This window comes from Xanthomonas sp. CFBP 8152 (genome assembly GCF_014199025.1).
Classification (GTDB): domain Bacteria; phylum Pseudomonadota; class Gammaproteobacteria; order Xanthomonadales; family Xanthomonadaceae; genus Xanthomonas; species Xanthomonas arboricola_B.
The window spans coordinates 284722-342392 of the sequence record NZ_JACHNO010000003.1 but is presented as its reverse complement, the minus strand read 5'-3'; the positions used below and the strand labels follow the sequence as shown (position 1 = coordinate 342392).

Below are 57671 nucleotides of genomic sequence, written 5' to 3'. Positions count from 1 at the left end.
CGCTGCGCGTCCGCGGCGAACTCGGTGCCGGTGCCGGCGGCACTGCGCTGGCGGTGAGTCCGCGCGGCAGCAGCAAGGCCACCGTGGTCCCGCGGCCCACGGTACTGGTGATGCGCGCGGTGCCGCCGGATTGGCGCGCAAAGCCATAAGTCATCGACAAGCCCAGGCCGGTGCCTTCGCCGATCGGCTTGGTGGTGAAGAACGGCTCGAAGACCTGATTGAGGATGGCCGGCTCGATGCCGCTGCCGTTGTCGATCACGTTCACCGCCACGTAATCGCCATCTTCCAGTTCCGGATCGCCCTGCGCGGTATAGGCCGCGCTCTGGATGCGGATGGTGCCCCGCCCCTTCAACGCGTCGCGCGCATTGATGACCAGGTTGAGCACCACGTTTTCGAGCTGGTTGGCATCGGCCACCGCCACCAGCGGCGTGTCCGCCAGCTCCAGTTCCAGCACGATGTTCTCGCCGATCGAGCGGTGCAGCATGTCTTCCAGCGAGCGCACCCGCGCATTGATGTCGAAGGCCTGCGCATCCAGCGATTGCTTGCGCGCAAAGGCCAGCATGCGCTGGGTCAGCGCGGCGGCGCGATGCGCCGAGCCGGTGGCGATCTCGGCCAGCCGCGGCACCCGCTCGATGCGATTGGACTCGACCGCCAACTGGATCATGTCCAGGCCGGAAATGATGCTGGTCAGCAGATTGTTGAAGTCGTGCGCGATGCCGCCGGTGAGCTTGCCCAGCGCCTCCATCTTCTGCGCCTGCAGCAACTGGATTTCGGTGCGCTGGCGCTCGGCGATCTGGTGGGCCAGCTCGGTGGTGGCGGTATCCAGTTCCTGGCGCTGCTCGCGCTCGCGCAGGCGCTGTTCGGTGACGTCTTCGACCAGCAGCAGGCCCAGATCCGGTTCGCGATACGGCGACACGCGCCATTCGGTCTCGCACACCTTGCCCTCGCACAGGATCGACAAGGCACCGCTCCAGCGCTCGCGCTGCGCCAGCGCGTTGGTCAGCGCGTGCACGGTGGCGGCCTGGTCCACGCCGGGCACGGCAATCACCTCGCCGGGCGTGGCGGCACCGATCAAGCGCTGGAACGCCGCATTGGCCTCATGCGTGTGCAGCCTGGCATCGACCACCGCAATCGGCGCGCTGATGTGCTCGAAGATCTCGCGGAAGCGTGCCTCGCTGATGCGCAAGGCGTCCTCGGCCTGGCGCGCGCGCAGCAGGGTGCGCAGCGTGGCGACCAGCACACTGGGGTCGACCGGGTGAATCAGGTAGGCATCGGCACCGGCTTCCAGGCCGGTGATCATGTCGCCGGTGGCGATCGACGCCGCCGACACGTGCACCACCGGCAGCGACGCGGTGCGCGGCTCGGCGCGTAACGTGCGCACGATGTCGAAGCCGCTCATGTCCGGCAGATTGACGTCCAGTACCAACGCAGAGAATGCCTGCCCGGCCAGCTTGGTCAGGCCGTCGGTGCCGGTACCGGCTTCTTCGACCACGAACTGATGATGTTCGAGCACGCGCCGCACCGAATAACGCGTCACCGCGTTGTCGTCGACGACCAGAATGTGTGGCTTACTGCCCAAGTGCATCCTCCGGTGCCAGCGTGACCGGCAGCACCACAAAAAATTCCGACCCTTGCCCGACCACGCTGTTGATCCCCACCCTGCCGCCCAGCAACTCGGCGAACCGCTTGCAGATCGACAGCCCCAGACCGGTGCCGGTGAGACGTTTCTGCAACGGCGAGTCCACCTGTACAAAATCTTCGAACAAGGCATCGTGAAGCTCGGCCGGAATGCCGATGCCGGTGTCCTGCACGCCGAAGCGCACATGGGTTTCGCCTTCCAGCTGTGCGAACACGCGCACATGGCCTTGCGGGGTGAACTTGAGCGCATTTGAGATGAAGTTGCGCAGGATCTGCGCCAGCTTCTTGTCGTCGGTGTACAGCATCGGCAGCGTCGGTGGATCTTCGAAGATCAAGGTGGTGCTGCTGGCATCGGTGAGCGGGCGGAACATGCCGCGCAAGGCCGCAAACAGGTCCATCAGATCGAACCAGCCCGGCGAGATGGTGATGCGCCCGGCCTCGATCTTGGCCAGATCCAGCAGGTCGTCGACCATTTCGGTGAGCTCGCGCGCCGAGGCGCTGACGAAGCGCACCTGCTTGGACTGCTCGGCGGTCAGCGGCCCGTCCATGCCATCTTCGAGCAGGCGGGTGATGCTCAGGATCGAGCTGAGCGGCGTGCGGAACTCGTGGCTCATGTACGACAGGAAGCGGCTCTTGAGCTCGGACACATCGCGCAGCTGCTCGGCCTGCTGATCGAGCTCGGCATACAGCGCCAGCACGCCCTGGTTGGTCTCTTCCAACTCTTCGCGCAGGGCCTGGTTCTGCTGCCGCAGCGCGTCGAGTTCGGCCAGCGGATCGGGGGGCGATGTCTCACCGGAAGCATTCATTGCAGGCCTCCCAGCCGCATGACAAACACGCCGCAATCGTCGCGGCCACGTGTGTAATCGCGCAACAGCACTGCGGCAATCAGACGCGGATGGCGCGACAGCAGCCCCGGGTGGTCGCGCAGGTTCCAGCGTGATTGCAGACCGTCGCTGTGCATGACCAGCAGTTTGCCGGCGGCGTCCGGAAAATCGAACGGCTGCGCCTTGCGGAACTGCACCCCGACGATGCCCGGATGCGACGGCATGCCACGCACGCCGTCGCCATCGCACAGCGACGCGACGATATTGCCCACCCCGGCAAAGCGCACCCGGCCGGCGTTGCTGTCGAACTGCATCACTGCCGCTGCGCCGCCGCGGGTGCCGGACATGCCGGCATGCAGCTGCGCGATGCGCTCGCCGGGCTCGCCGCTGGCCGTGGCCGCAGCGCGCGTTCCGGCGTCGGCAGCGTCGGCAGCGCCCGGGCCGTGGCCCAGGCCATCGATCACGGTGACGGTCGCCCGCTGCTCGCCAATGGCCAGATGCCAGGCATCGCCGCACACCGTTTCGTTGTGCAGCGGCAGACGGATGGCACCGTACGCCAGGTCCAGCTCGGCGCGTTGCTGCGCAAACAGCCGTGTCATCACGATCGCGCCCTTGGCGTCGGAGTACGCATCCAGCACCTGCGCCTGGCGCTTGATCGCGCCCAACCCGGTGCCGGGCGTCCCGGCGGTGGAGTAGCCATCGCGCAAGCCGTCCGCCAGTGCAAACCCGGGGCCGCCGTCGATGGCGCAAATCTCCACGCCCATGCCCTGGCGTGCGGCCACCGTGGACAACTGCAGGCAGCCGCCACGTCCGTGCTTGACCATGTTGGTGGCAAGCTCGGTGGCCACCAGCGCCACGCGCCCGCAGGCGGCCTCATCGAAGCCCAGCGTCTGTGCCAATGCCGCTGCCTCGCGGCGTGCCTGCCCGACTTGGCTGGTCTCCTCGACACGAAACGCGCGCGTGACCTCGCCAGCGAGCGTCACTTCCATTTGGTGATAGTGATACGCGTGCCCTTGCCGGCTGCGGTGTCCAGGACAAAATCATCCACCAGCCGACGGCTGCCGGATAAGCCCAATCCCAGTCCGCTACCGGAAGTCCAGCCATCGGTGAGCGCCAGATCCAGGTCGGGAATGCCGGGACCGTCGTCGCGGAAGGTCAGCTGCACGCCCTTGCGGATGCCGCTTTCCACCAGGGCCCAATCCATGTCGCCGCCACCGCCGTAGATCACGGTATTGCGTGCCAGTTCGCTGGCTGCGGTGACCAGCTTGGTCTGGTCGACCAGACGCAGGCCGCACTGCACCACCAGCTTGCGCACCGTCTGCCGGGCCAGCACCACGTCCTGTTCGGTGCGCACCGGTTGCGAACCGGTGGTCATGAAGCGCGATCGGGTTGCCGCAGCAGGCGCATGCCACGTTCGACATCGAGCGCGGTGCGCACCGACGGCAGGTTCAGGCCCAGCTCGACCAGCGTGATCGCCACGGCCGGCTGCATGCCCACCACCACGGTCCGGGCATCCATGACCGCCGCCAGCCCGGAGATGGTGCTGATCATGCGGCCGATGAAGGAGTCGACGATGTCCAGTGCGGAAATGTCGATCAGCACGCCGCGCGCGGAGGTGGCACTGATCTTTTCCGACAGGTCTTCCTGCAGCGTCATCGCCAACTGGTCGTGCATGTCCACCTGGATGGTGACCAGCAGCAGGTCGCCCATCCGCAGGATCGGGATGCGTTCCATGTCAGCCTGCCTTGTTCACGGTCACGCCGATGCGCTTGAGCGCCAGCGCCAGCGCGTCGGACAGGTTGGCCTTGGTGACGATACCCTGCAGGTCCAGCCCCAGGTGCACAATGGTCTGCGCAATCTGCGGGCGCACGCCGCTGATGATGGCATCGGCGCCCATCAAGCGGATCGCAGTGACGGTCTTGAGCAGGTGCTGCGCCACCAGCGTGTCCACGGTGGGCACGCCGGTAATGTCGATGATGGCGATTTCCGAGCCGGTATCAACGATGCGCTGCAGCAGCGACTCCATCACCACCTGGGTGCGCTGCGAATCCAGCGTGCCGATCATCGGCAGTGCCAGCACGCCGTCCCACAGTTTGACCACCGGGGTGGACAGCTCCAGCATCTCTTCCTGCTGGCGCACGATGATGTCTTCGCGGGTCTTCTGGAACGCCTTGACGGTATACAGGCCCAGACGGTCCAACAGCTCGGACAGCGCCCACAGCTGCTGGCCCAGTTCCTCTGGCGTATCGGCATACTCGCGCTGCATCAGCGCAAACAGCACCCGCTTGAGCGAGAAGATGAAGTTGGCGGTTTCCTGCGAATCGAAGCTGCGAGTGGCGCGGTCGCGCGAGAGGTTTTCCAGGAAGCGACGCACCTCGCTCCAGTCGGCGCTGTCCAGGGTACTGCCGCCGTCCTTCAGGGAGGCGACCAACAGATGCAAAAAGTCTGCACTTTGTGTTTCGACGTCCTGCCGGGAAATGCGTCCATCGCTGCCCAGGCTGGAGCCCAGCCATGCAGCCAACAACGCAGTTTCCTGGCCACGAATCGCATCGATCGAGCGCTGCTGCAATGCCACCATGAGATCACCCGCCGGAATGAAGAAGAAAGGGCTAGGCGTACGGGCGGCACTGCGCCCTGACCGACGCGGCGCCCCCAACGCCGAAGCGCTGCAGAGTAAAGCAATTCAGTTTCGGCAACCAGCGACCAACCTGTAGCGGTCATGCGCGGTGCCCGACACAGTTTGACATCGCAAGGCGGGCGGCAAACGTGAGCGCGGCCACGCCTGGACAACGGCGGTCGCAGTGCGCGCCGCAGCCGGACAGGTGACCGTGCAGGGCGGCCGCACGGCTGCGCGGGTCCGGCGCCGGTGCGGCGCGTCGGCACTGGCGGTGGCATGGTGGCCGGCGAGGCCGGCACCGCAGGGTCCAGCGGCCGCTCCGACCGGTACCTGGCCTGCCCTAGCTGCGCCGCCCCGACCCGGCGTCCATGTCGTGACGGCACCCACCACGCCTGCGCCGGTCACGACCGCACGCCGGACCAGGTACGCATCCGCACACCTGGCAGCGCATGCAACGCGCTGTGCCATTGGCAGGGTGTCTGCGCGGTGGTCGCGCGTGGTCTGATCGCAGCCTGATTTTTCTCAGGTGGTCGCTCTCCATGTCATCGCTGTTCTCTCCGTATCAACTCAAGGACGTCACGCTGCGCAACCGCATCGCGGTGCCGCCCATGTGCCAGTACACCGCCGTCGACGGCCTCAGCAACGCGTGGCATCAGGTGCATTACGCCAGCATGGCGCGCGGCGGCGCGGGCCTGGTGATCGTCGAAGCCACCGGCGTGTCGCCGGAAGGACGCATCACCCCCGGTTGCCTGGGCCTGTGGAACGACGCCCAGGCCGAGGGGCTGGCACGCATCGCGGCATCGATCAGCGCTGCCGGCGCCGTGCCGGGCATCCAGATCGGCCACGCCGGCCGCAAGGCCAGTGCCAACCTGCCGTGGGAAGGCGACGACCACATCGCCGACGGCGACCCGCGTGGCTGGGACACCATCTCGCCCTCGGCCATCGCCTTCGGCGGCGGCCTGCCCAAAGTGCCGCGCGAGATGACGCTGGACGACATCGCCCGCGTGCGCGGCGATTTTGTCGCCGCCGCACAGCGCGCGCGCGATGCCGGCTTCCAGTGGCTGGAGCTGCATTTTGCGCATGGCTATCTGGCGCAGAGCTTTTTCTCGGTACACGCCAATCATCGCCAGGATCACTACGGCGGCAGCGCCGAAAACCGCGCGCGCTTCCTGCTGGAAACGCTGCAAGCCGTGCGGGCAGTCTGGCCGGAACAGCTGCCGCTCACCGCACGCTTTGGCGTGATCGAATTCGATGGCCGCGACGAAGAAACCCTGCAGGAAGCCATCGCACTGACGCGCAACTTCAAGCAAGGCGGCCTGGATCTGCTCAACGTCAGCATCGGCTTCAGCACCCCGACTGCGCAGATTCCGTGGGGGCCGGCCTTGCTGGCGCCTTACTCCGAGCGGGTCAGCCGCGAGGCGCAGCTGCCGGTTGCCTCGTCCTGGAACATCGACGATCCGCTGGAAGCCGACCGCGTTGTCGGCGCCGGGCAGATGGAGCTGGTGATGGTCGGCCGCGCGCACCTGGCCAACCCGCATTGGCCGTATCATGCCGCGTTGGCACTGGACGAAGAACGCCCATCGTGGGTGCTGCCGCCCTCGTACGCGCACTGGCTGGAGCGCTACGGCAAGCGCAGCTGATCGGACAGCTGCGATGTACTGCGAGATCGCAGTACGTGCATGCCTAGGTCTGCTGCGGGCGCTTCCACCGAGTTTCCAGGGATGGATTCTCGGCGTGTCCCGACACCGGATGCGGCGCCACGCTGCCGACCGACTCCGCACACCTGGCAATCTTGTGCAAGACCTCTGCCGGTTCCATGCGAATGCTTCGGTCTACTGAGGGCGCTTGCACGCGTGCCGGTGTGGGACACGCCGCAAGTACGTCCATGTAGGCTCTGGCGCGGCATCCATGCCGCTCAAGGTCCCACGCCGGCACCCGCGCAAGCACCACCGGTTGTTGTCGGTTGCGGAAAGAAATGCGAACAGCGAGATGAGCTGCACGTTCTTCCGGGCATCCATTCCTGGCGGCGTGACAGCAGATGGATGACTTACCGATTACATCGGCCACGAAGTCCGCAGGCATCAACACCTGCTTGAAGCATTGCTTGCCGATCAGCAGTAGCAATCTTGGGAGCGTGGTGTCGCGTCCGGGGGCGGGACCGTGTGGCGGCATGGATGCCGCCACCGAGCCTCCACGGACGGATTCACGGCGTGTCCCGACACCGGATGCGGCGCCGCGCTGCCGACCGACTCCGCACACCGATCAATCTTGTGCACGACATTTACCGGTTCTACGCGAGCGCTTCGTTCTGCTGCGGGCGCTTGCACGCGTACCGGCGTAGGACACGCCGCAAGTACGTCCGTGTAGGCTCTGGCGCGGCATCCATGCCGCTCAAGGTCCCACGCCGGCACCCGCGCAAGCACCACCGGTTGCTATCGGTTGCGGAAAGAAATGCCGAGGGCCTTCGAAGTGTCACCACCGCTGGCGATGTAGCAGGAAATAGATGGCTCACCGATTTGCATTGGCCACAGACTGCATAGGCATCCGCACGTGCTTTGAAAGCATTGCTTGCCGATCAGCGCTAGCAATATCGGGAGCGTGGTGTCGCGTCCGGGGGCGGGACCGTGTGGCGGCATGGATGCCGCCACCGAGCCTCCACGGACGGATTCACGGCGTGTCCCGACACCGGATGCGGCGCCGCGCTGCCGATCGACTCCGCACACCGATCAATCTTGTGCACGACATCTGGCGTTTCCATGCGAGTGCTTAGGTCTCCTGCGGGCGCTTGCACGTATACCGGCATGGGACACGCCGCAAGTACGTCCATGCAGGCTCTGGCGCGGCAGCCATGCCGCTCAAGGGCCCAAGCCGGCACCCGCGCAAGCACCACCGGTTGTTGTCGGTTGCGGAAAGAAATGCGAACAGCGAGATGAGCTGCACGTTCTTCCGGGCATCCATTCCTGGCGGCGTGACAGCAGATGGATGACTTATCGATTACATCGGCCACGAAGCATACCGCTCAAGGTCCTACGCCGGTACGCGCGCAAGCACCATCAGTCGCTGCCGGTGGCTGAAAGAAATGCCGATGGGCAGTTGGGGGGCCCATCCTTCGGAACGTCACCATTCCTGACGACATGCCAGCAATTGGCACGCAAACCACGCATGCCAATCCCCAATCCCCGCGGCGGCGGCGACCGCATCAGCAGCGGCTGCGGCTGCGGCTGCGGCTGCGCGACGAGCTTGATCGCCGCCCTACAGCCCGTAACGCTCCACTGCATCCAGATGCGGGCGCGGGTCCTGATCGCAGGCCTCGGCCAGGCGCAGCCAGCACATCGGGTGCGCCCAGTGCGCGGTTGTGGCCAGCAGGACGCGATGCAGCTCCAGCGGCAGCACCGCTTCCGGCAGCGCCACGGTGAACAGCACGCCCTGCAGACCCGTGTTCGCATCTTCCGGGTCGAACGCCTCCGCGTGTTCCGGATCGACCACGCGATACTCGTCGCGGCTGTGCAGCCACAGTTTCCAGCCACGCGCCTCGATGTCCTGGCGCAAGGCCTCGATCGCCTGCTCGCCAGGATGCACGCCATCCACCAGCCAGCTGCTGCCGTACCCGCCCGCCTGCAGCATATGCACCTTCGCATAGGTCGGCACGAAGCGCTCGCGCTCGGCCTCGTCCTCCGGCGGCGGATACAGTAGCTCCGCATCGAACACCACCCAGTCGCCGACGTGCTGGCGCCGATGCGCCGGTGCATTTTCGACGATACGCGCGGTGACCGGGCCGGTGCGCCGGGCGTAGTACTCGGCTACCTCGCCGTCATCCACGCAACGCACGATCACCCAACCCCAGGTCTCTTCGACCACGCCACTGGTGCTGCTCAGCTCCATGCCGAGCGCCAGCGCCGAGGCGCGCACCGCGTCCCACTGCTGCGCCGCGCTGGCCGAGGTCATGTGATCCCAATGCGCGGAGCGCGGTTCTTCCATCAACTCGGTCAGCTGTCGATACACCTCGGTCGCTTCGGCGAAGCGGCCGGTGTTGAGATACATGCGCCCCAGCAACCCGCGCGCACCGTGCGAGCCGGGCGACAGTGCCAGCAACGCGGTGCAGGCCTGCTCCAGCGCCGGCCAATCGGCCAGTCGCTGGGCCAGCTGCGCCTCGCACCACAGCGCCGCCACCGGCACCAGCGGGCGGTACAGCTGCGCCAGCCGGCGCAGGCCGGCCTCGTCGCCACGGCCCAGCAGCAGATTCATCAGCCGGAAGGTCGGGCTGGTTTCGCGATCGGCATGCCGCTGCACGAATGCCCACAGCAGCGCGATCGCCTCATCGTCGGCCGCACACGCGCTCAATGCCGACGCCGTGGTGTCCACCAACTCGGCATCGTCGGGTCGCTCGGCCACTGCCTGCAGCAACCACTGCGCTTCGCGCTCGGGGTTACGCGCCACGTCTTCGGCCTGCGCATCCAGCCATGCCAGCAACTGTTCGGCGGGCACCAGCGCCGGCTCGCCGGCCGGTGCGGTTTCGATGCGCACGGCCAGACCGTCCAGCAGCTGCGTGACGCCACGGTCCTGGCGCAACTTGGGCACGTGCGCACGCGCAAGCGCCAGATGCCGGCGCGCAGTCCACACCGCGCCACGCTGCAAGGCCAGCTCGATCGCCATCTCGGCCGCATCGATCAGCATGCGATGCGCACCGACCTGCGCGTAATGGTCGAGCATCACCTGCAGGCGGCTGCCCAGATCCCAGGTATTGCGCTCGGGCTGGCGCGACACCAGCACCACCGCCGCACGCAACCAGTGCAGGCGGTAGCGCGGCGCGACCTCGCGCCACGGCAGAAACGCCTCCAGTGCTTCGTCATCGCGATGCAACAGTGCCAGGGCACGGGCTTTCTGCAAACGCCGCGGCTGACTGCAGTTGGCCCACTCCGCCCCTTCGCGCGCGGCCTCGCGCTCGCGCTGCTCGATCAGTGCCAGCGCGTCTTCCGCGCGGCCCAGCGAGAGCAGGATCGAGATGCGCATGTCCGGCACGCCGTCGTAGATCTGCCCGCCATGCGCAAGAATGGTCTGCGACTGCCTTTCCAGATAACTCAGCGCCGCCTCGCCGCGTCCGTCGTCGAGCAAGGCGTCGGCTTTTTCGCAGCTCAGGCACTGGTAGCACGACCAGCTCGGATCGATGCGGCCCAGCGTTTCCTCGCACACCTCGATGCGCTCTTGCACCCAGCCCGGGCCATCGATATTGGCGTAGCACGCGGCCAGATCCTGGGTCACGCACACCGACTGCGGGCACTCCACCGCGTCGGCGCGGTGCGCGCGTTCGAACAACGTCACCGCATCGCTCAACGCACGTTCGCCTTCGCACAGATTGCCGACCCGGTTGCGCATTTCCCAATGCCCGACGAACACCTCCAGCCACGGATTGGCCAGCGTCTTGCCCAGCGCACGCGCCTCGGGCAACAGCGCTTCTGCGCGTTCGATCTGCAGATCACAGACATGGTCGGTCAGGCGCGTCAGCAGCTGCGCATTCTGCGGCTGCCCGGCTTCGCCCAGATCGTCCTGCAGCTTTTCTACCCAGTTCCAGATTTCCATCATGCTGCTCCTTCGATGCGGCGCTCAGCGTGCCAGCAATTGGGTCACGGCCTCGGCAAGATCACCGAAGGCCCGGTTCAAGTCCGATCCGCCAGATGCGTTGGCACCGGATTGCGGTTGGCTGCGCCCTTGCGCCGACACGATCACCTTCAGCGAGCGCAGCAGCCGCGCGGCCACCGCCGCCTGCGGATTGCCGGCGCGCTGCGCCGCCAGCAACGCCTGCAACGCCGGATTGTCGAGATTCAGATACAGCCGCTGGGTCTGCCGCGCCTGGATCCCCGCAGTGAACTGCCGGGCCAGCCGCAACGCAGCGGTGGACACGCGCTTGTCGTTCTCGTCCTGCTCCAGGCGGCGTTTCAGTTCGGCCTCGCGGTCGGGCACCACCACCAACGGCAATGCCTCGGGGCTGAAGCGTGCGGGCACCAGCGCTTCGCCATCGCCCAGATGCTGTTCCAGCCAGGCCAGTTCGTCGGCCGGCAGCGTGTCCAGCTGGAACAACTGCCGGTTGCCCTGCTCGGTACCCAGCTCGACCAGGCGCACGCCCTTGGCCTGCGCCCAGCGCCGCAGGAACGGCACCACCGCATAGCGGTTTCCGTAGGCCACCGGCACGCCCATCGCGCGGAAGAGCATTTCTTCGAAGCCACTGTCGCTATCCAGGATCACGTGCACCGCGCCACGCGCCGGCAACTGCTGCGCCGGCAGGTCGCCCTGCGAGGTCGGCACCCGCACGTGTTCCATCAGCAACTCGAACAAACGCTCGTCGCATAGCGCCGCGCCCAGCAATGCCTCGTTGTGCCGCAGCAGAATGCGCCGCCAGGCTTCCGGCTGCTGACGCGCCACATCGGCCAGGCCCTGCACCAGCGCCTCGGACAGCGCGTGCTGTACGGCCGCGTAGGTGGCATCGCGCTGCAGATCCTCGCGGCTGGCGGTGGGCGTCAAACGGTTGGATTCGATCACACCGCCGATAAAGCCCGCCCATGGCGGCAGCAGTTCGCGCGCGTTGTCGTCCAGCAGCATGCCGCGCAGGAACACCGACAGATTGCGGTTGTCGCTGGTGCCATACGTGGCTCCGTCCTGCACCCACAGCAGACCGACCGCATCGCTGCCCTCCTCCGCGCGCACCGGCATGCAGCACAAGGGTTCGAAGTTGCGCTCGAAACGCGCGGCAAACTCGCGTTGACGCCGCCAGGCCTGCACCGGATGCAACGGCACCGCATCGTGCATGCGCCATGGCGGCGGCTCCGGGTTGATCGCCTGGGTATCGCCACCGATCCAGATAGGCTCGCGCAACAGCGCGCAATAGCGCGACAGGATCTCGCGCAGCCGTGTTTCCTGGGCCAACGGCAGATAGTCCTGGTGCAGCTCCAGCACCACTTCGGTTCCGACCTGCGCACGCGCCGGGATCGGACTCACCGTGTATTGCTCGGCATTGCTGGAGATGTAGCAATGCCCCAGCGCCGGGCTCTGGTAGGAGGTGGTGCGCACGGTGACGCGGCGCGCCAGCACGAAGGCCGACAGAAAGCCCAGCCCGAACATGCCGATCAGGCCGCTGTCCTCATGCCCGCCCTGACGCAGGCCGCGCGTATACCCCACGCCGACCGTAGCCAGATAATCATGGATTTCCAGCTGGGTCAGCCCGGCACCGGTGTCGATGATGCGCACGATGCCCTGGGCAGCGTCGGCATGCACTTCGATGCGCGATTGGCCTTGCCAGTCGGGTTGCTCCAGCCGGCGACGCAGGATCGAGTCGTGCGCGTTCTGCACCAGTTCGCGCAGCGCGACCACCGGCGTGGAATACAGATGCTTGCTGAGGACGGACATCAGCCCGTTGAGATCGACGCCTGCGCGGCGGATCTGGGAGGCGTCCGTCGCCTCGGAGATGTGATCTTGCATGATCGTTCGTCGTTTCCTTGGCGGCCACGCCCATCCTCGGACGCGCCTTCCTGGGTGGCAGTGCGAGCCGAACAGGATAGCCGCAAGCCACGCCGTACGCACGCGCGCCACACGCTGACTTCCTCCAGCGCCTGGCTAGCGTTCGGTCGCCACTGCAGCACACCCTTCGGAAGCGACCCGCCACGGCCGCGTCGACCCACGGCCGTGGCGCGCAACGGCTTACCGCTGCAGGGTTTCCATCGGTGCCTCGTTGAAATGCTGACGATAGCCCTTGGCCAAGGCCGAGCGGCTGCCCACGCCCCAGCGGCTCGCCGCCTGCAGCACGCTGCCGCAGCCGCCTTCGGCCAGCAGTTCGTCGCGAATGCTCTGCATCCGGTAGCGACGCAGCACCTGGGTCGGCGACAGCCCGGTGGCAGACTTGAACGCCTGCTGCAAGGCGCGCCCGGTGACACCGATTTGCGCGGCCACCTCGTTGATCGACAGATCCGAGCGATGCGCATTGGTGATCATGTAGGCGTAGGCGCGCCGGTACTTGGCCGGCAGCCGCGCCGAGATGTCGTCGCTGACATGTGCCGGCGTGCCGCTTTCCAGCAGCCGCGGCGCCTGCACCTCGCTGCGCAGGCACTGCACCGCGCCCAGCGCATAGCGGTTGTACAGCAACAGCGCCTGCTCGGTCTTGCCCAGCGCCTGGCAGATCTTGGCCTGGCAATACTCGAACTCCAGATTCCAGCGCGGCGCGTGGTGCCTGCCGGCACCGGCCAGGGCACGCTCCGCCAGATCGGCACGCCCCACCGCCAATGCGGCAAGCGCCAGTTCCACCTGCGCATCCTGCCGCGCGCCGGGCGGGCAGCCGGTGGCGGCGGCCGGCAGCGCATCGATCTGCGCATCGAAACCGAAGGTGTCGCCACCGGCGATGCGCAGCAGATTGCGCACGTGGCGCATGCGCTGTGCGAGCACCGGCATGCTCTCGGCCAGCTCGGCGATGCAGGCGCGCAGCTCATTGGGTTCGATCGCGTGCGCCGCATCCTCCTGGCGCAGCGTGGCTTGCCAGAACACGTGGTCGCTCATCCGGTCCGCGCGACGGATGCGCAACTGCGCAACCATATCCAGGCGCAGCGCGTTGGCGATGCGCAACCATTCGGCTGCACCGCTGTCCAGTTCCGCCAGCACGTCGTTGGCACGCTCCAGCGTCTGCAGCGCCAGCGTGCTCTGGCCCAGATGGAAGTGGATCAGCGCCTTGCCCAGCAGACTCTCCCCATACAGGCAGGCCGGCGTCTGGCGGTCCATCGCCAGCTGCGCGAAGCAGTTCAATGCAGCGCTCAGGCGGCGCTGGCTCAGCATCAACCAGGCGGTATTGCGGCAGGACAGCAGCCGTAGTTGGCGCTGATGCCCGCGCATCGCCTTCAAGGCGTGGCGGTAGGCATCTTCGGCTTCCTCCCGGTATTCAAGGATCAACAAGGCATCGCCACTGGCGCCGAGCAGGCTGACTTCATCGTCGGCACCATCCGCGGTGGCCTGGCCGTCGCGGCGTTGTTGAAGATGTTGCAGACCTTGCGGCCAGGCACCCACCAGCATCCTGCTTGTATAGGTAGGAAAACGGTCTGCGTACGACAACGCAGAGATCGCCGCGAAGTAGGTTGAAAGGATCATGCCGGGCTCTCTCATAGGGGGATGAGCAAAAACAACAATGCGCCAGTCTGGCTGGCGCAACCGATTGTATGCAGCGGATCCAATGGAATTTCTCACTCGAAGACACGAAGAAAATCAAAAAACCTCACTCTGTCTCCTGGCAACCCAGTTATGCGGCATGCAGATGAAGGGCACTTTTTGCATACCGCCAACGCTGTCGTGCATAAGACATTGCACGCCATGCGAAGCCGTGTTGAAGACAGGGCGGTAGCCAGAGAGCATTGCAGGACCACTCAGACACCCGCCTCTGCACGGCTTGAACGTTGTCCTGGTATGACGTGGCAATGACTACGTGCGCGGCGTTTTCAGCAAATGAAAGCCGTGATTCAAATTACTGCCGCCGTGTTTTACTGCATCGACGGATGGCCACATAGTTCCCATGGACTTCGAGCGCATGCAGATCGCAATGCCGTGGTATAGACCTGGACGCGCGTTTGAAGGGCTCGGCGATTCCGCCTATTGCCTCGCCGCATCGACCGGCCTGCGCATTGCTCGACGTCGGAATTTTGTTAGTTACCGACCACCCATGCCCTGAATGTAAGAGCGACGTTACGCTTAGATGAGCGTACGTTAAAGCCGGCCTGCTCAAAGCCGAAGGAAAGTATGCAGCAGTGAAAATTTCTGCCTCGGCAATGGTACATACCATTGATCCGACCCCAGATCGGGCCCCCTCGCAGAAGGCGATGACGATGCACTTATCTCTACACGTGGGTTTCGTATTGGCGCCTGCACTCCGCAACAGGCGTCGAAGGCACGACGGGCACGGATGCAGACGTGGGAAGGCCGGCTGATGCACGGCAACCCTTCCTGCAAGCGAGGACCGGCGTTCCTGTTGACGCAGGATGCGCGTCTGGCATCGCAGGTCAATGCGAGCCTCGCACCGCTCGCCCCGAGTTTTGCGGTGTTTTCCGACGAACTCGAACTTCTGCGCTCGCTGCGGCATTCCCCTTGCGAGCTGCTGGTCTTCGACGCGACTTGCGTCGCGTCGGACGACAGCTCGCTGCTGGCCTGGCAACGCTGCCACAGCAGTCATCCCACGCCGCTGATCGTGCTGGGGCGGTTCGACTGTACCCACGACATTCTGGCCTGGTACCACGCCGGCGCACACGATGTGCTCGCTCTGCCGTTCAATGCTCACGAACTGCATGTGCGCGCAGCATTGGCGCTTTCGCCGGTGGCCGAGGCGTGCTCCGAAAGCCAGCAGCTCAGTGTTGGTCCCTATCACCTGATCCGCGACGAAAATACCGTGTATCTGCACGGCAAGCCGATCGTGTTGACCGCACGCGAGTTCTCGATCGCTTGGCTGTTGTTTTCCAGCCCAGGCGTGTGTTTCCGCCGCTGCCAGTTGGCCAAGGCGGTGTGGGGCAGCCACACCGAGTTCACCGATCGCACGATGGAGCAGCACATCTACAAGCTGCGCAAGAAGCTGCAGCTATGCAATCACAGCGGCGCGGTGCGCATCAGAACCGTGTATTCGCACGGCTACAAGCTGGAACTCGCCCTGCAGGACAGCAACGTACCGACGCCCGGCAAGGCGGTCAGCCCCGGCACCGCCCATCGTGCTGCGGCCTGTTGACCGATGCAGCCCTGCAAGGGCGGCAGCGCGGCTATCTGACCCGCACTTGCTGCCTGCTACCGGCGCCCGCGTTGCAGTAGGTCAGCCGCTGCCACGCGTTGATCTGGTCAGGCAGTGACTGGCAGAGCTTTTCGCCAGCGCCGGTCGGATGGAAACATACCCACACAAGAGTTCAACAATGTCGTGACCACACAACCCGGCCGCTGGCGCATTGCCGGCCGACTGCTTCCTACGCTGTGGCAGGACGTCTAAGGTTTTTGGCGGCAATTAAAGAACGCGCCAATCAAGCCGGATTCGGCAATCGAACGCACGCGTGTCGTTGGCCAGCCTCCGCCGGCAGGCGATCTCCACAAACGACAATGGCGCGGAGGAGTCTCCGCGCCATTGTTCGATCAGGCGTTGGCAGTTACTGCTTGGGATTTTCGCCGTACTCGTTCGCACCGGGCGTGCCTTCCAGGCACATGAAGACCAGCACGATGAACCCGCCGACATAAGGCACAAGGCTGATCAGATAGAACCAGCCAGACTTGCCCTGGTCATGCAAGCGACGCACGGTCACCGCAATGCTGGGCACAATGAATGCCAGCACGACGATCACCATGATGGCAGCGATCAGCCACGCCAATGCACCTGGACCGTTCTCGCCACCCATCAGTGCAGCGGCGACGCCGAACAGGCCACCCAATACCAGCAGGACGATCGCCTGCAACAGCATGAACATCCAGTATTCCTTGCGGCGCGAACGGCCATTGAAGTCGGCATAGCGCTTGAGTGGCAGCAACATCCATTCCATCGTGTTTCTCCTGGTGACGCGCAGTGAGCGGAGTCTGTGAGCCGCTGCACAGTGCAACGGGCCGCGCATGGTGCCATAGCCGCCTCGTGCTGAAAACGGTTTCTTACCGGCTCGCGGCATATCGCGACCCGCTGGCCGACGGACGGTCGCCGGAACCGGCGGCGGGCCAGCCCAAGAAATTCCGGCAGGGTGCAGCGCGCTGGATGCCGCCCTGCGCAGGTGCGCGCGATTGGCTCATCGCGTGCAGGACGCTGCCCTGTGCAGGCAGTCGCGCTACCCCGCCGGCATCATTCGGCCGCCGCTTCCAGTGCCTGGCTCAGTCGCTCCACCGCGACGATCTCCATACCCTTGATGCTGGTGGTCTTGGGCGCGTTGGCCTTGGGCACGATCGCGCGCTTGAAGCCATGGGTGGCGGCTTCCTTCAGACGATCCTCGCCGTTGGGCACCGGCCGGATCTCGCCGGACAGCCCCACTTCGCCAAAGGCGATGGTCTTCTCGGACAGCGGCCGGTCACGCAGCGAGGACAGCACTGCCAGCAGCACCGGCAGGTCGGCGGCGGTTTCCTGCACACGGATGCCGCCGACCACGTTGACGAACACGTCCTGGTCGCCCACCACGATGCCGCCATGGCGGTGCAGCACCGCCAGCAGCATCGCCAGCCGGTTCTGCTCCAGACCTACCGCCACGCGCCGCGGATTGGACAGCGGCGAGGCGTCCACCAGCGCCTGCACCTCCACCATCAGCGGCCGGGTGCCTTCGCGGGTGACCATCACGCAACTGCCCGGCTGCTGGGTGCTGCCGCCGGACAGGAAGATCGCCGACGGGTTGGACACCTCCTTGAGGCCCTTCTCGCCCATCGCGAACACGCCCAGCTCGTTGACCGCACCGAAGCGGTTCTTGAACGCGCGCAACAGCCGGAACCGGCTGCCGCTCTCACCTTCGAAGTACAGCACCGCATCGACCATATGCTCCAGCACGCGCGGGCCGGCGATGCCGCCTTCCTTGGTCACATGGCCGACCAGGAACACCGCGGTGCCGGTCTCCTTGGCATAGCGCACCAGCCGCGCCGCACTCTCGCGTACCTGGCTGACCGAGCCCGGCGCTGCGGTCAGCGACTCGGTCCACAACGTCTGTACCGAATCGGCCACGATCAGCTTCGGCCGCGCCACGCTGGCATGCTGCAGGATGTTTTCGATGCCGGTTTCGGCCAGCGCGTTCAGGCCCTCCAACGGCAGATCCAGCCGCACCGCGCGCCCGGCCACCTGCGCCAGCGATTCCTCGCCGGTGACGTACAGCACCGGCAGCGCGCTGGCCATGCTCGCCAGCGCCTGCAGCAACAGCGTCGACTTGCCGATGCCGGGGTCGCCACCGATCAACACCACCGCGCCTTCGACCAGGCCGCCGCCCAGCACCCGATCGAACTCGCCAATGCCGGTGGACACGCGCGCCTGCTCGGATTGCTGCACGTCCTTGAGCGCGGTGATCTTGGGCGCCTCGGCCTTGCCGGCCCAGCCGCTACGCCGCGATGCCGCAGGCGAGGCCTTGCCGCCAGGCGTGGCGCTTTCGAGCACGATCTCGCTGAGCGTGTTCCACACCCCGCACTCGGTGCATTGCCCCTGCCACTTGTTGTATTCGGCGCCGCACTCGCCGCAGACATAGGCTGTTTTCGCCTTCGCCATCGTCAGTTAACCAATCGCTTCTGGAGCGACAGGATAGTCGGCGTCGGTCTCAGGATGCGCGACGCCGGCTCGGGATTCGGGATTCGGGAATCGGGAATCGGGAATCGGCCAGGCTGCGGCGTCGCAGGAATAGATGCAACCGCGCATTCCTGCTGCTGCGTTTTCACTGGGATATCGATGGCGCCGAGCGTTTGGCCGGCGCGATGTCCTTTGGTCGGTCGGCACCGACATCGGTACCGACAAAAATCAGCGCCTGGAGCCGCATGATCGATCGCAATCGGTCATGCAGCTCCAGGTTTTGCCATTGCCCGCTCCAACGGCTGCGAGCGGGCGGCCGCCACTCAGCGCGGCTTGTACAACTCGCTCAGGCGATCCGGCTTGCCGGCGATGCGTTCCAGATGCGGATACAGCAAGCCGCCGTGATAGTCGATGCGCACGGTGTCGTAGCGGTCCAGGCGCTTGACCAGCAGTTCGATCGGCGCAGTAGTGCCCTTGGCCGCCTTGATCGCGTCCTTGATCACCTCACTGCTGAAGGCGCGGCCGTTGACCGCCACGATGGTGTTGCCGGCGATCAGGCCGGCATTGAAGGCCGGGCCGTCCCACAGCACATCGCTGACCTCGCCAGAGGCCTTCAGGGACACGCCAAGCGAATAGGTCAGGCTTGCGTCCTTGTCGTCGCTCTCGTCGGCCTTGGTGGCCAGATTCGGCTCCTCGTTGTAGACCAGCTTCCAGCCGTTGGCCTCGATACCGCCGTTCAAGGAACCATGCCCGTCCATGCGGCTGCGCAACAGGCTCGCCCAGTCGTAGGGAGCCACGCCATTGAGCGTGGCAACGATGTCGTCGAAGGTGTACGGATTGACGTCCCAGTCGCCGTTCTTCATGCCGAAGAAGGCCTTGCCTAAATCGTCGATGGAACGCTTGTTGTTGGTCAGCTCGCGCAGCTTGCTGTCCACTTCCAGCCACATCATCTGGCCGCCGGAGTAATAGTCTTCGGCCATCTGATAGCTACGGTAGGCCTTGGGCCGGCGCATCGACATGGTCGGGTCGTTGGTGGTGTCCTGCACGGTGCGCCAGGCCATGCCGGGGCGACCGCGCTCGTAGTTCGCCGCCACGCCGGCCAGCATCTCGCGTGCCTGATCCTGCGTCCACAGGCCCGAACGCGCAGCCATCACTTCGCCCCAGAACTGGGTCTGGCCCTCGTACAGCCACAGCAGGCTGTCGCCCATCGGCACATTGAAATTGGGCGTGGCCAGGTCGGCGCCACGGCGGTACTTGCCGTTCCAGGAATGGTTGAACTCGTGCGCAAGCAGGTCGCGCCCGGTCCAGCTTTTGTCCCACTCGGTGAAGTAGGTCGGCACGCCGCTGTTTTCGCTGGAGCGATGGTGCTCCAGGCCAATGCCGCCCAGCTTCTTGGTCAGCGCCAGCAGGAATTCGTAGTGATCGAAGTGCCGCGCGCCGTAGAGCTTGTCCATCTGCTGCACCAGCGACGCATGCGCCTTGATTTGCTCGGGCTTGGCCTCCAGCGACTTGGCCTCATCGGCGAACACGTTGAGGTAGACCGGCTGCTTGCCGCCGCTCAGCTCCACGCGCTTGTAGTACTTGCCGGCGAACATCGGCGAGTCGACCAGGTCGTCGAAATCGATCGGCTTGAAGGTCACCGTGTCGCCAACCCGGCGGTCGGTCTCCAGCGCCGTGGCATAGCTCCAGCCGGCCGGCAACGTGACGCTGGCCTGGGCCTTGATGTTGCGCGCGAACACGCCGGCCGGATACAGCGCCGTGGTGTTCCACTGCAGGTTGAGCATCTCCGGGGTCATCATCACCCGGCCCTGGTTGGGGGCCTGCGGCGAGAGGAACTTGAACTCGGCCACCAGCTCGGTGGCGCCTTGCGGCACGTCCACGGTGAAGGCGTACACGTCGAACTGGTCGCGCTTCCACGGCACCACCTTGCCGTCGACCTTGATCACCAGACCGGCGAGTTTGTCGATCGGCCCGGTCGGGGAGTGATTGCCGGGAATCCACTGCGGATACAGCAGCGTCATCGGGCCCGGCCGGGCCGGCATGGTGGTTTTGACCTTGAAGATGCGATGGGCCAGATCGGTGGCATCGACGTCGATCTTCAAGGTGCCGTCGAACGGCACGTCCTGCGGCGCGGCGGTTTGTGCGGCCGCAGGCAACGACAGTGCCGCCAGCAACGACACGGACAACAAGGTGGGGATCTTCATCGCAACTCCGCAGGGACCTGGAACAGGCAAGCCCACGATGCTAAGCGCCTGCCCGCGCTTCCCCGTATGCCATAGGTCATGCTGCGCAGCGATTCACACACAAAAAAGCCGCCGGTGACCCGGCGGCTTTTTGTCCAGCATGCGTCGATCCGGCGTGCCGTGATCCGGCACAGCGCCATCTCAATGCATCATGTTGACGTTCATGTTGTGCAGCACCCACAGCGAACCGACAATCACGATGCCGATGATCAGCAGCGAGAACAGGCCCACCTGCACGTTGGAGCGCTGCTCGGGCGAGCGATCCATGTGCAGGAAGTACACCATGTGCACCAGCATCTGCACCGCGGCCATCAGCGAGATCACGATGACGGTGACGCCCTTGGAGAACGCACCGCTCATCACCATCGCAAACGGGATGACGGTGAGGATCACGGCCATCACAAAGCCGATCAGGTAGGACTTCAGGCCGCCGGCATGCGCATCGGCGGCGGTTTCATGCGCGTGGTGATTGGCCATTACAGCGCTCCCAACAGGTAGACGACGGTGAACACACCGATCCAGATGATGTCCAGGAAATGCCAGAACAGGCTCAGGCAGGCCAGACGCGTGCTGTTGCGCGGGGTCAGGCCGTTCTTGGAGATCTGGATCACCAGCACAGCCATCCACAACAGGCCGGAGGCCACGTGCAGACCATGCGTGCCCACCAGGGTGAAGAAGGCCGACAGGAACGCGCTGCGCCCCGGGCCCGCCCCTTCGTGGATCAGGTGGTTGAACTCCCACACTTCCATGCACAGAAAGCCGATACCCAGCAGTGCGGTGACGCCCAGCCAGGCATACAGCCCAGTCATGCTGCGCTTGTGCGCGGAGATCATCGCAACGCCGAAGCTGAGGCTGCTGAACAACAGCAGGAAGGTTTCCACCAGCACGAACTTCAGGTCGAACAGCTCCTTGGCGGTCGGTCCGTCCACCGTGGCGCCCGAGAGCACCGCATAGGTGGCGAACAGGCCGGCGAACAGCAGGCAGTCGCTCATCAGGTAGACCCAGAACCCGAAGACGGTGTTGCCACCGGCGTCGTGATGTTCGTGGTCGTGGTGGCCGCCCGCGTGGGCGGCGTGGTCAAGCGTGGTCGAGGAAGACATGGTCATACCACCTTCGCGGCCTGCGCCGCATGTTGCTGTTCGAGCAGGGCGAAGCGCGCGTTTTCGATGCGCTCCACTTCGTCGGCCGGCACCCAGTAATCGATGTCGTCATCGAAGGTGCGCGCAATGAAGCTGCCGATCATGCCGACCAGGCCGATGATGGCCAGCCACCAGATGTGCCAGATCAGACCGAAGCCCATCAGCACGCTGAAGGCACCGATATACACGCCCGCACCGGTGTTGCGCGGCATGTGGATCGCCTCGTACTTGGACGGACGCACCCAGCCCTTGCCGTTCTGCTTGTCGGCCCAGAACTGATCGCGGTCGTCGATGTGCGGCAGCACGGCGAAGTTGTAGAACGGCGGCGGCGAGGAGGTGGCCCATTCCAGCGTACGGCCGTCCCACGGATCGCCCGTGTAGTCCATGTGCTCCTTGCGCTTCCACACGCTGTAACCGATCTGCACCAGGTTCAGGAAGATACCCAGGCCGATGATCGCAGCACCCGCCGCAGCGACATACAGCCACGGCGCCCACTCGGGGTGGTTGTAGGTGTTCATGCGACGGGTCATGCCCATGAAGCCGAGCACGTACAGCGGCATGAAGGCCACGAAGAAGCCGATGATCCAGCACCAGAACGAGGCCTTGCCGATCTTTTCGTTGAGCTTGAAGCCGAACGCCTTCGGGAACCAGTAGGTCAGGCCGGCCAGGTAACCGAACACCACGCCGCCGATGATCACGTTATGGAAGTGCGCGATCAGGAACAGGCTGTTGTGCAGCACGAAGTCCACGGCCGGAATCGCCAGCATCACGCCGGTCATGCCGCCGATGGTGAAGGTGATGATGAAACCGATCGTCCACAGCACCGGCGAGGTCATGTGCACACGCCCGCGGAACATGGTGAACAGCCAGTTGAAGATCTTCACGCCGGTCGGGATCGAGATGATCATCGTCGTGATGCCGAAGAAGGCATTGACGTTGGCGCCCGACCCCATGGTGAAGAAGTGGTGCAACCACACCACGAACGACAGCACGCCGATGCACGAGGTGGCGTAGACCATCGAGGTGTAGCCGAACAGGCGCTTGCGGCTGTAGGTCGCGATCAACTCGGAGAAGATGCCGAACGCCGGCAGGATCAGGATATAGACTTCCGGGTGACCCCAGATCCAGATCAGGTTGACGTACATCATGGCGTTGCCGCCACCGTCATTGGTGAAGAAGTGCGTGCCCAGGTAGCGGTCGGCACCCAGCAGCGCCAGCGCCACGGTCAGGACCGGGAACGCAGCGATGATCAGGATGTTGGTGATCAGCGCGGTCCAGGTGAAGATCGGCATGCGCATCAGGGTCATGCCTGGCGCGCGCATCCGCATGATCGTCACGAAGAAGTTGATGCCGGTCAGCAACGTGCCCAGGCCCGAGACCTGCAACGCCCAGATGTAGTAGTCGACACCCACCCCTGGGCTGTATTCCAGCCCCGACAACGGCGGATAGGCCAGCCAGCCGGTCTGCGCGAATTCGCCGACCCCCAGCGAAATGTTGATCAGCGCCGCACCGGCCACGAACAGCCAGAAGCTCAGCGAGTTCAGGAACGGGAACGCCACGTCGCGTGCGCCGATCTGCAGCGGCACGATCAGATTCAACAGGCCGGTCATGAACGGCATGGCCATGAAGAAGATCATGATCACGCCGTGCGCGGTGAAGATCTGGTCGTAGTGATGCGGCGGAAACACACCTTCGCCGCCATTGCCCACCATTGCCTGCTGGGTGCGCATCATCGCCGCATCGGCGAAGCCGCGCAGCAGCATGACCAGCGCCACGATGATGTACATCACACCGATGCGCTTGTGATCCACCGAGGTGAACCACTCGTTCCACAGGTAGCCCCACAGCTTGTACTTGGTGATGGCGCCCGCGATGAGCAGGCCGAGCAGGCCGGCGCCACCGAGTGCGACCATGATGATCGGCTCGTGGTACGGAACCGCCTCGATCGTAAGTTTGCCTAGCATCACTTGTCTCCAGAAGTGCACATGGCAACCGGCTCTGCCGCCGCTGCCTGATGGTCGCCATGGCCTTTGTTATGGCCCGGACCATTCATGTATTTGTCGACGAGCGAGCGGAACATGCCGTCCTGCACCGACGAGTAGTAGGTGACCGGATACTGTTCCTTGTCGTTGCGGTTGGCGGCCAGCACCTGATACTCGGCGGCATTCAACGCGGTCGGCGATGCCTTGACCTTGGCCACCCACGCATCGAAGCCGGCCTGATCGACGGCATGCGCCTTGAAGCTCATCTTCGAGAAGCCGTGACCGCTGTAGTTGGTCGACAGGCCGAAGTACTCGCCCGGCTCGTCGGCCACCAGGTGCAGCTTGGTTTCCATGCCGGCCATCGCGTAGATCATCGTGCCCAGGTGCGGGATGAAGAACGAGTTCATCACCGTATCGGAGGTGATCTTGAAGTTCAGCGGCGTATGCACCGGGAACGCGATCTCGTTGACCGTGGCGATGTTCTGGTCCGGGTAGATGAACATCCACTTCCAGTCCAGCGACACCGCTTCGATGGTGATCGGCTTGACGTCCGAATCCAGCGGCCGGTACGGGTCCAGCGCGTGCGAGGAGCGCCAGGTCAGCACCGCCAGCACCAGGATGATCACGCACGGGATCGACCACACCACCACTTCGATGGCGGTGGAGTGCGACCAGTCCGGCTCGTAGCGCGCCTTCGTGTTGGACGCGCGGTATTTCCACGCGAACGCAATCGTCATCACGATCACCGGGATGACCACGATCAGCATCAGCACCACCGAGGTGATCAGCAGCTGCTTCTCGTCGTGGCCGATCTGGCCTTTCGGATTGAGAATGGCCGAGTTGCAGCCTGCCAACAGCAGGAACGGCAGCATCAGGCCTGGACGAAGTACACGCCCGAGATGTTTCAACGGAATCATCGGTCGATCCAAGTGCGAAGGAACGCCAGCCTCGTTCGTCGTATCCATGTGGACTCGTCCTGACGGCGCTTCCTGAAGGAAGGCGACCACGCAGACCGAAGACACGAGTTAGCTCCCTGATTTTAGACTTTGCTGCACCTGCACGTAACCCATCGGCAATGATCTGTCGCAATTAATGCGCGCAAAACTGTGCGACATGTTGTCGCAGCGCTGCGCGGGGCGGGACAGATGCAGTTGCGGCCATCGATTGCGGCCTGCGTGATGTGCGGCGTATATGGGTGCGCCAGCGCCGGGGACGTGCATGCATCGGCCCAAAACGCAACTGGGCCGACCAATGGTCGACCCAGTGTTGAAGCGATGGTGCCGGAAATAGGAATCGAACCTACGACCTACGCATTACGAATGCGCCGCTCTACCAACTGAGCTATTCCGGCGAGCCGTGAATTGTAGGAGCGGAGCCGGTGCCCGGTCAATCGCCAGCGGGCGACGCATGGCGCGTTCCTGGCATCGGGCCCCGGGGCTGCGGGCGGACGATGACCACCTGCGGCCGCCAGACGCCCGGACGGGCCGCATGCACTCGCCGCTGGCTCAGCCAGCCCGGAGTACCCGCTTTCAGCTGACCAGACGCAACCGCAGCTCCTTGGGCAGCGCGAACACCATCGATTCCGGCTCGCCTTCCAGCTCGGACACACTCTTGGCGCCCAGCTCGCGCAAGCGCGCCAGCACGCCATCGACCAGCACCTGCGGTGCGGAGGCGCCGGCGGTCAGCCCGATATGCTGCTTGCCGACGATCCAGGCCGGGTCGATCTCGCCGGCGTTGTCGATCAGATAGGACTCGACCCCGTCGCGCCGGGCCAGCTCGCTGAGGCGATTGGAATTGGAGCTGTTGGGCGAACCGACCACCAGCACCAGATCGCATTGGCGCGCCAGATCGCGCACCGCGTCCTGGCGGTTCTGGGTGGCATAGCAGATATCGTCGTGGCGCGGCCCCTGCATCGCCGGATAGCGCGCACGCAAGGCCTCGATGATGCCCATGGTGTCGTCCACCGACAGCGTGGTCTGGGTGGTGTAGGCAAGGTTTTCCGGCTGGCGGATCTGCAGCGTGGCGACCTGCTCGATGTCTTCGACCAGATAGATCGTGCCCGGGCCGCGCTCGCGGCTCCACTGCCCCATCGTACCTTCCACTTCCGGATGCCCCGCGTGACCGATCAACACCACGTCGCGACCGGCCCGGCAGTGCCGCGCCACCTCGAAATGCACCTTGGTCACCAGTGGACAGGTCGCGTCGAACACCTTGAGTCCGCGGCGCTCGGCCTCCTGACGCACCGCCTGTGAGACACCGTGCGCGCTGAAGATCACAGTGGCGTTGTCGGGCACCTCGTCCAGTTCCTCGACGAAGACCGCGCCGCGCTGCTTGAGGTCATCGACCACGAAGCGGTTGTGCACCACTTCATGGCGCACGTAGATCGGCGCGCCCAGCGTCTCGATCGCACGCTTGACGATCTCGATCGCACGGTCGACACCGGCACAGAAACCACGGGGATTGGCGAGCAGGACGTCCATGGCGGGCATTCTACGGGAATGGGGAATGGAGGATGGCACCGGGCGGCGCCGGTGCATCGCGACTTCAGCGTCGATTCCTACTTCCCAATCCCCGACTCGCGCTTGCCGGACTTGTCGAACAGACCGAATACCGCGATCCCGATGGCGCCGCCTACGATCGCCGAGTCGGCGATGTTGAACGCGGGCCAGGTATGGCTGCCGATGTACCACTGGATGAAATCGACCACGTGGCCATGCATCAGGCGGTCGATCACGTTGCCGATCGCCCCGCCGATCACCAGCGCATACGGCAGCGCGCTGCGCCACTGCCCGCGCGCGGTGCGCGACAGCCAGAACGCCAGCAGGCCGCTGATGCCCACCGCCAGCGCAGTGAAGAACCACAGCTGCCAGCCGCCGGCATCGCTCAGGAAGCTGAAAGCCGCGCCGGTGTTGTAGGTGCGGTACCAATTCCAGAAACCGTCGATCACCGGCACCGGGGTGTACTCGGGCAGGCTGGACAGCACCCAGGCCTTGCTCCACTGGTCCAGCCCGACCACGAGTGCCGACAGCAGCAACCAGATCAGGGCGGAGGGTTTGGGACGTTGACTCATGTCGGAAGGTCGCAGTTGGTGGTGATTTCTCCGACGCCGGAGAAGATGCCTGGATGGCGATACGTAATGGCGGTGGCAGATGACGCACGCTGGATGACAGGCCGGCAAGGATGGCATGGCCGCCAAAGCTGGCCACCCTGCCCGCCATGCCGCATGCGCCATGCTTCAGCAAGGGCGTGCGTGCGGCGCCGGCGCAATCGCCGTCGGGCACCAGCGCCTGCGAAGGATGTCGCGGCGCAGACGCGCGCCAGCCCGTGCGGGGTTTCGATAACGCGCGGCAGGACGACCCACCACGCGCCATCACGCACCCCCGTCAGAACCAGCGGCGCTGCTCGCCGGGACCTTCGATATTGCTGACGCAACGGCTGCACAGTTCCGGGTGACGCGGATCGCTGCCCACGCTGGCCTGGTGGTGCCAGCAACGCACGCACTTGGCCTTGCTGGTCGGTTGCGCGCTGACGAAGATGTCGTCGGTGCTGGCCGCGGTCACGGTCACATCGCCACTGATGAACAGGAAGCGCAGCTCCTCGGCCAGCGGCTGCCAGCGCGCGGCGGTCTGCGCGTCGGCGGCCACGGTGATCTCCGCTTCCAGCGCCGCGCCGATCGCCCCGTTGGAGCGCATCGGCTCCAGCACCTTGGCCACCTGCTCGCGCAAGGCCAGCAGCTTGTCGACATCGGCACTGCTCAGTGCGGCATCGGCCGGCAACGGCGCCAGGCCGTCGTACCAGGTGGCGAACAGCACGTTCTCGACCCGCTTGCCCGGCAGATAGCCCCACAGTTCCTCGGCGGTGAAACTCAGCACCGGTGCGATCCAGCGCACGAACGCCTCGGCCACGTGGTACATCGCGCTCTGCGCCGAACGGCGGCCGCGTGCATCCTCGGCCATCGTGTACAGGCGGTCCTTGGTCACGTCCAGATACAGCGACCCCAGATCCACACTGCAGAAATTCAGCAACGCCTGGACGATTTCGGAGAAGTCGTAGCGCGCATACGCGGCAACGATCTTTTCCTGCAGCTCGTGCGCGCGGTGCACGATCCAGCGGTCCAGCAGCACCATCTCGTCCAGCGCCACCAGATGCTGCAGCGGATCGAAGCCATGCAGGTTGCCGAGCAGGAAGCGCGCGGTATTGCGCAGGCGGCGATACGCATCGGCGTTGCGCTTGAGGATCTCCTGCGACAGCGACATCTCGTTGCTGTAATCGGCCGAGGCGATCCACAGGCGCAGGATGTCCGCGCCCAGGGTATTCATGATGTCCTGCGGCTCGATGCCGTTGCCCAGCGACTTGGACATCTTGCGGCCGTGCTCGTCCACGGTGAAGCCGTGGGTCAGGCACTGCTTGTACGGCGCCGCCTTGTCCATCGCCACGCCGGTCAGCAGCGAGGACTGGAACCAGCCGCGGTGCTGATCGGAGCCTTCCAGGTAGAGGTCGGCCGGCTTGGGCAGGCCACGGTCCACCAGCACTGCTTCATGGGTCACGCCGGAGTCGAACCACACATCCAGGATGTCGGTGATCTTGTCGTAATCGGCGGCCTCATCGCCCAGCAGTTCGGCCGCGTCCAGCGTGTACCACACGTCCACGCCGCCCCGTTCCACCCGGTCGGCGACCTGGCGCAGCAATTCGGTGCTGCGCGGATGCGGCTCGCCGGTTTCGCGATGCACGAACAGGGCGATCGGCACGCCCCAGGTGCGCTGACGCGAGATGGTCCAGTCCGGACGCCCGTCGACCATACCGGCAATACGCGCCTGGCCCCAGGACGGATACCAGTGCACGTTGTCGATGGCCTTGAGTGCATCGGCGCGCAGGTTGGCCTGCTCCATCGAAATGAACCACTGCGGCGTGGCGCGGAACGCGATCGGCGTCTTGTGGCGCCAGCAGTGCGGATAGCTGTGCTCCATCTTGCTGGCCGCCAGCAACACACCGGTATCGCGCAGCGCCTCGATGATGATGTCGTTGGCCTTCCAGATATGCAGCCCGGCCAGCACGGTGTCGCCCAGCGGCGGCGTCGACGGCAGGTACACGCCACGTCCGTCCACCGGGTTGATCTGCGCAGCGCCGTAACGCTCGAGCAGGCCGTACTGCCTGGAGACCTGGTAGTCCTCCTGGCCATGGCCCGGTGCGGTGTGCACCGCGCCGGTACCGTCCTCGGCCGATACGTGGTCGCCCAGCAGCAACGGGATCTCGCGCTCGGCATAGAACGGGTGGTTCAGCAGCATCTGCTCCAGCGCCGCACCCTTGGCATGGCCGTGCACCACCACCGTCTCAACGCCGTAGCGCGCCAGCGCCTTGCCGGCCAGGGCCTCGGCCACCACCAGCCAGCGCGGCTGGCCGCGATCGGCCGGGCCTTCGACCAGCACGTAGTCCAGCTCCGCGCCCAGGCTCACCGCCAGCGACGCCGGCAGCGTCCACGGGGTGGTGGTCCAGATCGGCACCGCCACGCCCACGCCCGCCGGCAGGCTCGCGCCGAATGCGGCGGCGACAGCGGCCGGATCACGCGCCGGATAGGCGACATCCACCGTCGGCGACACCTTGTCGGCGTATTCGATCTCGGCCTCGGCCAGCGCCGAGCCGCAATCGAAGCACCAGTGCACCGGCTTCACGCCACGGGTCAGGTGGCCATTGTCGACCACCTTGGCCAGCGCGCGGATCTCGTTGGCTTCGAAGCGGAAATCCAGCGTCTTGTACGGGTTGTCCCAGTCGCCGATCACGCCCAGGCGCTTGAAATCGCGCCGCTGCAGGTCGATCTGCTCGGTGGCGTATTCGCGGCACTTCTGGCGGAATTGCGCCGCATCCAGCTTCACGCCGACCTTGCCGTACTTCTTCTCGATCGCGATCTCGATCGGCAGGCCGTGGCAATCCCAGCCCGGGATATAGGGCGCATCGAAGCCAGCCAGGTATTTCGACTTGACGATGATGTCCTTGAGGATCTTGTTGACCGCATGGCCCAGATGGATCTGGCCATTGGCATACGGCGGGCCGTCGTGCAGCACGAACAGCGGGCGCCCTGCCGCATTGGCGCGCAGTTGCGCGTACAGCCCCTCGCGCTCCCAGCGGTCCAGCATCGCCGGCTCGCGCTTGGGCAGGTCGCCACGCATCGGGAATTCCGTCGCGGGCAGATGGAGAGTGGCTTTGTAGTCTTGGGTCACAGGTCTCTACCGTTGCGCTGGATTTTTTAATAAGTCCGCACATGGATGTGCGGGCTCTTGCGAGGGACTCGCATCATAAGTTGGCTGTTGCGAGGAGCTCGCATGTGTTGCAGAAACCACCTGCCTGTCCAGCACCGCGCGCGCCTGCTCGGCATCACGATGCATCTGCACCGTCAGCGCGTCCAGGCCATCGAACTTCTCTTCGTCGCGCAGCTTGGCGACGAATTCGACTGCAATGTGCCGGCCATACAGATCGCCCTGGAAATCGAACAGATGCGCTTCCAGCAGCGGCTCCACACCGGCCACGGTCGGGCGCGTGCCAAAGCTCGAGACCGATGGCCACGGCCGCTCGGCCACACCATGCACCCAGGTCGCGTAAATGCCCGACAGCGCCGGCGTGCGCGGAAACCGCAGATTGGCGGTGGGGTAACCCAGTGTGCGCCCAAGCTGCTTGCCGCGCACCACCCGCCCGCCGATGGCATACGGACGGCCAAGCAACTGCCCGGCGTGCGCGAACTCGCCCGCGCCCAGCAGCTCGCGGATGCGCGTGGCAGAAATCCGCTCGCCGTGCAGGTGCACCGGCGCGATTTCGCCCGCCGCAAAGCCGTACTGCGCACCAAGCGAGCGCAGCAGGCCGATATCGCCGCCACGCCGATGGCCGAAACGGAACTCCGGGCCGATCCACACCTCCTTGGCGCACAGCCGGCCGACCAGGGCCAGGCGTACGAAGTCTTCGGCACTCATCGCCGACAGGCGACCGTCGAAACGGATCATGCCCACGCTGTCGGCACCGAAGCCGTGCAGCCCTTCGATCTTGGCGCGGACCAGGGTCAGCCGCGGCGGCGGCACGGCCGTGGCGAAAAACTCGCGCGGCAGCGGCTCGAAGCTCACCGCCACCGCCGGCACCCCCAGCACGCGCGCACGCGCGACCGCGTGCTGCACCAATGCCCGATGCCCCAGGTGCAGGCCATCGAAGGCGCCGATACAGACCACGCTTCCGTGCGGGAACAGCGTCCCGCCCTCGACGTCTCTAAACAGCCTGCTCATTCCTCGATCCAAACAGATGCCGGCCTGCCGACCGGCCCTCGTTGATGCATAACCCGCAAGTATAGCCATGCCTGTCAATAAGCATGGGCGCGCCCCAGGCCTGTGCCGTGCCGCTGCGTCCCGGAGGCAGGCAGGCGATGGCTCGCCCACCCGGCCCGGCATCGGCCCTACCGTGGGTGACCGATGGCTTTGCGCCCGCTCGGCCAGCTCCGGCGAGCCACTAACCCTCGCGCAGATGCCGCGGCCGCAAGCCCAGCGCCACTTGCGCCACCAGATAGGTCGCCCCGCCGCTGCCGACCAGCACTGCCAGCCAGCCGATGCGATCCCACTTGTCCATCACGGTGAACGATGGCAGCCACCACAGCAGGGCCAACAGCACTGCCGCCATCGCCACGCACGCCAGCAGCAGGCGCAGCGCATAGCCAGCCCAACCCGGCCGGCGCTGGTACACGCCGGACTTGCCCAGCCAGTACCACAGCAAGCCCAGGTTGAGATAACTCGACAGCGCGCTGGCAATGCCCAGCGCCAGATGCAGGCCCGGCTGCTTGCCCAGTGCCTGCATCACGCCCTGCGCCTTGAGCTCGGGCGGCACCATGATCTGGTAGACCACCGCCAGCAACGCGAAGTTGAACACCATGTTGGCGATCAACGCCGCCACGCCGGCACGTACCGGGGTACGGGTGTCCTGGCGGGCGTAGAAAGCCGGCAGCAGCACCTTGAGCATGGCGTATGCGGGCAGGCCGAAGCTCAGGCCATAGACCGACATCGCGGTCATCCGCGTATCGAAGGCGGTGAACTGGCGATACTGGAACAAGGTCGCCACCAGCGGCTCGGCCAGCAGCAGCAAGCCGAGCATCGCCGGCATCGCGATCAGCAGCGTGGTACGGAACCCCCAGTCCAGCGCACCGGAAAACGCGCTGCGGTCGGTCTTGACGTGATGGCGCGCCAGCGCCGGCAGGATCACCGTGCCCAGCGCCACCCCGAACACGCCCAGCGGCAATTCCAGAAACCGGTCGGCCAGTGACAGCCACGACTGCGAGCCATCGGCCAGACGCGCGGCGATCACCGTGTCCAGCATCAGGTTGATCTGTGCGATCGACGAACCGAACAGGGTCGGAATCATCAGGGTCAGCACCTTGCGCACATCCGGATGCGTCCAGCCCCAGCGCGGCAGCGTCAGCAGGTCGATGCCCTTCAATGCCGGCAGCTGGAACAGCAATTGCAGCGCCCCGGCCACCAGCACCGCCCAGCCCAGCGCCAGAATCGGCACCTCCAGCCGCGGCGCCAGCCACAGCGCGCCGGCGATCATGCACAGGTTGAGGATCACCGGCGTCAGCGCCGGAATCGCAAACCGCTGGAAGCTGTTGAGCGCCCCGCCCGCCAATGCGGTCAACGACACGAACAACAGAAACGGAAACGTCAGCCGCAACAGATCCACCAGCAGGCCGTATTTATCCGGATCGGTGGCCGCGCCATCGGAAAACACCGACGCCAGCTGCGGGGTGAAGATCAGCCCCAGCGCGGTGATCAGCAGCAACATGCCACCGAGCGTGCCGGACACCCGCGACATCAGTTCGCGCAGGTCCGTATGCGGGCGGGTCTCCTTGACCTCGGTGAACACTGGCACGAAGGCGGTGGCGAACGAGCCCTCGGCGAACAACCGACGCAGGAAATTGGGGATCCGGAACGCCACCCAGAACGCGTCGGTGACCGCGTTGGCGCCGAAGGTGGTGGAGATCGCCTGGTCCCGAATCAGGCCCAACACCCGCGACACCATGGTCATACTGCTGAATGAGAGCAGGCCTCTCAACATGCCGGGCTTGCTCACGCTGCATCCCTCTTGACAACTGACTTGACGTACATAACTAAGCCCATCATACTTTCCCGCTTGCTTTTTCCACTACACCGATTTTTCAGGAACCCACCACCGTGGCCAATATCAAGTCCGCCAAGAAGCGCGCCAAGCAGACCGTCGTGCGCAATGAGCGCAACACGGGCCAGCGTTCGATGCTGCGCACCGCCGTCAAGAAGGTGATCAAGGCCCTTGACGCCAACGATGCTGCAGGCGCCGAAGCTGCTTTCGCCGTTGCCCAGCCCATCCTCGACCGTTTCAGCGCCCGTGGCCTGATTCACAAGAACAAGGCTGCGCGTCACAAGAGCCGCCTGACCGCTCGCATCAAGGCCATCAAGGCCGCGTAAGCGGGCCGTGTCGGCATCACCGCAGGCCTGGCTTGCGGTGGCATAGAAAAAAAACCCGGCCTTGGCCGGGTTTTTTGTGTGCCTGCGCATGCGCTCAGCCGGCATTGCGCGCCTCGAGCTCGTCCTCGCGCTGACGATCAAAGAACGCCATGACGTCCTTCATGATCGGGAAGGTGCCATCGCGGCCCAGCGCCGAGACCAGATACCACGGCGCGGCCCAGCCAAGTTCGGCCACGATCGTCTCGGCCGCTGCGCGCGCCTCGTCCTCGAACATCAGGTCGGCCTTGTTGAGCACCAGCCAGCGCGGCTTCTTCAGCAACTCGGGATCGTGGCGCTCCAGTTCGCGCTCGATGGTGCGCACCTGATCCACCGGCGAGGCCTCCACGCCACCATCCATTGGCGAGATGTCCACCAGATGCAGCAGCAGACGGGTGCGCTGCAGATGGCGCAGGAACTGCGTACCCAGCCCGGCACCGTCGGCCGCGCCTTCGATCAGGCCCGGCACGTCGGCGATGACGAAGCTGCGATACGCCTCGACACTGACCACGCCCAGATTCGGGTACAGGGTAGTGAACGGGTAATCGGCCACCTTCGGGGTTGCCGAGGACACCGCGCGGATCAGGGTGCTCTTGCCCGCATTGGGAAAGCCCAGCAGGCCGACATCGGCCAGCAGCTTCAGCTCCAGCTTGAGCAACCGCTCCTCGCCCTCTTCACCGGTGGTGGACTGGCGCGGCGCACGGTTGACCGAGCTCTTGAAATGCATGTTGCCCAGGCCGCCCTTGCCGCCCTTGGCCACCAGCAGGCGATCGCCATGCTGGGTCAGGTCGCCGATGATTTCGTCGGTCTGCACGTTCATCACCACGGTGCCGACCGGCACCACGATGATGCGGTCTTCGCCGCCCTTGCCGTAGGCCTGGCGACCCATGCCGTTTTCGCCGCGCTGCGCCTTGAAGGTGCGCTCATGCCGGAAGTCGACCAGCGTATTGACGTTCTCGTCGGCCACGATCCACACGCTGCCGCCGTTACCGCCGTCGCCACCATCGGGCCCGCCGAGCGGGATGAACTTCTCGCGGCGAAAGCCGACACAGCCATTGCCGCCATTGCCGGCACTGACCAGGATTTCTGCTTCGTCGACTAACTTCATGAGCTTGCAACCGGGAATTGGGAATGGGGAATAGGGAATCGGCCAAAGAAAGCAGCCTGCCCCTGCCGGCGAGCGCACTCACCAGCAAGACGGCAAAGAGCGAGAAGAAACCAGGAGCCGGCTTTTCCGATTCCCGATTCCCGATTCCCCACTCCCGGCCGTCAAACGAAAAACCCCGCAAAAGCGGGGCTTTCCGTCTCGTCCGCCGGGCAGCGATGCCCGACGGACTGGCCTGCATGGAGCGGGCGATTACGCCTCGGCAACCACGCTGACGGTGCGACGCTTCTTCGGGCCCTTGGTGGAGAACTCCACCTTGCCGTCGACCAGCGCGAACAGGGTATGGTCACGACCGAGGCCGACACCAGCGCCCGGATGGAACTGGGTGCCGCGCTGACGAACGATGATGTTGCCGGCATCGATGGCCTGGCCACCGAAGATCTTCACACCCAGGTACTTCGGGTTGGAATCGCGACCGTTGCGCGAGGAACCTACGCCTTTTTTATGTGCCATGACTGGTTCTCCTTACTTCTTATCGCCACCGGCGATGCCGGTGATCTCGATTTCGGTGTAGTACTGACGATGTCCCTGACGCTTCATGTGGTGCTTGCGGCGACGGAACTTGATGATGCGCACCTTGTCGGCGCGGCCATGGGCCACGACCTTGGCGGTGACCGAGGCGCCCTTCAGCGCATCGCCCAGCTTGATGCCATCGCTATCGCCCAGCATCAGGACGGTGTCGAAGGTGATCTCGTTGCCAGCTTCGACGTCGAGCTTTTCCACGCGGAGCGTTTCGCCCTGCGCGACGCGGTATTGCTTACCGCCGGTTACCAGAACTGCGTACATGACCAGGTTTTCCTCTGTAGTTATTATGGTCGCACTGACGTGCCCTAGGGCAGACAGGAGCGGGATTGTACGGGCTGGCGGGGTTTGGGGTCAACCTGCCGGTCACCCGGGCCCGGCCATGCCCGATCTACCCGTGCAACGCATCATCCGGCCGCCACAAGCGCCCGGTCAGACTGGCATTTGGGGCAATTGCCCTCACCTAGGTCGGCGGGTAGGCTGATCGACTGCCACTCATTCCTGCTGAGCACGCTCGCACCACTGCCGGTTCGCCGGCCCGACATCGGATCCCCCATGGCGATGGATTTCATCCGCATCCGCGGCGCGCGGACGCACAACCTCAAGAACATCGACCTCGACCTGCCTCGCGACAAACTGATCGTGATCACCGGCCTGTCCGGCTCGGGCAAGTCGTCGTTGGCGTTCGACACCATCTATGCAGAAGGCCAGCGCCGCTACGTCGAGTCGCTGTCGGCGTATGCGCGCCAGTTCCTCAGCGTGATGGAAAAGCCGGACCTGGACCACATCGAGGGCCTGTCCCCGGCGATTTCGATCGAACAGAAATCGACCTCGCACAACCCGCGCTCCACGGTCGGCACGATCACCGAGATCTACGACTACCTGCGCCTGCTGTACGCGCGCGTCGGCCAGCCGCGCTGCCCGGACCACGGCTTTCCGCTGGAAGCGCAGACCGTCAGCCAGATGGTCGACCACATGCTCACGCAGGATCAGGAGCAGCGTTACATGCTGCTGGCGCCGGTGATCCGCGAGCGCAAGGGCGAACATGCGCAGGTGTTCGAGCAACTGCGCGCGCAGGGCTTCGTGCGCGTGCGCGTGGATGGCGAGTTGTACGAGATCGACGCGGTGCCGCCGCTGGCGCTGCGCCAGAAGCACACCATCGAGGCGGTGATCGACCGCTTCCGTCCGCGCGAAGACATCAAGCAGCGGCTGGCAGAAAGTTTCGAGACGGCGCTCAAGCTCGGCGAAGGCATGGTCGCGGTGCAGTCGCTGGACGACCCGGCCGCAGCGCCGCACCTGTTCTCGTCCAAGTACAGCTGCCCGGTCTGCGATTACTCGCTGCCGGAGCTGGAACCGCGACTGTTTTCCTTCAACGCACCGGTGGGCGCCTGCCCCAGCTGCGATGGCCTGGGCGTGGCCGAGTTCTTCGACCCGGATCGCGTCGTGGTGCATCCGGAGCTGTCGCTGTCGGCCGGCGCGGTGCGCGGCTGGGATCGGCGCAATGCCTATTACTTCCAGCTGATTGCCTCGCTGGCCAAGCACTACAAGTTCGATGTGGATGCGGTGTGGAATTCGTTGCCGGCCAAGGTGCGCCAGGCAGTGCTGTTCGGCAGCGGCGAGGAGGTGATCAGCTTTACCTACTTCACCGATGCGGGCGGGCGCACCACGCGCAAGCACCGCTTCGAGGGCATCCTGCCGAACCTGGAACGCCGTTACCGCGAAACCGAATCGCCGGCCGTGCGCGAGGAGCTGACCAAGTACGTCAGCCAGCAGCCCTGCCCGGCCTGCAACGGCACGCGCCTGAATCGCGCCGCGCGCAATGTGTTCGTCGCCGACCGCCCGCTGCCCGAACTGGTGGTGCTGCCGGTCAACGAGGCGCTGAGCTTTTTCCGCGGCCTGTCGCTGCCGGGTTGGCGTGGCGAGATCGCCAGCAAGATCGTCAAGGAGATCGGCGAGCGGCTGGGCTTCCTGGTCGACGTGGGCCTGGATTACCTGACCCTGGAACGCAAGGCCGACACCTTGTCCGGTGGCGAGGCGCAGCGCATTCGCCTGGCAAGCCAGATCGGCGCCGGCCTGGTCGGGGTGATGTATGTCCTGGACGAGCCATCGATCGGCCTGCATCAGCGCGACAACGAACGCCTGCTCGGCACGCTGACGCGGCTGCGCGATCTGGGCAACACCGTCATCGTCGTCGAGCATGACGAAGACGCGATCCGCCTGGCCGATTACGTGCTGGATATCGGTCCCGGCGCCGGTGTGCACGGTGGCGAAATCTGCGCGCAAGGCTCATTGCAGGACATCCTGGATGCACCCGGCTCGCTGACCGGCCAATACCTGTCGGGCAAGCGCCGCATCGAGATTCCCAAGCAGCGCCACAAGCCCAACCCGAAGATGATGCTGCATCTGCGCGGGGCGACCGGCAACAACCTGAAGAATGTCGACCTGGATATTCCGGCCGGCCTGTTGACCTGCATCACCGGCGTGTCCGGCTCGGGCAAGTCCACGCTGATCAACGACACCTTGTTCTCGCTGGCCGCCAACGAGATCAACGGCGCCTCGCACCCGGTGGCCGCGCATCGCGAGGTCGAGAACCTCGACCTGTTCGACAAGGTCGTGGATATCGACCAGTCGCCGATCGGGCGCACCCCGCGCTCCAATCCGGCCACCTACACCGGCATGTTCACGCCGTTGCGCGAGTTGTTCGCGCAGGTGCCGGAAGCGCGCGCGCGCGGTTACTCGCCGGGCCGTTTCAGCTTCAACGTGCGCGGCGGGCGCTGCGAAGCCTGCCAGGGCGATGGCCTGATCAAGGTGGAGATGCACTTCCTGCCCGACGTCTATGTGCCCTGCGATGTCTGCCACGGCAAGCGCTACAACCGCGAGACGCTGGAGATCCGCTACAAGGGCTTCAACATCAGCGACGTGCTGCAGATGACGGTCGAGGATGCGCTGCGGCTGTTCGAGCCGGTGCCGTCGATCGCACGCAAGCTGGAAACGCTGGTGGATGTCGGCCTGAGTTACATCAAGCTGGGCCAGAGCGCGACCACGCTGTCCGGCGGTGAGGCGCAGCGCGTCAAATTGTCCAAGGAGCTGTCGCGTCGCGATACCGGACGCACCCTGTACATCCTCGACGAGCCGACCACCGGCCTGCACTTCCACGACATCGAAGCGCTGCTCGGCGTGCTGCACAAGCTGCGCGACGAGGGCAACACGGTGGTGGTGATCGAACACAATCTGGACGTGATCAAGACCGCCGACTGGATCGTGGATCTGGGCCCGGAAGGTGGCCATCGCGGCGGCAGCATCCTGGTCTCCGGCACGCCGGAAGATGTGGCCGCGCACGAGGCGTCCTACACCGGGCAGTTCCTGGCCAAGATGCTGCCGTCGGTAAAGGCGCGCGAGACCCGGCCGGCGGCGATGGCCAACAAGCCCGATGCGCGCCCGCCACGCAAGGTCAAACCGGAGAAGGTGGCGAAAGTCGCCAAGTCCGCCACCAAGAAAACCGCAAAGAAGAAGGCAAGCTGATGAGCGAAGAGCACAAGGTGTTGGCACGCATCCCGATCAGCGTGCGCTGGCGCGATATGGACAGCATGGGCCATGTCAACAACGCCAAATACATTTCGTATCTGGAAGAAGCGCGCGTGCGCTGGATGCTGGGCGTTGAAGGCGTGGCGATGACCGACCGCATCGCGCCGGTGGTCGCGGCCACCAACGTCAACTACAAGCGTCCGCTGGTATGGCCGAACGACATTCTGGTGGAACTGTTCGTCGAACGCCTGGGCAGCAGCAGCATCACCATCGGCCATCGCATCGTCGACCAGAAGGACGAGGGCGTGCTGTATTCGGATGGCAACGTGGTGGTGGTGTGGATCGATACGCAGACCGGCAAGAGCGCGTCGCTGCCGGAGACGGTACGCGCTGCCAGCAGCTGAGGATTGCCAGTTGCGCGCTGGATCTTCAGCGCCATACGACGACGGCGGCTCTTCCGGGAGCCGCCGTTTTTGTTTGCAGCGCTCCTGTCGTGCCGCTGCGCGATACCACCGGCAGCCCGCGTGATCGGGACCAGACCGACACAATGAAGTGGCAACCTGCTCGCCACCACGCATCGCGTTTAATCGGCGAGATCACGCAGTGGGCTGGACAAACACTGCAGGACGCAGGCTCCGCTTGGCCACGCACTACGCGCGTTTACGAACCCGGCGCGCGCTTGTGCGCCTGCAGCGTAGCCTTGATCTCGCGACCATCCTGCAAGACAAAGGTCACCGGTACCTGCGCACCTTCCTGCAGCGGCGCACGCGCTTCCATCAGCATCAGATGCAGGCCGCCCGGCGCAAGCGGCACCGACTTGCCGGCCGGCAACGCCAGCTCCGGCACTGCGCGCATGCGGCTGACGCCGTTGTTCTGCGTGGTCTCGTGGATGGACACATCGGCAAACGCACTGCTCTTGGCCGCAGTGACCGTCAGAGGCTGCGCACAGCCGTTGTGGAACTGCCCGAATCCCGCCGCCATGCCCATGCCACCGGGTGGCGGAATGCGGATCCAGCCGTCCTTGAACTCGGCCAGGCACTGCGCGCCAGCGCCTGCACTTGCCAGCATCACCCATGCACCGAGCAGCACGCGTCTGCACATGCGCTGCCTGCTTCGACTGCCGTCTATCATGACCCGACCTCCAGGAGCCCCGAATGAGCATCCAGATCTTAGACCATGGCCGTCTTCGCGAAATCCGTCTGGCACGCCCGCCGGTCAATGCCCTGGACAGCGCGCTGTGCCAGGCCTTGAGCGTTGCGGTGCAGCAGGCCGGCGAGGAGACCGATGGCATCGTGCTGTCGGGCAGCGAGCGGATCTTTTCCGGTGGCATGGACGTGCCGCAGCTGCTCTCGCACGGCACCGACCGCGCCGCGTTGCTGGCCAGCTGGACGGCCTTCTTCGAGGCCGCGCAGGCGCTGGCCAACAGCCGCGTGCCGGTGGTCGCGGCCATCGGCGGGCATGCGCCGGCCGGCGGCTGCGTGCTGGCACTGTGCTGCGACTACCGGGTGATGGCGCGCAGCGCCGATACCGCAAAACCCTATGCGATCGGCTTGAACGAGGTGCAGGTGGGCCTGGCCGCGCCGGAAGGCATCCAGCGCCTGTTGCGCCGCGTGGTCGGGGCGCACCGCGCCGAACGCCTGCTGATCTCCGGGCAGCTGCTGCCTGCCGAGCAGGCGGTCACGATCGGCCTGGTCGACGAGCTGGTCGATGGCGATCTGGTCACCGCCCGCGCGGTAGCCTGGCTACAGGACCTGCAGCAGCTGCCGCGCCAGCCGATGCTGACCACGCGTGCGATTGCGCGCGCCGATCTGCGCGCGGCGCTGGCGCCCGAACTGATCCAGCTGGAACGCTTCATCGATGGCTGGTACGCGCCGGATGCGCAGGCCGCCCTGCATGGCCTGGTCGCGCGGCTGCAGAAGGCCTGACGCCGGCTCCCGGCACGGTGCACACGAGACGGCCCGCTATAATCGCGGTCCATCGCACGCCCAGGTCCGCCCCTTGTCCGCCACTGCCGAACCCGTCGTCTCCGAACTGATCAGCCTGCTGTCGCTGGAGCGCCTGGAGGACAACCTGTTTCGTGGCCAGAGCCGCGATATCGGCACCAAGTACGTATTCGGCGGACAGGTGCTGGGCCAGGCGCTGGCCGCAGCGCAAGCCACCGTGGACAATGGCCGCCAGGCGCATTCCCTGCATGCCTACTTCCTGCGCGCCGGCAATATCGACCACCCGATCGTCTACGACGTCGACCGCACCCGCGATGGCGGCAGTTTTTCGGTGCGCCGGGTCACCGCAATCCAGCACGGCAAGGTGATCTTTTTCTGCGCGGCCTCGTTTCAGCAGCGCGAGGACGGCGCCGAACATCAGTCGGTGATGCCGGTGGTGCCGCCGCCCGAAGACATCGAACCCACCCCGCCGCTGGCAGCGGAAGTGCTGGAGACCCTGCCTGCCAAGGTACAGCGCTGGCTGTCGCGTGGCGGTCCGTTCGAGTTTCGCCATGTACTCCCGCGCGACGAACTCAGGCCGCCCAAGCGCCCGCCGTTTCAGCAGATGTGGCTGCGCCTGAGTGACCCGGTTGGCGACGACGTCGGCCTGCACCAGGCCTTGCTGGCGTATGCCTCGGATTTTCAGCTGCTCGGCACCTCCACGTTTCCGCACGGGATCAGCTACTACACGCCAAACGTGCAGATGGCCTCGCTCGATCATGCGCTGTGGTTCCATCGCCCGTTCCGCACCGACGACTGGCTGCTGTACTCGCTCGACAGCCCCACCGCACAGGGTTCGCGCGGCCTGGCGCGCGGGCAGTTCTTCACCCGCGATGGCGTGCTGGTCGCCAGCACCACGCAGGAAGGCCTGATCCGCGTGGTGCCCGACGGCAGCGCGATCGCCGTGCCGGCAAACGACTCGCCATGTTGATTGCTGCACCGCATTCGCCGTGCGCAGGCATGCTGATTGCCGCCTGCACTTTCCGGCCTGGATCGACATCCTTGCCGCTCTTTTTTTTCAGCTCGAGCAAGCGCACTCACAGCGCGCCCTGCTCGGCAATCGCTGGCACCCCTTAAGCATGCGCAAGATCTTCAGCAGCCAACGTATCGAAACCGCAGAAGGCGTGGCCGATCTGCTGCGCAACGCCGGCATCGACGTGCGCATGAGCAACGGCCGCTCCTACGAGAGCAAGCGCAGCGGTCAGTTCAGCTATCTCGAACAGGGCAACGCCCAGGCCTACCCCACGGTGTGGATCGTGCATGCCGACGACCAGCCGCGCGCCCGCGACCTGCTGCGCGACGCACGCCTGCTCGACACCACCCGCCGCGACCTGCCGAATGTGGAGTACACCTTCCGCGACGGCGAAAACGGCTCGAGCACCAATGCGCGCAGCTGGGCCTGGCGCATCCGGCTGGTGCTGCTGCTGGTGATCGGCGCGGTCGCCATGTTCGTGGTGCTGCGCCATCGCAACGCCCCTGACCCGGCCACGCCAGTGGCACCGCCGACAGCGCAGCCAGCGCCCGCCACCACGGCACCGCCAGCCGCAGGGGACGAAGAAGTGCGTGTACGGATCCAGCCGGCGCGCTGAGCGCGGTCACCGCGCGGTGCGCCAGGCGCCATCGCCATCACGTCGTCACATCCGGTGCTCGCCTGCGTCATGCTGGTACCAGGACATGGATTGCGCCGATGCACACCGACACGCTGGACCTGATGTTGCAACGCGAACTGCCGGTCGCCGCCGCCGGCTGCCAGCAGGCCTACGGCCGCATCGTGCGTGCGTGCCAGAACACGGTGACCGCCATCGCACTGGCGATCACGCGTGATATCGCTGCCAGCGAAGACATCGCCCAGGAAGCCTTCCTGCGCGCCTGGCAGCGGCTGGCACAGTTGCATCAGCCGGCCAGCTTCCTGCCGTGGTTGCGGCAGATCACCCGCAACCTGGCGCGTGATTGGCTGCGCGCCAACCGGCGTCGCGCCCTCAGCGGCGAAGCGGCGGACCTGGCGATCGCGATGGCCGCCGACCCGGCCCCCTCGCCCGCCGACCAGTTGCTGCAGGTGGAAGAAGAGATCGCCGCGCTCGACATCATTTCTGCACTGCCCGAGGAAAGCCGCGAGACGCTGCTGCTGTTTTATCGCGAAGGCCAGAGTTCGCAACAGGTCGCCTCGCTGCTCGGACTGAGCGATGCGGCCGTGCGCAAACGCCTGTCGCGGGCACGTGCCAGCGTGCGCGGCGAGCTGCTGCGCCGGTTCGGCGAGTTCGCCCGTGGCAGTGCGCCCAGCGTGGCCTTTGCCACTGCGGTGACCTCGGCAACCCTGCTGGCCGCGCCGGGGACGGCAAGCGCGGCCATCGTGCTGACGGGCATGGGGGGCGCAGGCAAATTAGGCGTGAGCGGACTGACAGGCTCGGCATTGAGCGGAGGTGGCGCCGCCGGTGCGCTAAGCCTCTGGCTCGGCATGCCGTCGCTGTTCGCCGCTGGCGCCGTGCTGGTTGCCGGAGTCGGCACGTACTGGTCGTGCTGGTATCTGCTGCGCTTTGCGCAGACCGCCGCCGAAGCAGCGGCGATTCGTCGTTTCCTGCACATCACCACGCTGACGTCGGTGCTGGTAGTGGGCAGCACGCTGCTGCTCAAACGCCTGGATGCGGGCGCATGGGCGTCGCTGCTACTGCTGTGCGCAGGCATGGCGGTGCTCAACTATCAAACCATCTGGGTGCTGCCACGGGTCATGCGCCCGATGCTGGAACGCGATGCGCAACGACGCGGCACCACGCGGGCACCGCTACTGTATCGCTGCATGTTCAGCCCGGGCGCGATGCTGGTGAGCACGGCGGCGGTCATGCTGCCCATCGTGCGGCACTACATGAAGCTGGGGATGCTCTGATCCCGGCGTGGCGCCATCGCCGCACGCACCAGGTGCGACCATTCCGGTCAATAAAAACGGCCTCCTGCTTGCGCGGGAGGCCGCTGGTCGAATCGGCGCCTTGTTGCGTGCTGCTGATTACATGCTGCAGATGCCGCAGGTGCTGCCCCGGTCGCAGCATTGCGACCGGGTAACGCTGTAGCGACTGGACGAACTCAGTTGCCCGCGGCCGGCTTGGCCGGCATCGGACGCTTGCCGTGATCGCCACGCTCGCCACGTTCATCAGGACCACGCGGGCCATGCTCGCCACGCTGCTTGGATGCGGCATCGAACTCGGCCTTGCTCAGTTTGCCGTCCTTGTCGGTATCGGCCTTGGCAAACCACGCGTCGCGATGCTGCTGCATGCGCAACTCACGGTCGGCGCGATCGACAACGCCGTCCTTGTTGATGTCCATCTCATCGAAGCGCGCGGCAAACTTGGGGTCGGCCTTGGCTTCTTCGCGGCTGATGCGGCCGTCCTTGTTGGTGTCGAGCTTGCTCAGCCAGTCGCCGCGTTCACCGCGACCCGGGCCGCGATGATGCGGGCGCTCATCGCGCGAGAGCTTGCCGTCCTTGTTGGTGTCCAGCGTGTCGAACTGTGCGGCCAGCTTGGGGTCGGCAGCGGCCTCGCTGCGATCGATCACGCCATCGCCGTTCTTGTCTAGCTTGGCAGGACGCGGCGCATCGCCGGCGGCAGGCGGGGCGGCGAACACCGCGCCGGTGGACAGGGCAGCCAGCACGGCCAGTGCGAGAAACGGTTTGCGGGACGTCATGAGAAACTCCTGGGATGTGGGAACCACACGCGGCACCTGCATGGGCCGCATCGCGTGGGTGGCGCATCCGGATTCACCGCGCGCTGCCACCAACACCCACATCAACGAGCCAGCGGCACGCGCGTTGACGTGCCAACCGGGCGTATTCATCCGGCGGACAGTCGCCGCTGTTGCGACGCGCAGGCGCTATCCTGACGCCATGGCCATCCACGCCGACACCCATGACGACCTGCGCCTGTTCCAGACCGGCGAGCATGCCTGTGGCTACTGGTCCGACCGCCGCGCGCGCGACCTGGTGCTGGATCCACACGATCCGCGTCTGGGCGCGATCTATCCGCAGGCATTGGCATGGGGATTCCGTCGCTCCGGCGATCTGGTCTACCGGCCGCATTGCGAACGTTGCCGCGCCTGCGTGCCGGTGCGCATTGCGGTGGATGCGTTCCGGCCCGATCGCAGCCAGCGGCGTTGCCTGGCGCGCAACCAGGACCTGGTGGTACGCGTGGTCGCCGCCGAACGCACCGACGAACAACTCGCGTTGTACCGGCAGTACCTCAAGCGCCGCCATCCCGGCGGCGGCATGGACGAACATGGCGCTACCGAATTCGACCAGTTCCTGATCGGTGGCTGGTCACATGGACGCTTTCTGGAAATCCGCGAACCCGCAGTGGCCCACGCGCCGGGGCGACTGCTCGCCGTTGCGGTCACCGATGTCACCGAGCAGGCATTGTCGGCGGTCTATACGTTCTACGCAGCGGATGCCACTGCGCGCAGCCTGGGCACGTTTGCGATCCTGCAGCAGATCCAGTGGGCGCAACGCGAGCGCCGCGCGCATGTGTATCTGGGCTACTGGATCGACGGCCATGCCAAGATGAACTACAAGCGCCGCTTCAGCGCGCTGGAGGCCTACGACGGCCGTCAATGGCGCGCGCTTCCCGCCCCCGCACCGGAAGGTTGAACCCCGCCGGGACGACATCGGCCTGTCGTCTTGCACATGCGAGAATGTCGCGATGATCAGACCTCTCCTACTGCTTGCGCTGACCGCGCTCTGCGCCGCCTGCGCACATCACGCGACCTCCCCGGAGACGAGCTCAAAGGCAACTGCCACGTCCGCGCCAACCCAGCTACGCATCGCGACCTACAACACCTCCCTGTATTCCGACCAGGCCGGCGGCCTGGTGCGCGAACTGCAGGGCGACAGCGCGCATGCGCGCAAGATCGCCGCGGTGCTGCAGCGGGTGCGTCCGGATCTGGTGCTGCTCAACGAGTTCGACTTCGACCCCGAGCACCGCGCCGCCGATCTGTTCCAGCAGCGCTATCTGCAGGTCGCCCAGCCGGGCGGCGGCGAAGCCTTGCGCTATCCGTACCGCTATCTGGCCCCGGTCAATACCGGCGTGCCCAGCGGCCTGGATCTGGACAACAACGGCAGCATCGGTGGCGATGGCCGCACCCGCGGCAACGATGCCTGGGGCTACGGATTGCATCCCGGCCAGTACGGCATGCTGGTGCTGTCGCGCTACCCGATCGACGCACAGGCGGTGCGCAGTTTCCAGTTGCTGAAATGGAGCGCGCTGCCGGGCGCGCTGCGCCCGACCGACCCGTCCAGCACACAATCGTTCTATAGCGACGCGATTTGGGCGCAGCTGCGGCTGTCGTCCAAATCGCACTGGGACGTGCCGGTGCGCACGCCGCTGGGCGTGGTGCACGCGCTGGTGTCGCACCCCACCCCGCCGGTGTTCGATGGCGCCGAGAAGCGCAACGTCGCCCGCAACCACGACGAGCTGCGGCTATGGCGCGAGTATCTGGACAACCCCACAGATGCCAGCTGGCTGTGCGACGACCAGGGCCGCTGCGGCGGGCTGCCCGCCGATGCGCGCTTCGTCATTCTCGGCGACCTCAATAACGACCCGGTCGATGGCGCCGGCCGGCACGATGCGATCCGCGCGTTGATCACGCACCCGCGGGTGCTGCAGTACCCCACACCACACAGTGCAGGCGGCCCAGAAAAAACCGCCGAGTACGCCGCGCAAGGCATTGCCCATACGGGCGACCCGCACCAGGTCACCGGCGACTTCGGCCCGCAGGCAGGCACGATGCGGCTGGACTACGTGCTGCCTTCGCGCCAGTTCACCTTGATCGGCAGCGGCATCTTCTGGCCCGCCAGCACCGCGCCGGAAGCGGCGATCGCCGACGGCAGCGACCATCATGCGGTCTGGGTGGATGTGGCTGGGGAGCGGTGATTCGGGATTGGGGATTGGGGATTTGAAGCGTCGGGTGGTTGCTTGTGTCATGGCGCGATTGCGGCTGGTCGCCGCAACCGCACCACGACGAGCGCAGCGCTCAGTCCAGCTGGATCTGCAATGCTTGAGCGGCTACACGCGCCTTCTCGCGCGCGGCGTCGATGCTGTCCGCGCGCGCCAGCGTGACGCCGACGCGGCGGTGACCGTCCACGCGCGGCTTGCCGAACAGACGCAATGCGGTGTCCGGGTCGCGCAGGGCCTGCGCGACATTGTCGAAGACCGGCACGCCATGACCGTGCGCGAGCAACGCGCACGACGCCGACGGGCCGCTCTGACGGATCACGCCCCCGTTCTGCGCACCGACCGGCAGGCCGAGAATCGCGCGCGCGTGCAGGGCGAATTCGCTCAGGTCCTGCGACACCAGCGTGACCAGGCCGGTGTCGTGCGGGCGCGGCGAGACCTCGCTGAACCACACCTCGTCGCCCTTGACGAACAACTCCACCCCGAACAGGCCCAGACCGCCCAGGTCGTCGGTGATGGCCTGCGCGATCTGCTGCGAGCGCTGCAAGGCCGCCGCTGACATCGGCTGCGGCTGCCAGCTCTCGCGGTAGTCGCCGTCTTTCTGCCAATGCCCGATCGGGTCGCAGAACGACGTGCCGCCGGCATGCCGCACGGTCAACAAGGTGATCTCGTAATCGAAGTCGATGAAGCCCTCGACGATGCAGCGGCCGGCACCGGCACGTCCGCCGGTCTGCGCGTACTCCCAGGCCGCATCGATGTCCGCTTCGCTGCGCAAGGTGCTCTGGCCCTTGCCCGAGGACGACATCACCGGCTTGACCACGCACGGCAGGCCGACCGCGGCGATCGCCTCGCGATAGTCGGCAGCCGTGTCGACGAAGCGGTACGGCGAGGTCGGCAAGCCAAGCGTTTCGGCAGCCAGGCGACGGATGCCTTCGCGGTCCATGGTCAGCCGTGCGGCGCGCGCGGTCGGGATGACCCGCTGGCCCTGCTCGCGCTCCAGCGCGACCAACGTTTCGGTATGGATCGCCTCGATCTCCGGCACGATCAGATGCGGCTGCTCCTTTGCGATCAGCGCGCGCAGCGCGTCGGGATCGAGCATGTCCAGCACATGCGAACGATGTGCCACCTGCATCGCCGGCGCGTTGGCGTAGCGATCGGCGGCGATCACTTCCACCCCGAAGCGCTGCAATTCGATCGCCACTTCCTTGCCCAGCTCGCCCGAGCCCAGCAACAACACGCGGGTGGCGGAAGGCGACAACGGCGTGCCGAGAGTAGTCATGAGCGCGGTCCAGATCGGGAGGGGGCCGCCATTCTAACGGGCCGTCACCATGGCCGCCGACCGCACGACTTGCATTAACTGATATCACTTTGATATCTTTTTTCCACTCCCCAAGGACACCCACCTCATGAAAGAGAAGCCGATCAGCTCACTGCCGGGCATCCCGGTCATCCTCGCCACCGGCGCGGCGTTCGCGGGCGCTGCCTTGTTCGTTCTCACGACCATGGCGGCCAGCAGCCCGACTGCAGCCGGGTTCCTGATTGCGCTGCTGGTGGTGGCGGCGGGCATCTTCATGCTGGCCGGCCTGTACACGCTGGAGCCGAACCAGGCGGCGGTGCTGAGCCTGTTCGGCAAGTACGTCGGCACGGTCAAGGACCCGGGCCTGCGCTGGAACAGCCCCTTCTATGCCAAGCGCCGGGTCAGCCAGCGCGTGCGCAACTTCGAAAGCGGCCGGCTCAAGGTCAACGAACTGGACGGCAGCCCGATCGAGATCGCCGCAGTGATAGTGTGGCAGGTGCTCGACGCCTCCGAGGCGGTCTACAACGTCGACGATTACGAAAGCTTCGTGCATATCCAGTCCGAAGCGGCGCTGCGCGCGATGGCCACCAGCTACCCGTACGACCAGCACGAAGACGATCAGATCTCGCTGCGCAGCCATCCGGCCGAAATCAGCGAACAACTCAAGCGCCATCTGGACGAGCGCCTGACCCAGGCCGGCGTGGACGTGATCGAAGCGCGCATCAGCCACCTCGCCTACGCACCGGAAATCGCCCAGGCCATGCTGCAGCGTCAGCAGGCCAATGCGGTGATCGCCGCACGCACGCGCATCGTCGCCGGCGCGGTGGGCATGGTCGAAATGGCGCTGGCCGAACTGCAGAAAAACGGCATCGTGCAGCTGGACGAAGAGCGCAAGGCGCACATGGTCAGCAACCTGCTCACCGTATTGTGTTCTGACCGCGGTACCCAACCGGTGGTCAACGCCGGCTCGCTGTATTGAGGTGATGCAATGAATGTCATGGTGCCGTTGGTCGTCGCGCTTTCCGGCTTGCCTGCATTGGCAATCGCCGCCTCCATCGGTGCGGACGACGACGACCGCGCGCGCGGCCTGGGGCTGCGCTGGGCCTTGATCAGCCTGGTCATCCTGATCGGTGCCGCCTGCCTGTACTGGGCCGGCGACAACCGCGCCGGCATCTACGCGGTGGTGATCGGCATGCTCGTCGGCGTGAATGTCTTGATCGTCTCGATGGTGATGCACCTGCGCCGCCACAGCGGCCGCCGGGAGCGCGAGTGAGCGAGAAGAAGGCCTATCCGCTGCGCATCAACGCCGACGTGCTGGCCGCCGCGCAGCGCTGGGCCGACGACGACCTGCGCAGCCTCAACGCGCAGATCGAATACGTGCTGCGCGATGCGCTACGCAAGGCCGGGCGCCTGCCGAAGCCGCAGGGCGACAAGGACGCCGGTGCTTGAACAAAGCACAGGCGTGATTGGTTGAGAGGAAAGCGACTGTGCCCGTTCGTATGCATCCGCCCACCGCTGCTCAACGGAGCATCTCTATCGGCGCACGCCAGCATTCGCGCCGCTCCGGACTGGCAGCCCTCACGTAGCACCCGCTAAGCTGCGGCGATGCGCAACTCCCCACGCTTTCTGCTCAACACCTCCGACATCGAACTGTGGCCGGCAGGCATGCTGCGTGCGCGCGGCAATGCGGATGCACGCGTGCTGGCGCAGGCCGACTGGGTGCTACGGCGCAAGCGCGACGGGCGCTATTTGGCCGCGCATCTGCCGCAGGGCGTGATGCCGTTGATCCCGCGACTGGCACCCGAGCCGGGGCTGGACGAGGCACTGGCGCTGCTGGAGCTGCCTGGCGGGCGTGCATCGGACCGTGCGAACACGCTGCTGCCGGTCAGCGGCGTGCAACAGCGGCTGGCGCAGCTGGAGATCGACGTGGAGGCGTATCCACGGCAGACCGGGCTGAGCCTGGTAGCCGAACCTGCTGCCCTGCACTTTGCCGGACGCGATCGCTTCGCACGGCCGCTGTGGCTCAGCGCCGGCGCAAGCCGTGCATGGCGACAGATGCAGGCCGACGCTGCAGGCGCTGGCGTACTGCTGGATGCGCTGTCCGGGTATCGCAGCCACGATTACCAACTGGCGATCTTCGAACGCAAGCTGGCGCGCGGCCTGACAGTGCCGCAGATCCTGGCAGTCAACACCGCACCCGGCTTCAGCGAGCACCACAGCGGCGATGCGTTGGATATCGGCATGCCCGGCGAGCCGCCGGTGGAAGAATCCTTCGAAACCACGCCCGCCTTCGCGTGGCTGCGCGACAACGCGGATCGGTTTGGCTACCGGCTGAGTTATCCGCGCGACAATCCCTACGGCATCATCTACGAGCCCTGGCACTGGCGGTGGTCGGCGGCGTAATGCGCGCGACAAGCCGCGCGCGCCGCAATGCAAAGACCTACTCCTGCGAGCGCGGTGTCGGCACCTTGGTTGCCACGCTGAAGTCGGCGATCTTCCACAGATAGAACGCGGCGTAGCTGCGGTACGGGCCCCAGCGTTCGCCACGGATGGCCAGCTCCTTCGGCATGGGCATTTGCTCCTGCCTGTCCACGCGCTGGGCGCCCTTGCGCACGCCCAGGTCATCGATAGGCAGCAGATCCGGGCGACCCAGGCGAAACATCAGCATCATCTCCACCGTCCAACGGCCGATGCCGCGCACCGGGATCAGTGCCTGCACAATCGCCTCTTCGTCCATGAAGGCGAGCTTGCGCAGGGAGGGAATCTCGCCTTCCAGTTCGCGCCGCGCCAGATCACGCAATGCCAGCGCCTTGTTGCCGGACACGCCACAGGCACGCAGTGCTGCGTCATCGATGCGACCGAGCGTGTCTGCATGCAGGCGCGACGCACCGATGGCCACTTCCACTCGCGCCACGATCGTCGATGCGGCCTTGCCGCTGAGTTGCTGAAACAGGATCGCGCGCGCCAACGCATCCACCGGATCGAACGGCTTGCGCCAACCCGGCTGAGCGGCGATCGGGCCGATGCGCTTCATCCACGCACCCAGCGCGCGATCGCGCCGGCTCAGGTGCGCAAAGGCGGCCTCCACATCGAATCCGCGGGCATGGCGCGGCATGCTCAGCGCCTCAACGCGCCGATCGCCAGCACCACCCAGCCCAGCATCAGGCTGGTGCCGCCGACCGGTGCCAGGCTGGTGGGCCAGTGCAGCAGCGCGCCACCGACCAGGCTGCCGGCAAACAGCAACGTACCGAGCAACAGCAGATACAGGCCGACCCGGCCAAGCGCGCGCGTCTCGGTAGCGCCTAGCACCGTCAGCACGGCACCATGGCCGAAGGCGTACAGCGCTGCCAGTTGCAGCCGCGATTGCACCAGCGCATCGGCCACCCCGTGCGAGGCATAGGCCGACAGGCCCACCGCGATGGCGGCCAGCAAGGCGCCGCAAAACGCCAGCAGCGACGGATGTTTCTTGCGACGTTCGAGCAGGGACATAAAGGCGGTTCCATTGCAGCGCCATGGCGAAAAAAAAAACGCGCCGCAGGACTGCGGCGCGTTTTCGTCTGGATCAGGTCATCGTGGTGAGACGATTACTTGATGGCCCAGTAGACGTCGTAGGTACCGTCCTGCGTAAACGACTTGTCCACGCCAGCTTTCCACGACTCGTACGGACGCTCGGTCACGTCGCTGCCATTGGTGGCAGCCCAGGCACGCAGGGAGCTACGCACTGCGTCCAGGCCGGCCATGTGGCCTGCATAGGTCGCAAACGCGGAACGGTGGGCCTTGGTGCGCTCGTACTTGACCGGTGCTTCCGACGGGATGTTGACCTTCAACTCCTCGCCCACCGCAGCAACCGGGGTTGCATCCACAGGTGCGGCAGCCGCGGCGTCATCCTTCTTGGCATTCGCCTTGGCGGTGTCGGCCTTCAGGTCGGTCTTCGGCGCGCCACCAGCACGCTTGCGGACCGGCTGCATCACGTCGAACGCGTACTTGTCACTAGCGAAGTCGGTGGTCACGATGCGGACCGGACCAGCCACCTCGAGGCCGTTGGCGTCCATCACGCGCTTGATCCACTCCTGGTTGTCCTTGATCGACTTCTTGATCGTCTCGTTGTCACGATCGATGTTGCCCGCGGTGACGACCAGCAGGTCCTCGGCCGGCACATCGACGAGCTTGAGGTCGCTCAACACCGGCTTGCCGTCGAGCTGGGCGCGGTAGTCGAAATTCGGCACGGTGGCCAGTGCGGTCGCCAGACGCGACAGACCCAGCTTCAAATCGTCGCCCACGTGGCGGCTGACATACAGGCCGGCATAACGACCGAACAGGTTCCAGCCGTACTTGACGCTGTAGTCCTGGGTGATCTTGACGTTCTTGTTGTTCTTGCCAGTCGGCGCAAGGGTGAAGTTGGTGACTTTGTCGTAGCCCTTGGTGGGATCGTCGACCGAAATCTCAACACGCTCGTTCTTGACGCTGTTGGTGATCTCCCAGCTGCCGTCGCCGATGTAGCCTTCGGTGGAGCTGTATTCGACGCGTGCACCCTTGCCCTCATCGGGGCCGACCAGCTTCAGCTGGATCTTCGGGTCACGCAGCACAAGCGGGTTCCAATCCTTGAAACGACGGAAGCTGTTCACGGTGTCGTAAACAATCGTCATCCTGCGGTTGGTCTCAACACTCTCGGACATCTGCCGCTCCGAGGGCAACACCAAGCCCACCACGACAAACAAGCCAGCCACGATCCCCAAGGCGATCAGGAACTCGATAATACGGGTCATTCAGGAGGTCTCCGGGGCCGATCCCACGGCCGGGTTGGGTGAAGCGAAGCCGCCATCCTAGCAGGCTTCGAGAAAGATGTTCAGTTGTGCGACGGGTAGCGCGGTCTTGCGGTGTCATCCACCGCGCAACCGCGCAGTCCATGACTGCGCGATCCCAAGCTGCACAAGGGTTTGGGTAAATTGCGCGCAGCTATCATGCACATCAGGCGATGCCTGTGTGTGATGCGTGTGCTGTCGACGCGGTTTTCCGCCTCCGGCAGCGCGCGCGATCGCGTTGCGGACGACCAGACCACCCCGCCCGGCGCGCCGGCGCGCGCGCGGCGTAGCGCACGCACCGCCGCGCGCCGGACGCTGCGCCACCTGCGCGGCCGATCAGACCAATTGCAGCTCGAAGGCCTTCAGCACTGCACGGGTACGGTCGCGCACGCCGAGCTTGGACAGGATGTTGGAGACGTGATTCTTGATGGTGCCCTCGGCCACGCCCAGCGAGTTGGCGATCTCCTTGTTGGAGAAGCCGCTGGCCATCAGCCGCAGGATCTCGGTCTCGCGGTCGGTCAGCGGATCGGGCCGGTCCAGGCTGACGAACTCGTTGCGCATGTGCTCCAGGCCCGACAGCAGGCGCTGGGTCACCGCCGGCTGCACCAGCGAGCCGCCGTCGGCCACGGTGCGGATCGCGCCGACCAGTTGTTCCAGCGAGACATCCTTGAGCAGGTAGCCCTTGGCGCCGGCCTTCAGCCCGGCCAGCACCAGCTGGTCGTCGTCGAAGGTGGTCAGGATGATGGTCGGCGGCAGCGTGCCGTTGCGCGAGAGCATCTGCAGCGCCTCCAGGCCGGACATCACCGGCATGCGCATGTCCATCAGCACCACGTCGGGCTGGATCTGCGGAATCTGCTCAACCGCCTGCTTGCCGTCCGAGGCCTCGGCCACCACCTCGATGCCGTTGTCCAGCGCCAGCAGCGAGCGGATGCCCTGGCGTACCAGGGTTTGGTCGTCGACCAGGCACACACGGATCATCAGAACACTCCTTGGGTCACGGCCGCAGGCATCAGTGCCGGCGCGCCTGGAACGGAGATGCGCAGGCCGAAGCCGTCACCCCGCCGGGTTTGAATCTCGAGCTGGCCACCATATTGGTTCAGCCGCTCGCGCATGCCGCGCAGCCCGTTGCCGGGCGCCACCGTGTCGGCGCCATGGCCATCGTCGCGCGCGTCGATCAACACGGTGTCGGCATCGCGCCGTACCTGGATCCACAGGTTGCGCGCACCGGCATGGCGCACCGCATTGGTGATGATTTCCTGGGTACAGCGCAGCAGCACATGGGCGCGCTCGGGGTCGTCCAGGGTCAGCGGCTGGGCAATGTCCAGATGGATGTCCAGCGATGGCACCTGGGTCACCAGCGGGCGCAGGGCCGCTTCCAGGTCGATCGCGCCGCTGTCGCGCAGGTGGCTGACCGCTTCGCGCACGTCGGTGAGCAGCAGCTTGGCCAGGGTGTGCGCCTGGCGTACGTGTTCCTGGGCCTGGCCGTCGGTGATGTGGCCGGCCACTTCCAGGTTCAGGCTCAGCGCGGTGAGGTGGTGGCCGAGCAGATCGTGCAGCTCGCGCGAGATGCGGGTGCGCTCGTTGACGCGGGCACTTTCAGCCAGCAGCGCGCGGGTGGCGCGCAACTCGGCATTGAGCCGGCGCTGTTCTTCGCGGGCATCGGTCTGCTGGCGCGCGACCAGGCTGGTCACGAAGATGAACATCGAGAAGCCGCCATACAACAACGACTGCATCAGCGCGGCGAACAGGGTGAAGTCCGGGCGCAGGTAATAGAACACCGGCAGCACCGCCAGCTGGCTGAGCACCAGCCAGGCCACGCCGATCCGTAGCGGCAGCAGCCAGGGAATCACCCCGGCCGCCACCATCATCAGGATGCTGCCCAGCCCGGTCCCGCTCAGATAGCTGACCGCCAGCGCGAAGATGGTCAGCAGCAGCAGGATCAGCCGGTCGTACCAATGCGCATGGCCGCCGCTGCTCAGGCCGCGGGTCAGCCAGAAGTAGCTGGCGCCGAAGCCGACGAAGAACGCCGACATCAGCAGGCCTTCGGCCACGCTGCGGTGGTCGCCCTCCTCGGCTGCCGGCCAGTAGGTGTACACCAACGGCATGGCGATCATCGCCCAGGTGAACAGGCCGGCGAAGCGCAGGACGCGCGTATGACTGAGGTATCCCAACATGCAGGCATCTTAGGCGTTACCCGGGCGGCTGCCCTCTTGCCGGAAGTCATGCATGTCCCTGCACGGACCGGCCGCCTTGGCAGCGACACCTTGCAGCCTGGGCGTGGCGCGGCCGGCCCTTCAGTGCACACGTATTGGCGGGCAGCACATGGCGGGTCGCCGCGTCGGGCCACGCATGCAATAATCCGACGCAGATCCGATTTCGGGTCGAGAGCGTTACCACGGAGTCCTAATGTCGATCGTTATCCGCGACGTGCGCGAGCACGAGCTCGATTCCGTCCTGGCCCTGAACAACAATGCCGGACTGGCAATCCTGCCGCTGGATTCAACCAAGCTGCAACGTTTCTACGAGCAGGCCGAATATTTCCGCGTCGCCGAGCGCGACGGCAACCTGGCCGGGTTTCTGGTCGGGTTCGGCAGCGGCAATGCGCATGACAGCAGCAATTTCGCCTGGTTCCGGGACCGTCACCCGGAATTTTTCTACATCGACCGCATCGTGGTCGCCAGCCGACGTCGCGGCGGCGGCGTCGGGCGTGCGTTCTATGCCGATGTGCAGAGCTACACCGAGTTGCGCTACCCGCAACTGGCCTGCGAAGTGTTCCTGGACCATGGCGCCGATGCGGCGTTGCTGTTCCATGGCAGCTTCGGCTTCCGCGAGGTCGGCCAGAACACCATGGCCGACGTCGAGGTGCGCGCCAGCATGCTGATGAAAGACATGTGCAGCTATCCGTGGGTCCAGGAGACCTATGGCGGCAAGTTGCCCGAGCAGTTGCCGTGGGTCGGCCGGCCACGTCATGCCGCCGCCGACAACCCGTCGACGGGGAGTTGAGGCGTGGCGAGCGTGAATGTGGATTTTGAACAAGCCGGCGAACTGAAGATCGGCCAGGTGGGCATCGCCAATCTGCGCGTGCGCACGCTGGACGTGCCGCGCCTGGTGCGGGAGATGCGCGAACGCGTGACCCGCGCGCCGAAGTTGTTCGGACGCGCGGCGGTGATCCTGGATTTCGGCGGGCTGTCGCAGTTGCCGGACCTGGTCACGGCCAAGGCGCTGCTGGACGGTCTGCGCGATGCCGGCGTGTTGCCGGTGGCGCTGGCCTACGGCACCAGCGAGATCGACCTGCTCTCGCAGCAGCTCGGGGTGCCGCTGCTGGCCAAGTTCCGTGCGCAATACGAGCCGACCGCGGTGAGCCCGCCGCCGCCCCCGCCGCCGCCGCCGGCGCGTGCCGAACCCGCAGCGCCGGCCGCGCGGCCGGCTCCTGGGCGCATGCAACGCAACGCGGTGCGCTCGGGCCAGCAGCTGTATGCGGAGAACTGCGACCTGACCGTACTCAGTACGGTGGGTGCCGGGGCAGAGGTCATCGCCGACGGCAGCATCCATATCTACGGTACCCTGCGTGGCCGCGCGTTGGCCGGCGCCCAGGGCAACCCTGACGCGCGCATCTTCTGCCGCGACTTCCACGCCGAACTGGTTGCCATCGCTGGCCACTACAAGGTGCTGGACGATGTTCCCATGGACCTGCGTGGCAAGGCCGTCCAGGTCTGGCTGGAGCAGGATCAGATCAAGATCGCTGCGCTGGACTGACGCAGCCCAACCACAGAAATATTCGGAGAAATCCTTTGGCTGAAATCATCGTAGTCACCTCCGGCAAGGGCGGCGTTGGCAAGACCACCACCAGCGCGAGCCTGGCCTGCGGGCTGGCACGGCGCGGCAAGAAGGTCGCCGTCATCGACTTCGACGTCGGTCTGCGCAACCTGGATCTGATCATGGGGTGCGAGCGGCGCGTGGTGTACGACTTCGTCAACGTCGTGCATGGCGAGGCCACGCTCAAGCAGTCGCTGATCAAGGACAAGCGCTTCGACAACCTGTACGTGCTGGCTGCCTCGCAGACCCGCGACAAGGACGCGCTGACCCAGGAAGGCGTGGAGAAGGTGCTCAAGGATCTGGCCGCCGACGGTTTTGAATACATCGTCTGCGACTCGCCCGCCGGCATCGAAAAAGGCGCATTCCTGGCGATGTATTTCGCCGACCGCGCGGTGGTGGTGGTCAATCCGGAAGTCTCGTCGGTCCGCGACTCGGACCGCATCATCGGCCTGCTAGATTCCAAGACCCGCAAGGCCGAGCAAGGCCAGACCGTGCCGGCCTTCCTGCTGCTGACCCGCTACAGCCCGGGCCGCGTGGAAGGCGGCGAGATGCTCAGCATCACCGACGTGGAAGAAGTGCTGGGGCTGAAGGCCATCGGCGTGATTCCCGAATCCGGCGATGTGCTCAACGCCTCCAACAAGGGCGAGCCGGTGATCCTGGATGTCGAGTCCCCGGCCGGACAGGCCTACGACGACGCGGTCGCCCGCATCATGGGCGAAGAGCGCCCGATGCGATTCATATCCGTGGAGAAGAAAGGCTTCTTCAGCAAGCTGTTCGGAGGGTAAGCATGGGCCTGCTCGATTTTCTCAAGAGCAAGAAGAACACCGCCGAGACGGCCAAGAACCGCCTGCAGATCATCATTGCGCAGGAGCGCAACCACCGCGGCGGGCCGGATTACCTGCCGCTGCTGCAGCGCGAATTGCTGGAAGTGATCAAGAAGTACGTCAACATCGACGCCGATGCGGTGCGGGTTGATCTGGTCAAGGATGGCGAGCATGACGTGCTCGATATCTCGGTCGCCTTGCCCGAAGACGGCGACAAGTAAGCATTCCCTGCGGCACCGTGTCTGCACGGTGCCGCCTTGACCGCCCGAACCGACCGCGAGCCCTTGCGTGTGACCATCGATTCTTGCCCCAGCGCCGAGCCAGCCAGCGTGTTGTGCGTGGGCGATATCGGCCTGGATGCCCCCACCGCCCTGCTCGCACGTTATGGGCTGCGCCTGCATCGGGTGGCGGCCGGGGCGCCGATCCCCGGCAGTTTCTGGGGCGAACCGGAAGCCGGCATCATCGGCTGCGATGTCTATGTGCGTGACGACACGCCGGTGCATTCGCTGCTGCACGAGGCCGGGCACCTGATCGTCCTGCCGGCCGACAAACGCGCAGCCGTGCATACCGACGCCACCGACTCGGTGGATGAGGAGGACGCCACCTGTTACCTGCAGATCCTGCTGGCCGAGCAGTTGCCGGG

Annotated in this window: 52 protein-coding genes and 1 tRNA gene (2 of these 53 only partly in view); 20 read left to right on the top strand and 33 right to left on the bottom strand. The window is 65.6% G+C overall.

From position 1 onward, the window contains the following. The 6 genes in view from FHT09_RS13205 to FHT09_RS13180 are tightly spaced (at most 1 nt apart) and all read right to left on the bottom strand, a layout consistent with a single transcriptional unit that may run on beyond the window. Positions 1-1579, bottom strand: the 5' portion of a protein-coding gene (locus FHT09_RS13205; protein WP_181141382.1) for a response regulator. It extends 380 nt beyond the left edge of the window; the window shows 1579 of its 1959 coding nt (coding positions 1-1579); it begins with the start codon at positions 1577-1579; its stop codon lies beyond the left edge, outside the window. Further along, positions 1569-2444 (bottom strand): ATP-binding protein, encoded by an 876-nt coding sequence (locus FHT09_RS13200; RefSeq protein WP_104538232.1) that lies wholly within the window; start codon positions 2442-2444, stop codon positions 1569-1571. The genes FHT09_RS13205 and FHT09_RS13200 overlap by 11 nt, the downstream gene beginning before the upstream one ends. Beyond that, positions 2441-3451: an ATP-binding protein gene (locus tag FHT09_RS13195; RefSeq protein WP_104606834.1), complete on the bottom strand. Its 1011-nt coding sequence runs from the start codon at positions 3449-3451 to the stop codon at positions 2441-2443. The genes FHT09_RS13200 and FHT09_RS13195 overlap by 4 nt, the downstream gene beginning before the upstream one ends. Next, positions 3442-3837, bottom strand: coding sequence for an ATP-binding protein (locus FHT09_RS13190; protein WP_104606833.1), 396 nt, complete (start codon positions 3835-3837; stop codon positions 3442-3444). Before FHT09_RS13190 ends, FHT09_RS13195 begins: the two co-directional genes overlap by 10 nt. Further along, the gene (locus FHT09_RS13185) at positions 3834-4196 is read right to left on the bottom strand and encodes an STAS domain-containing protein (protein WP_104606832.1); all 363 of its coding nucleotides are present in this window, start codon (positions 4194-4196) and stop codon (positions 3834-3836) included. The genes FHT09_RS13190 and FHT09_RS13185 overlap by 4 nt, the downstream gene beginning before the upstream one ends. A 1-nt stretch (position 4197) precedes the next feature. Next, positions 4198-5040 (bottom strand): STAS domain-containing protein, encoded by an 843-nt coding sequence (locus tag FHT09_RS13180; protein WP_104606831.1) that lies wholly within the window; start codon positions 5038-5040, stop codon positions 4198-4200. Between the two features lie 578 nt (positions 5041-5618). On the opposite strand from FHT09_RS13180, the gene FHT09_RS13175 reads away from it, so the two are divergent. Beyond that, positions 5619-6719, top strand: a complete 1101-nt coding sequence (locus FHT09_RS13175; RefSeq protein ID WP_104606830.1) for an NADH:flavin oxidoreductase/NADH oxidase — start codon at positions 5619-5621, stop codon at positions 6717-6719. 1612 nt (positions 6720-8331) lie between these two features. Here the strand turns inward: FHT09_RS13175 and FHT09_RS13170 are convergent. The 3 genes from FHT09_RS13170 to FHT09_RS13160 all read right to left on the bottom strand — a co-directional run bounded on the left by FHT09_RS13170 (position 8332) and on the right by FHT09_RS13160 (position 14124). Further along, entirely contained in the window at positions 8332-10656 is a 2325-nt protein-coding gene (locus FHT09_RS13170) for a hypothetical protein (protein WP_104606847.1), read from the bottom strand. Between the two features lie 24 nt (positions 10657-10680). Continuing rightward, entirely contained in the window at positions 10681-12549 is a 1869-nt protein-coding gene (locus FHT09_RS13165; protein ID WP_181141381.1) for an ATP-binding protein, read from the bottom strand. 219 nt (positions 12550-12768) lie between these two features. Next, entirely contained in the window at positions 12769-14124 is a 1356-nt protein-coding gene (locus FHT09_RS13160) for a helix-turn-helix transcriptional regulator (protein WP_181141385.1), read from the bottom strand. A 904-nt stretch (positions 14125-15028) separates the two neighbouring features. On the opposite strand from FHT09_RS13160, the gene FHT09_RS13155 reads away from it, so the two are divergent. Further along, the gene (locus FHT09_RS13155) at positions 15029-15814 is read left to right on the top strand and encodes a response regulator transcription factor (protein ID WP_104606827.1); all 786 of its coding nucleotides are present in this window, start codon (positions 15029-15031) and stop codon (positions 15812-15814) included. Between the two features lie 406 nt (positions 15815-16220). On the opposite strand, the gene FHT09_RS13150 is transcribed toward FHT09_RS13155, so the two are convergent. From FHT09_RS13150 to murJ, 13 genes are all read right to left on the bottom strand, one after another. Then, entirely contained in the window at positions 16221-16607 is a 387-nt protein-coding gene (locus tag FHT09_RS13150) for a DUF805 domain-containing protein (RefSeq protein ID WP_104538242.1), read from the bottom strand. Positions 16608-16894: 287 nt separating this feature from the next. Next, positions 16895-18286 (bottom strand): DNA repair protein RadA, encoded by a 1392-nt coding sequence (gene radA / locus FHT09_RS13145; RefSeq protein ID WP_104606826.1) that lies wholly within the window; start codon positions 18284-18286, stop codon positions 16895-16897. Positions 18287-18627: 341 nt separating this feature from the next. Continuing rightward, entirely contained in the window at positions 18628-20508 is a 1881-nt protein-coding gene (locus FHT09_RS13140) for a tetratricopeptide repeat protein (protein WP_181141380.1), read from the bottom strand. A gap of 180 nt (positions 20509-20688) precedes the next feature. After that, the gene (gene cyoD, locus FHT09_RS13135) at positions 20689-21024 is read right to left on the bottom strand and encodes a cytochrome o ubiquinol oxidase subunit IV (protein WP_006450195.1); all 336 of its coding nucleotides are present in this window, start codon (positions 21022-21024) and stop codon (positions 20689-20691) included. Then, on the bottom strand, positions 21024-21653 hold the full coding sequence (gene cyoC / locus FHT09_RS13130; protein WP_181126357.1) for a cytochrome o ubiquinol oxidase subunit III: 630 nt from the start codon (positions 21651-21653) through the stop codon (positions 21024-21026). The genes cyoD and cyoC overlap by 1 nt, the downstream gene beginning before the upstream one ends. Further along, entirely contained in the window at positions 21650-23650 is a 2001-nt protein-coding gene (gene cyoB / locus FHT09_RS13125; protein WP_104606825.1) for a cytochrome o ubiquinol oxidase subunit I, read from the bottom strand. Before cyoB ends, cyoC begins: the two co-directional genes overlap by 4 nt. After that, the gene (cyoA, locus tag FHT09_RS13120; RefSeq protein WP_104538244.1) at positions 23650-24585 is read right to left on the bottom strand and encodes a ubiquinol oxidase subunit II; all 936 of its coding nucleotides are present in this window, start codon (positions 24583-24585) and stop codon (positions 23650-23652) included. Before cyoA ends, cyoB begins: the two co-directional genes overlap by 1 nt. Before the next feature lie 358 nt (positions 24586-24943). Continuing rightward, positions 24944-25019 (bottom strand) — tRNA-Thr (locus FHT09_RS13115). A gap of 178 nt (positions 25020-25197) precedes the next feature. Beyond that, a complete protein-coding gene (ispH, locus tag FHT09_RS13110; RefSeq protein ID WP_104538245.1) occupies positions 25198-26148 on the bottom strand; it encodes a 4-hydroxy-3-methylbut-2-enyl diphosphate reductase in 951 nt (316 codons plus the stop codon). A 77-nt stretch (positions 26149-26225) separates the two neighbouring features. Then, a complete protein-coding gene (gene lspA, locus FHT09_RS13105) occupies positions 26226-26738 on the bottom strand; it encodes a signal peptidase II (RefSeq protein ID WP_104606824.1) in 513 nt (170 codons plus the stop codon). A 313-nt stretch (positions 26739-27051) separates the two neighbouring features. Beyond that, entirely contained in the window at positions 27052-29883 is a 2832-nt protein-coding gene (gene ileS / locus FHT09_RS13100) for an isoleucine--tRNA ligase (RefSeq protein WP_104606823.1), read from the bottom strand. Between the two features lie 6 nt (positions 29884-29889). Beyond that, the gene (locus FHT09_RS13095; RefSeq protein ID WP_104606822.1) at positions 29890-30930 is read right to left on the bottom strand and encodes a bifunctional riboflavin kinase/FAD synthetase; all 1041 of its coding nucleotides are present in this window, start codon (positions 30928-30930) and stop codon (positions 29890-29892) included. A gap of 220 nt (positions 30931-31150) precedes the next feature. Next, positions 31151-32743: a murein biosynthesis integral membrane protein MurJ gene (murJ, locus tag FHT09_RS13090; protein WP_104606821.1), complete on the bottom strand. Its 1593-nt coding sequence runs from the start codon at positions 32741-32743 to the stop codon at positions 31151-31153. 116 nt (positions 32744-32859) lie between these two features. On the opposite strand from murJ, the gene rpsT reads away from it, so the two are divergent. Next, the gene (gene rpsT, locus FHT09_RS13085; RefSeq protein WP_002807888.1) at positions 32860-33129 is read left to right on the top strand and encodes a 30S ribosomal protein S20; all 270 of its coding nucleotides are present in this window, start codon (positions 32860-32862) and stop codon (positions 33127-33129) included. A gap of 94 nt (positions 33130-33223) precedes the next feature. Here the strand turns inward: rpsT and obgE are convergent, their stop codons facing one another. From obgE to rplU, 3 genes are all read right to left on the bottom strand, one after another. Continuing rightward, positions 33224-34273 carry a GTPase ObgE gene (gene obgE, locus FHT09_RS13080; RefSeq protein ID WP_104606820.1) on the bottom strand — a complete coding sequence of 350 codons (1050 nt, stop codon included), beginning with the start codon at positions 34271-34273 and terminating at the stop codon, positions 33224-33226. 249 nt (positions 34274-34522) lie between these two features. Further along, the gene (gene rpmA / locus FHT09_RS13075) at positions 34523-34783 is read right to left on the bottom strand and encodes a 50S ribosomal protein L27 (protein WP_003484326.1); all 261 of its coding nucleotides are present in this window, start codon (positions 34781-34783) and stop codon (positions 34523-34525) included. A gap of 12 nt (positions 34784-34795) precedes the next feature. After that, positions 34796-35116, bottom strand: coding sequence for a 50S ribosomal protein L21 (rplU, locus tag FHT09_RS13070; protein WP_104606819.1), 321 nt, complete (start codon positions 35114-35116; stop codon positions 34796-34798). Between the two features lie 291 nt (positions 35117-35407). Here rplU and uvrA point away from each other — a divergent pair, with 291 nt between their 5' ends. Together uvrA and FHT09_RS13060 are read left to right on the top strand one after the other, a co-directional pair. Continuing rightward, positions 35408-38374, top strand: coding sequence for an excinuclease ABC subunit UvrA (gene uvrA, locus FHT09_RS13065; RefSeq protein WP_104606818.1), 2967 nt, complete (start codon positions 35408-35410; stop codon positions 38372-38374). Beyond that, the gene (locus FHT09_RS13060) at positions 38374-38781 is read left to right on the top strand and encodes a thioesterase family protein (RefSeq protein WP_104606817.1); all 408 of its coding nucleotides are present in this window, start codon (positions 38374-38376) and stop codon (positions 38779-38781) included. Before uvrA ends, FHT09_RS13060 begins: the two co-directional genes overlap by 1 nt. 256 nt (positions 38782-39037) lie before the next feature. On the opposite strand, the gene FHT09_RS13055 is transcribed toward FHT09_RS13060, so the two are convergent. Continuing rightward, positions 39038-39466, bottom strand: coding sequence for a copper chaperone PCu(A)C (locus FHT09_RS13055; RefSeq protein ID WP_181141384.1), 429 nt, complete (start codon positions 39464-39466; stop codon positions 39038-39040). Between the two features lie 65 nt (positions 39467-39531). Here FHT09_RS13055 and FHT09_RS13050 point away from each other — a divergent pair, with 65 nt between their 5' ends. The 4 genes from FHT09_RS13050 (at position 39532) to FHT09_RS13035 (ending at position 43240) form a co-directional block, all read left to right on the top strand. Next, a complete protein-coding gene (locus FHT09_RS13050; protein WP_104606815.1) occupies positions 39532-40302 on the top strand; it encodes an enoyl-CoA hydratase/isomerase family protein in 771 nt (256 codons plus the stop codon). Between the two features lie 73 nt (positions 40303-40375). Further along, positions 40376-41290 (top strand): acyl-CoA thioesterase II, encoded by a 915-nt coding sequence (gene tesB, locus FHT09_RS13045; RefSeq protein WP_104538253.1) that lies wholly within the window; start codon positions 40376-40378, stop codon positions 41288-41290. 148 nt (positions 41291-41438) lie between these two features. Further along, positions 41439-41948 carry a pathogenicity-like protein gene (locus FHT09_RS13040; RefSeq protein ID WP_104606814.1) on the top strand — a complete coding sequence of 170 codons (510 nt, stop codon included), beginning with the start codon at positions 41439-41441 and terminating at the stop codon, positions 41946-41948. 98 nt (positions 41949-42046) lie between these two features. Then, complete coding sequence (locus FHT09_RS13035) at positions 42047-43240, top strand: sigma-70 family RNA polymerase sigma factor (protein WP_104606813.1); 1194 nt, start codon at positions 42047-42049, stop codon at positions 43238-43240. Positions 43241-43434: 194 nt separating this feature from the next. Here the strand turns inward: FHT09_RS13035 and FHT09_RS13030 are convergent, their stop codons facing one another. Then, positions 43435-44031 (bottom strand): EF-hand domain-containing protein, encoded by a 597-nt coding sequence (locus FHT09_RS13030; protein ID WP_104606844.1) that lies wholly within the window; start codon positions 44029-44031, stop codon positions 43435-43437. Between the two features lie 40 nt (positions 44032-44071). Between FHT09_RS13030 and FHT09_RS13025 the strand changes: the two genes are divergently transcribed. Together FHT09_RS13025 and FHT09_RS13020 are read left to right on the top strand one after the other, a co-directional pair. Further along, a complete protein-coding gene (locus FHT09_RS13025) occupies positions 44072-44986 on the top strand; it encodes an arginyltransferase (protein ID WP_104606812.1) in 915 nt (304 codons plus the stop codon). A 52-nt stretch (positions 44987-45038) separates the two neighbouring features. Further along, positions 45039-46268, top strand: coding sequence for an endonuclease/exonuclease/phosphatase family protein (locus FHT09_RS13020; protein WP_243848990.1), 1230 nt, complete (start codon positions 45039-45041; stop codon positions 46266-46268). Between the two features lie 100 nt (positions 46269-46368). Here the strand turns inward: FHT09_RS13020 and purT are convergent, their stop codons facing one another. Beyond that, entirely contained in the window at positions 46369-47568 is a 1200-nt protein-coding gene (gene purT / locus FHT09_RS13015; protein ID WP_104606810.1) for a formate-dependent phosphoribosylglycinamide formyltransferase, read from the bottom strand. A 127-nt stretch (positions 47569-47695) separates the two neighbouring features. Here purT and FHT09_RS13010 point away from each other — a divergent pair, with 127 nt between their 5' ends. The 4 genes from FHT09_RS13010 (at position 47696) to FHT09_RS12995 (ending at position 49989) form a co-directional block, all read left to right on the top strand. Then, positions 47696-48565 carry an SPFH domain-containing protein gene (locus FHT09_RS13010; RefSeq protein ID WP_104606809.1) on the top strand — a complete coding sequence of 290 codons (870 nt, stop codon included), beginning with the start codon at positions 47696-47698 and terminating at the stop codon, positions 48563-48565. A 9-nt stretch (positions 48566-48574) separates the two neighbouring features. Further along, positions 48575-48859: a hypothetical protein gene (locus FHT09_RS13005; protein ID WP_104538260.1), complete on the top strand. Its 285-nt coding sequence runs from the start codon at positions 48575-48577 to the stop codon at positions 48857-48859. After that, on the top strand, positions 48856-49035 hold the full coding sequence (locus FHT09_RS13000) for an Arc family DNA binding domain-containing protein (protein ID WP_104538261.1): 180 nt from the start codon (positions 48856-48858) through the stop codon (positions 49033-49035). Before FHT09_RS13005 ends, FHT09_RS13000 begins: the two co-directional genes overlap by 4 nt. A gap of 156 nt (positions 49036-49191) precedes the next feature. After that, positions 49192-49989: a M15 family metallopeptidase gene (locus tag FHT09_RS12995; protein WP_104606808.1), complete on the top strand. Its 798-nt coding sequence runs from the start codon at positions 49192-49194 to the stop codon at positions 49987-49989. Between the two features lie 37 nt (positions 49990-50026). Here FHT09_RS12995 and FHT09_RS12990 read toward each other — a convergent pair whose 3' ends face one another. The 5 genes from FHT09_RS12990 to FHT09_RS12970 all read right to left on the bottom strand — a co-directional run bounded on the left by FHT09_RS12990 (position 50027) and on the right by FHT09_RS12970 (position 54562). Then, entirely contained in the window at positions 50027-50701 is a 675-nt protein-coding gene (locus FHT09_RS12990; RefSeq protein ID WP_104606807.1) for a DNA-3-methyladenine glycosylase, read from the bottom strand. 2 nt (positions 50702-50703) lie between these two features. Then, a complete protein-coding gene (locus tag FHT09_RS12985; RefSeq protein WP_104606806.1) occupies positions 50704-51075 on the bottom strand; it encodes a DUF423 domain-containing protein in 372 nt (123 codons plus the stop codon). Between the two features lie 95 nt (positions 51076-51170). Further along, on the bottom strand, positions 51171-52352 hold the full coding sequence (locus FHT09_RS12980) for an SRPBCC family protein (RefSeq protein ID WP_104606805.1): 1182 nt from the start codon (positions 52350-52352) through the stop codon (positions 51171-51173). Between the two features lie 372 nt (positions 52353-52724). Beyond that, positions 52725-53366, bottom strand: coding sequence for a response regulator transcription factor (locus FHT09_RS12975; protein WP_005990002.1), 642 nt, complete (start codon positions 53364-53366; stop codon positions 52725-52727). Beyond that, positions 53366-54562: a sensor histidine kinase gene (locus FHT09_RS12970; protein ID WP_016901692.1), complete on the bottom strand. Its 1197-nt coding sequence runs from the start codon at positions 54560-54562 to the stop codon at positions 53366-53368. Before FHT09_RS12970 ends, FHT09_RS12975 begins: the two co-directional genes overlap by 1 nt. 232 nt (positions 54563-54794) lie before the next feature. Here FHT09_RS12970 and FHT09_RS12965 point away from each other — a divergent pair, with 232 nt between their 5' ends. The 5 genes from FHT09_RS12965 to FHT09_RS12945 form a co-directional block, all read left to right on the top strand. Beyond that, positions 54795-55391, top strand: coding sequence for a GNAT family N-acetyltransferase (locus tag FHT09_RS12965; protein WP_047125782.1), 597 nt, complete (start codon positions 54795-54797; stop codon positions 55389-55391). 3 nt (positions 55392-55394) lie between these two features. Beyond that, positions 55395-56144 (top strand): septum site-determining protein MinC, encoded by a 750-nt coding sequence (gene minC / locus FHT09_RS12960; RefSeq protein ID WP_184416989.1) that lies wholly within the window; start codon positions 55395-55397, stop codon positions 56142-56144. A 35-nt stretch (positions 56145-56179) separates the two neighbouring features. Continuing rightward, positions 56180-56989, top strand: coding sequence for a septum site-determining protein MinD (minD, locus tag FHT09_RS12955; RefSeq protein WP_104538267.1), 810 nt, complete (start codon positions 56180-56182; stop codon positions 56987-56989). A 2-nt stretch (positions 56990-56991) separates the two neighbouring features. Continuing rightward, on the top strand, positions 56992-57249 hold the full coding sequence (gene minE / locus FHT09_RS12950; RefSeq protein WP_005994583.1) for a cell division topological specificity factor MinE: 258 nt from the start codon (positions 56992-56994) through the stop codon (positions 57247-57249). A gap of 63 nt (positions 57250-57312) precedes the next feature. Further along, on the top strand, positions 57313-57671 hold the 5' portion of the coding sequence (locus tag FHT09_RS12945) for a hypothetical protein (RefSeq protein ID WP_104538268.1). 139 nt of this gene lie beyond the right edge of the window; 359 of the gene's 498 nt are visible here — the first part of the coding sequence; the start codon lies at positions 57313-57315; its stop codon lies off the right edge, out of view.

Bases quoted from the DNA above. Each gene is read 5' to 3' on its own strand.
- cyoA (WP_104538244.1), bottom strand. From the start codon at position 24,585: ATGATTCCGTTGAAACATCTCGGGCGTGTACTTCGTCCAGGCCTGATG.
- FHT09_RS13195 (WP_104606834.1), bottom strand. From the start codon at position 3,451: ATGGAAGTGACGCTCGCTGGCGAGGTCACGCGCGCGTTTCGTGTCGAG.
- lspA (WP_104606824.1), bottom strand. From the start codon at position 26,738: ATGAGTCAACGTCCCAAACCCTCCGCCCTGATCTGGTTGCTGCTGTCG.
- FHT09_RS13005 (WP_104538260.1), top strand. From the start codon at position 48,575: ATGAATGTCATGGTGCCGTTGGTCGTCGCGCTTTCCGGCTTGCCTGCA.
- FHT09_RS13030 (WP_104606844.1), bottom strand. From the start codon at position 44,031: ATGACGTCCCGCAAACCGTTTCTCGCACTGGCCGTGCTGGCTGCCCTG.
- cyoB (WP_104606825.1), bottom strand. From the start codon at position 23,650: ATGCTAGGCAAACTTACGATCGAGGCGGTTCCGTACCACGAGCCGATC.
- FHT09_RS12965 (WP_047125782.1), top strand. From the start codon at position 54,795: ATGTCGATCGTTATCCGCGACGTGCGCGAGCACGAGCTCGATTCCGTC.
- FHT09_RS13140 (WP_181141380.1), bottom strand. From the start codon at position 20,508: ATGAAGATCCCCACCTTGTTGTCCGTGTCGTTGCTGGCGGCACTGTCG.
- purT (WP_104606810.1), bottom strand. From the start codon at position 47,568: ATGACTACTCTCGGCACGCCGTTGTCGCCTTCCGCCACCCGCGTGTTG.
- FHT09_RS13035 (WP_104606813.1), top strand. From the start codon at position 42,047: ATGCACACCGACACGCTGGACCTGATGTTGCAACGCGAACTGCCGGTC.
- radA (WP_104606826.1), bottom strand. From the start codon at position 18,286: ATGGCGAAGGCGAAAACAGCCTATGTCTGCGGCGAGTGCGGCGCCGAA.
- rpmA (WP_003484326.1), bottom strand. From the start codon at position 34,783: ATGGCACATAAAAAAGGCGTAGGTTCCTCGCGCAACGGTCGCGATTCC.
- cyoD (WP_006450195.1), bottom strand. From the start codon at position 21,024: ATGGCCAATCACCACGCGCATGAAACCGCCGCCGATGCGCATGCCGGC.
- FHT09_RS12990 (WP_104606807.1), bottom strand. From the start codon at position 50,701: ATGCCGCGCCATGCCCGCGGATTCGATGTGGAGGCCGCCTTTGCGCAC.
- FHT09_RS12970 (WP_016901692.1), bottom strand. From the start codon at position 54,562: ATGTTGGGATACCTCAGTCATACGCGCGTCCTGCGCTTCGCCGGCCTG.
- FHT09_RS12975 (WP_005990002.1), bottom strand. From the start codon at position 53,366: ATGATCCGTGTGTGCCTGGTCGACGACCAAACCCTGGTACGCCAGGGC.
- rplU (WP_104606819.1), bottom strand. From the start codon at position 35,116: ATGTACGCAGTTCTGGTAACCGGCGGTAAGCAATACCGCGTCGCGCAG.
- murJ (WP_104606821.1), bottom strand. From the start codon at position 32,743: ATGTTGAGAGGCCTGCTCTCATTCAGCAGTATGACCATGGTGTCGCGG.
- FHT09_RS13200 (WP_104538232.1), bottom strand. From the start codon at position 2,444: ATGAATGCTTCCGGTGAGACATCGCCCCCCGATCCGCTGGCCGAACTC.
- FHT09_RS13170 (WP_104606847.1), bottom strand. From the start codon at position 10,656: ATGGAAATCTGGAACTGGGTAGAAAAGCTGCAGGACGATCTGGGCGAA.
- cyoC (WP_181126357.1), bottom strand. From the start codon at position 21,653: ATGACCATGTCTTCCTCGACCACGCTTGACCACGCCGCCCACGCGGGC.
- minE (WP_005994583.1), top strand. From the start codon at position 56,992: ATGGGCCTGCTCGATTTTCTCAAGAGCAAGAAGAACACCGCCGAGACG.
- obgE (WP_104606820.1), bottom strand. From the start codon at position 34,273: ATGAAGTTAGTCGACGAAGCAGAAATCCTGGTCAGTGCCGGCAATGGC.
- FHT09_RS12995 (WP_104606808.1), top strand. From the start codon at position 49,192: ATGCGCAACTCCCCACGCTTTCTGCTCAACACCTCCGACATCGAACTG.
- FHT09_RS13185 (WP_104606832.1), bottom strand. From the start codon at position 4,196: ATGGAACGCATCCCGATCCTGCGGATGGGCGACCTGCTGCTGGTCACC.
- FHT09_RS12985 (WP_104606806.1), bottom strand. From the start codon at position 51,075: ATGTCCCTGCTCGAACGTCGCAAGAAACATCCGTCGCTGCTGGCGTTT.
- FHT09_RS13060 (WP_104606817.1), top strand. From the start codon at position 38,374: ATGAGCGAAGAGCACAAGGTGTTGGCACGCATCCCGATCAGCGTGCGC.
- FHT09_RS13095 (WP_104606822.1), bottom strand. From the start codon at position 30,930: ATGAGCAGGCTGTTTAGAGACGTCGAGGGCGGGACGCTGTTCCCGCAC.
- uvrA (WP_104606818.1), top strand. From the start codon at position 35,408: ATGGCGATGGATTTCATCCGCATCCGCGGCGCGCGGACGCACAACCTC.
- FHT09_RS13160 (WP_181141385.1), bottom strand. From the start codon at position 14,124: ATGCTGGTGGGTGCCTGGCCGCAAGGTCTGCAACATCTTCAACAACGC.
- FHT09_RS13190 (WP_104606833.1), bottom strand. From the start codon at position 3,837: ATGACCACCGGTTCGCAACCGGTGCGCACCGAACAGGACGTGGTGCTG.
- FHT09_RS13050 (WP_104606815.1), top strand. From the start codon at position 39,532: ATGAGCATCCAGATCTTAGACCATGGCCGTCTTCGCGAAATCCGTCTG.
- FHT09_RS13165 (WP_181141381.1), bottom strand. From the start codon at position 12,549: ATGCAAGATCACATCTCCGAGGCGACGGACGCCTCCCAGATCCGCCGC.
- FHT09_RS12980 (WP_104606805.1), bottom strand. From the start codon at position 52,352: ATGACCCGTATTATCGAGTTCCTGATCGCCTTGGGGATCGTGGCTGGC.
- FHT09_RS13155 (WP_104606827.1), top strand. From the start codon at position 15,029: ATGCACGGCAACCCTTCCTGCAAGCGAGGACCGGCGTTCCTGTTGACG.
- FHT09_RS13150 (WP_104538242.1), bottom strand. From the start codon at position 16,607: ATGGAATGGATGTTGCTGCCACTCAAGCGCTATGCCGACTTCAATGGC.
- ispH (WP_104538245.1), bottom strand. From the start codon at position 26,148: ATGGACGTCCTGCTCGCCAATCCCCGTGGTTTCTGTGCCGGTGTCGAC.
- FHT09_RS13175 (WP_104606830.1), top strand. From the start codon at position 5,619: ATGTCATCGCTGTTCTCTCCGTATCAACTCAAGGACGTCACGCTGCGC.
- FHT09_RS13010 (WP_104606809.1), top strand. From the start codon at position 47,696: ATGAAAGAGAAGCCGATCAGCTCACTGCCGGGCATCCCGGTCATCCTC.
- FHT09_RS13040 (WP_104606814.1), top strand. From the start codon at position 41,439: ATGCGCAAGATCTTCAGCAGCCAACGTATCGAAACCGCAGAAGGCGTG.
- FHT09_RS13025 (WP_104606812.1), top strand. From the start codon at position 44,072: ATGGGCCGCATCGCGTGGGTGGCGCATCCGGATTCACCGCGCGCTGCC.
- FHT09_RS13020 (WP_243848990.1), top strand. From the start codon at position 45,039: ATGATCAGACCTCTCCTACTGCTTGCGCTGACCGCGCTCTGCGCCGCC.
- FHT09_RS13180 (WP_104606831.1), bottom strand. From the start codon at position 5,040: ATGGTGGCATTGCAGCAGCGCTCGATCGATGCGATTCGTGGCCAGGAA.